The 57,671-nt window shown below is 44.4% G+C and carries 42 protein-coding genes and 2 tRNA genes (2 of these 44 cut by a window edge); 18 read left to right on the top strand and 26 right to left on the bottom strand.

Annotated features, from left to right (window positions below):
* The 16 genes from BCU75_RS22640 to rlmE form a co-directional block, all read right to left on the bottom strand.
* Positions 1-89: the 5' end (the start) of a MarR family winged helix-turn-helix transcriptional regulator gene (locus BCU75_RS22640; protein ID WP_004734490.1), read on the bottom strand. 319 nt of this gene lie to the left of the window's left edge; the window shows 89 of its 408 coding nt (coding positions 1-89); it begins with the start codon at positions 87-89; its stop codon lies off the left edge, out of view.
* A gap of 168 nt (positions 90-257) precedes the next feature.
* A complete protein-coding gene (nlpI, locus tag BCU75_RS22635; protein ID WP_016767301.1) occupies positions 258-1,196 on the bottom strand; it encodes a lipoprotein NlpI in 939 nt (312 codons plus the stop codon).
* 124 nt (positions 1,197-1,320) lie between these two features.
* On the bottom strand, positions 1,321-3,441 hold the full coding sequence (gene pnp, locus BCU75_RS22630) for a polyribonucleotide nucleotidyltransferase (RefSeq protein WP_076678206.1): 2,121 nt from the start codon (positions 3,439-3,441) through the stop codon (positions 1,321-1,323).
* Positions 3,442-3,820: 379 nt separating this feature from the next.
* Complete coding sequence (rpsO, locus tag BCU75_RS22625; protein ID WP_004734493.1) at positions 3,821-4,090, bottom strand: 30S ribosomal protein S15; 270 nt, start codon at positions 4,088-4,090, stop codon at positions 3,821-3,823.
* Positions 4,091-4,309: 219 nt separating this feature from the next.
* The gene (truB, locus tag BCU75_RS22620; protein ID WP_076678207.1) at positions 4,310-5,263 is read right to left on the bottom strand and encodes a tRNA pseudouridine(55) synthase TruB; all 954 of its coding nucleotides are present in this window, start codon (positions 5,261-5,263) and stop codon (positions 4,310-4,312) included.
* Positions 5,263-5,676 carry a 30S ribosome-binding factor RbfA gene (gene rbfA / locus BCU75_RS22615; RefSeq protein ID WP_004734495.1) on the bottom strand — a complete coding sequence of 138 codons (414 nt, stop codon included), beginning with the start codon at positions 5,674-5,676 and terminating at the stop codon, positions 5,263-5,265. Before rbfA ends, truB begins: the two co-directional genes overlap by 1 nt.
* A 134-nt stretch (positions 5,677-5,810) precedes the next feature.
* Positions 5,811-8,501, bottom strand: a complete 2,691-nt coding sequence (gene infB, locus BCU75_RS22610) for a translation initiation factor IF-2 (RefSeq protein ID WP_076678208.1) — start codon at positions 8,499-8,501, stop codon at positions 5,811-5,813.
* A gap of 22 nt (positions 8,502-8,523) precedes the next feature.
* Positions 8,524-10,011: a transcription termination factor NusA gene (gene nusA, locus BCU75_RS22605; RefSeq protein WP_102475159.1), complete on the bottom strand. Its 1,488-nt coding sequence runs from the start codon at positions 10,009-10,011 to the stop codon at positions 8,524-8,526.
* A 35-nt stretch (positions 10,012-10,046) separates the two neighbouring features.
* Positions 10,047-10,502 carry a ribosome maturation factor RimP gene (gene rimP, locus BCU75_RS22600; protein WP_004734501.1) on the bottom strand — a complete coding sequence of 152 codons (456 nt, stop codon included), beginning with the start codon at positions 10,500-10,502 and terminating at the stop codon, positions 10,047-10,049.
* Between the two features lie 237 nt (positions 10,503-10,739).
* Positions 10,740-10,816: transfer RNA gene (locus tag BCU75_RS22595), tRNA-Met, on the bottom strand.
* Between the two features lie 53 nt (positions 10,817-10,869).
* Positions 10,870-10,954 (bottom strand) — tRNA-Leu (locus tag BCU75_RS22590).
* Between the two features lie 16 nt (positions 10,955-10,970).
* The gene (gene secG / locus BCU75_RS22585; RefSeq protein ID WP_004734504.1) at positions 10,971-11,303 is read right to left on the bottom strand and encodes a preprotein translocase subunit SecG; all 333 of its coding nucleotides are present in this window, start codon (positions 11,301-11,303) and stop codon (positions 10,971-10,973) included.
* 293 nt (positions 11,304-11,596) lie between these two features.
* Positions 11,597-12,937 (bottom strand): phosphoglucosamine mutase, encoded by a 1,341-nt coding sequence (gene glmM / locus BCU75_RS22575; RefSeq protein WP_102464777.1) that lies wholly within the window; start codon positions 12,935-12,937, stop codon positions 11,597-11,599.
* Between the two features lie 21 nt (positions 12,938-12,958).
* Entirely contained in the window at positions 12,959-13,789 is an 831-nt protein-coding gene (gene folP, locus BCU75_RS22570) for a dihydropteroate synthase (RefSeq protein ID WP_076678211.1), read from the bottom strand.
* A gap of 90 nt (positions 13,790-13,879) precedes the next feature.
* Complete coding sequence (gene ftsH / locus BCU75_RS22565) at positions 13,880-15,856, bottom strand: ATP-dependent zinc metalloprotease FtsH (protein WP_102475158.1); 1,977 nt, start codon at positions 15,854-15,856, stop codon at positions 13,880-13,882.
* 107 nt (positions 15,857-15,963) lie between these two features.
* Entirely contained in the window at positions 15,964-16,593 is a 630-nt protein-coding gene (gene rlmE, locus BCU75_RS22560) for a 23S rRNA (uridine(2552)-2'-O)-methyltransferase RlmE (protein WP_009847548.1), read from the bottom strand.
* Positions 16,594-16,707: 114 nt separating this feature from the next.
* Between rlmE and yhbY the strand changes: the two genes are divergently transcribed.
* The gene (yhbY, locus tag BCU75_RS22555) at positions 16,708-17,004 is read left to right on the top strand and encodes a ribosome assembly RNA-binding protein YhbY (RefSeq protein WP_004734509.1); all 297 of its coding nucleotides are present in this window, start codon (positions 16,708-16,710) and stop codon (positions 17,002-17,004) included.
* Positions 17,005-17,129: 125 nt separating this feature from the next.
* On the opposite strand, the gene greA is transcribed toward yhbY, so the two are convergent.
* Positions 17,130-17,603: a transcription elongation factor GreA gene (gene greA / locus BCU75_RS22550; protein WP_065205118.1), complete on the bottom strand. Its 474-nt coding sequence runs from the start codon at positions 17,601-17,603 to the stop codon at positions 17,130-17,132.
* A gap of 515 nt (positions 17,604-18,118) precedes the next feature.
* Between greA and BCU75_RS22545 the strand changes: the two genes are divergently transcribed.
* Positions 18,119-19,165, top strand: coding sequence for a porin (locus BCU75_RS22545; protein WP_076678213.1), 1,047 nt, complete (start codon positions 18,119-18,121; stop codon positions 19,163-19,165).
* A gap of 112 nt (positions 19,166-19,277) precedes the next feature.
* Positions 19,278-20,711 (top strand): serine-type D-Ala-D-Ala carboxypeptidase, encoded by a 1,434-nt coding sequence (gene dacB, locus BCU75_RS22540; RefSeq protein WP_102475157.1) that lies wholly within the window; start codon positions 19,278-19,280, stop codon positions 20,709-20,711.
* Positions 20,712-20,821: 110 nt separating this feature from the next.
* Here dacB and BCU75_RS22535 read toward each other — a convergent pair whose 3' ends face one another.
* Together BCU75_RS22535 and tyrS are read right to left on the bottom strand one after the other, a co-directional pair.
* Positions 20,822-21,667 (bottom strand): magnesium transporter, encoded by an 846-nt coding sequence (locus tag BCU75_RS22535; protein WP_102475156.1) that lies wholly within the window; start codon positions 21,665-21,667, stop codon positions 20,822-20,824.
* A gap of 427 nt (positions 21,668-22,094) precedes the next feature.
* On the bottom strand, positions 22,095-23,282 hold the full coding sequence (gene tyrS, locus BCU75_RS22530) for a tyrosine--tRNA ligase (RefSeq protein ID WP_102475155.1): 1,188 nt from the start codon (positions 23,280-23,282) through the stop codon (positions 22,095-22,097).
* Positions 23,283-23,411: 129 nt separating this feature from the next.
* On the opposite strand from tyrS, the gene BCU75_RS22525 reads away from it, so the two are divergent.
* Positions 23,412-24,701: a peptidoglycan DD-metalloendopeptidase family protein gene (locus BCU75_RS22525; protein WP_102475154.1), complete on the top strand. Its 1,290-nt coding sequence runs from the start codon at positions 23,412-23,414 to the stop codon at positions 24,699-24,701.
* A 90-nt stretch (positions 24,702-24,791) separates the two neighbouring features.
* Here the strand turns inward: BCU75_RS22525 and BCU75_RS22520 are convergent, their stop codons facing one another.
* From BCU75_RS22520 to erpA, 3 genes are all read right to left on the bottom strand, one after another.
* Entirely contained in the window at positions 24,792-27,905 is a 3,114-nt protein-coding gene (locus BCU75_RS22520; RefSeq protein ID WP_102475153.1) for an efflux RND transporter permease subunit, read from the bottom strand.
* A gap of 10 nt (positions 27,906-27,915) precedes the next feature.
* A complete protein-coding gene (locus BCU75_RS22515) occupies positions 27,916-29,040 on the bottom strand; it encodes an efflux RND transporter periplasmic adaptor subunit (RefSeq protein ID WP_102475152.1) in 1,125 nt (374 codons plus the stop codon).
* Positions 29,041-29,376: 336 nt separating this feature from the next.
* Positions 29,377-29,718 carry an iron-sulfur cluster insertion protein ErpA gene (gene erpA / locus BCU75_RS22510; RefSeq protein ID WP_004734539.1) on the bottom strand — a complete coding sequence of 114 codons (342 nt, stop codon included), beginning with the start codon at positions 29,716-29,718 and terminating at the stop codon, positions 29,377-29,379.
* A gap of 296 nt (positions 29,719-30,014) precedes the next feature.
* Between erpA and hemL the strand changes: the two genes are divergently transcribed.
* From hemL to BCU75_RS22440, 14 genes are all read left to right on the top strand, one after another.
* Positions 30,015-31,310, top strand: coding sequence for a glutamate-1-semialdehyde 2,1-aminomutase (gene hemL / locus BCU75_RS22505; protein ID WP_102475151.1), 1,296 nt, complete (start codon positions 30,015-30,017; stop codon positions 31,308-31,310).
* A 343-nt stretch (positions 31,311-31,653) separates the two neighbouring features.
* Complete coding sequence (locus tag BCU75_RS22500; protein WP_102467102.1) at positions 31,654-32,739, top strand: AI-2E family transporter; 1,086 nt, start codon at positions 31,654-31,656, stop codon at positions 32,737-32,739.
* 110 nt (positions 32,740-32,849) lie between these two features.
* Positions 32,850-33,872 (top strand): 16S rRNA (guanine(1207)-N(2))-methyltransferase RsmC, encoded by a 1,023-nt coding sequence (gene rsmC, locus BCU75_RS22495; RefSeq protein WP_102467103.1) that lies wholly within the window; start codon positions 32,850-32,852, stop codon positions 33,870-33,872.
* Positions 33,873-34,088: 216 nt separating this feature from the next.
* Positions 34,089-37,478: a response regulator gene (locus BCU75_RS22490; RefSeq protein WP_102475150.1), complete on the top strand. Its 3,390-nt coding sequence runs from the start codon at positions 34,089-34,091 to the stop codon at positions 37,476-37,478.
* 713 nt (positions 37,479-38,191) lie between these two features.
* Positions 38,192-39,874 carry an ABC transporter substrate-binding protein gene (locus tag BCU75_RS22485; RefSeq protein WP_102467105.1) on the top strand — a complete coding sequence of 561 codons (1,683 nt, stop codon included), beginning with the start codon at positions 38,192-38,194 and terminating at the stop codon, positions 39,872-39,874.
* Positions 39,875-40,043: 169 nt separating this feature from the next.
* Positions 40,044-41,030 (top strand): ABC transporter permease, encoded by a 987-nt coding sequence (locus BCU75_RS22480; RefSeq protein ID WP_004734532.1) that lies wholly within the window; start codon positions 40,044-40,046, stop codon positions 41,028-41,030.
* A 2-nt stretch (positions 41,031-41,032) separates the two neighbouring features.
* The gene (locus BCU75_RS22475; protein ID WP_076678222.1) at positions 41,033-42,058 is read left to right on the top strand and encodes an ABC transporter permease; all 1,026 of its coding nucleotides are present in this window, start codon (positions 41,033-41,035) and stop codon (positions 42,056-42,058) included.
* 2 nt (positions 42,059-42,060) lie between these two features.
* Complete coding sequence (locus BCU75_RS22470) at positions 42,061-43,044, top strand: ABC transporter ATP-binding protein (protein WP_048658172.1); 984 nt, start codon at positions 42,061-42,063, stop codon at positions 43,042-43,044.
* Positions 43,045-43,124: 80 nt separating this feature from the next.
* A complete protein-coding gene (locus tag BCU75_RS22465; protein WP_017080764.1) occupies positions 43,125-44,120 on the top strand; it encodes an ABC transporter ATP-binding protein in 996 nt (331 codons plus the stop codon).
* A gap of 97 nt (positions 44,121-44,217) precedes the next feature.
* On the top strand, positions 44,218-45,939 hold the full coding sequence (locus tag BCU75_RS22460) for a glycoside hydrolase family 9 protein (RefSeq protein WP_102475149.1): 1,722 nt from the start codon (positions 44,218-44,220) through the stop codon (positions 45,937-45,939).
* 2 nt (positions 45,940-45,941) lie between these two features.
* Positions 45,942-46,826, top strand: coding sequence for an N-acetylglucosamine kinase (locus BCU75_RS22455; RefSeq protein ID WP_102475148.1), 885 nt, complete (start codon positions 45,942-45,944; stop codon positions 46,824-46,826).
* Positions 46,827-46,838: 12 nt separating this feature from the next.
* Positions 46,839-48,785, top strand: a complete 1,947-nt coding sequence (locus BCU75_RS22450) for a beta-N-acetylhexosaminidase (RefSeq protein ID WP_102475147.1) — start codon at positions 46,839-46,841, stop codon at positions 48,783-48,785.
* 127 nt (positions 48,786-48,912) lie between these two features.
* The gene (locus BCU75_RS22445) at positions 48,913-51,318 is read left to right on the top strand and encodes a GH36-type glycosyl hydrolase domain-containing protein (protein ID WP_102475146.1); all 2,406 of its coding nucleotides are present in this window, start codon (positions 48,913-48,915) and stop codon (positions 51,316-51,318) included.
* Positions 51,319-51,392: 74 nt separating this feature from the next.
* Positions 51,393-52,805: a phosphoglucomutase/phosphomannomutase family protein gene (locus BCU75_RS22440; RefSeq protein ID WP_076678228.1), complete on the top strand. Its 1,413-nt coding sequence runs from the start codon at positions 51,393-51,395 to the stop codon at positions 52,803-52,805.
* Between the two features lie 136 nt (positions 52,806-52,941).
* Here the strand turns inward: BCU75_RS22440 and BCU75_RS22435 are convergent, their stop codons facing one another.
* From BCU75_RS22435 to BCU75_RS22420, 4 genes are all read right to left on the bottom strand, one after another.
* Positions 52,942-53,970: an ABC transporter ATP-binding protein gene (locus BCU75_RS22435; protein ID WP_017108735.1), complete on the bottom strand. Its 1,029-nt coding sequence runs from the start codon at positions 53,968-53,970 to the stop codon at positions 52,942-52,944.
* A complete protein-coding gene (locus tag BCU75_RS22430) occupies positions 53,970-55,595 on the bottom strand; it encodes an ABC transporter permease (protein ID WP_102475145.1) in 1,626 nt (541 codons plus the stop codon). The genes BCU75_RS22435 and BCU75_RS22430 overlap by 1 nt, the downstream gene beginning before the upstream one ends.
* A 246-nt stretch (positions 55,596-55,841) precedes the next feature.
* Positions 55,842-56,855: a Fe(3+) ABC transporter substrate-binding protein gene (locus BCU75_RS22425; protein WP_102475144.1), complete on the bottom strand. Its 1,014-nt coding sequence runs from the start codon at positions 56,853-56,855 to the stop codon at positions 55,842-55,844.
* A gap of 299 nt (positions 56,856-57,154) precedes the next feature.
* Positions 57,155-57,671 carry the final stretch of an ammonium transporter gene (locus BCU75_RS22420; protein ID WP_102475143.1) on the bottom strand. It continues 713 nt past the right edge of the window, so only the last 517 of its 1,230 coding nucleotides appear in the window; its start codon lies beyond the right edge, outside the window; its stop codon occupies positions 57,155-57,157.

Raw genomic sequence — 57,671 nt, 5'->3', positions numbered from 1 at the left:
CTCAGCTGGCAGATAGGATCTTCATTAACTTGAGTTCGCCATATCTTAGAAGCAAAGCGTTCAATTTTTTCTAGATTTTGGTCCAGCATAGATTTCCAACCACAGAATTGACATTTAGTTAGCAAGGCTAACTATTTTAGTGTTGTTTAAATAAAAAGCAATCAGAAACGAGACCTCCGTTTATAAAAAAGAAGCATAAAAAAGGCCATAAAAAAACCGCTGACAGGCAGCGGTTTCTTAAGTTTATAATATGTCGTTTACTTAGCTTTGGCTTCTTCTTCAGCTTCTGCCAGTTTAGCGGCTGCTAATTTAGACTGTGCCAGATGTTCGGCTTTAAGCGTGCTAAAGATGCGACTTAACTCTAAGAAAGAGTAACGGTGTTCTACGTATTCATACACGTTAAAAGAAACCGCTAACTTGTACAAAGAGATCGCATTCGCGTAATCACCATTCATGTGGTGGCGCTTAGCAAGGTAGAAATACGTTTCCGTCAGACGTTGAGCTAGGAGCGTATTGTCACGAGTCCCCGTTAGAATAGCTTTGAATGCCTGCTCTTCGGTAATATCGTCAAGCATGATCGCAACTAATACCCAGCCCCACTGTTCGTCACGGCTCTCGTAACGCTTTTGAAGATCAAGCTTTGCTTGTTCTGGCGTGAGTTCATGCTGAATGATGTAAAGCCACAGAGCGCGAAACGGATCGCTAGGATCATCGGCGTAGTGCTTCATCATCTCTTCGTTAGCTAAGTCATAGCGCTCACCATAGTAGAGAGCGATAGAGCGATTCCTTTCTGCATATGAGTTTGCAGGATCAAGCTCTAACGTAGAATCAAAAGATTCATAAGCGGCATCAAACTCCCCTACTTGCGTAAAGTAAACACCCAAAAGGTTGAAGATATCAGGTTGAGCGGGGTTCAATGAAAGAGACTGATTGAAATCAAGACGTGCTAAATCACGCAGGCCAACGCTGTCGTAGTAGTTACCACGCTCGAACAACATTTTAGCTCGAACTTCATCGTTCAAGTCTGGGCGCTGTAATAACTGACTAAGACGCGCTATTTGCACTTCTTGCTGGACACTTGGTTGAAGCGGCACAGCCATTGGTGGATAAACCCAACGTGAGGTGTTATCTGATGTTGTCGCACAACCAGTTAGTACAAGCAGTAAACACATACTCGCGGTTTGAAACCATTTCACAAATAATTACTCCTGTTATGACCGCAATAAAAAAGGGGAGCGATATGCTCCCCTTTATAACATGCTTTTTTACCAATGGGTTAGAAATCACTAAAAAGCGATAGTCCCATTAATAGGCTAAGAATTACTCAGCAGCAGGTGCTTCGCCTTCAGCTGGCGTTTCAACAGCTTCTTTCATGCTTAGACGTACACGGCCTTGACGGTCAATTTCAAGAACCTTAACAGGAACTTCTTGACCTTCAGTTAGGTAGTCAGACACTTTCTCAACACGCTTGTCAGCGATTTGAGAGATGTGTACTAGACCATCTTTACCAGGAAGGATAGTAACGAATGCACCGAAGTCAGCTAGACGAGCAACTTTACCTTGGTAAATGCGGCCAACTTCAACTTCAGCAGTGATCTCTTCGATACGACGGATAGCTTCTTGAGCAGCTGCGCCTTCAGTAGCAGCAATCTTGATTGTGCCATCGTCTTCGATTTCGATTGTAGTACCTGTTTCTTCACAAAGAGCACGGATAACTGCGCCGCCTTTACCGATAACATCTTTGATCTTATCAGAGCTGATTTTCATTGTGTGGATACGTGGAGCGAATTCAGAGATGTCTTCACGAGCACCAGAGATAGCTTCATCCATTACAGAAAGAATGTGCTTACGTGCACCTTGCGCTTGGTTAAGAGCAATTTGCATGATCTCTTTAGTGATGCCTTCGATCTTGATGTCCATTTGAAGTGCAGTGATACCAGCGTTAGTACCTGCTACTTTAAAGTCCATGTCACCTAGGTGATCTTCGTCGCCAAGGATGTCAGAAAGAACAACGAAATCGTCGCCTTCTTTAACAAGACCCATTGCGATACCCGCAACAGAAGCTTTGATTGGAACACCAGCATCCATAAGTGCTAGAGATGTACCACATACAGAAGCCATTGAAGAAGAACCGTTAGATTCAGTGATTTCCGATACAACACGAACTGTATATGGGAATTCATCAACAGAAGGCATTACTGCTTGGATACCACGTTTAGCAAGCTTACCGTGACCAATTTCACGACGCTTAGGAGAACCAACGAAACCAGTCTCACCTACACAGTATGGAGGGAAGTTGTAGTGTAGAAGGAAGTTGTCTTTCTTCTCACCCATTAGGCTGTCGATGATTTGTGCATCACGTTGTGTACCAAGTGTTGCAGTAACAAGAGCTTGAGTTTCACCACGAGTGAATAGAGAAGAACCGTGTGTACGTGGAAGAACACCAGTACGTACGTCTAGCGCACGAACCATGTCTTTTTCACGGCCATCGATACGTGGGTTGCCAGCAATGATGCGGCTACGTACTACGTTTTTCTCTAGAGAACCAAGCATGCCGCGGATTTCGCGCTCATCTAAGTTTTCGTCTTGAGCTAGAAGAGCAGCAACCGCTTCAGTTTTGATTGCGCCAACTTGCTCGTAACGAGCCATTTTCTCAGTGATCTGGTACGCGTCAGATAGACGAGTTTCAGCCAATTCAGCAACACGAGCTTTAAGCTCAGTGTTAACTACTGGTGCTTCCCAGTTCCAAGATGGAGTTGCAACTTCAGCTGCAAATTCGTTGATCGCTTTGATTACAACTTGTTGCTGGTCGTGACCGTAAACAACAGCTGAAAGCATTTCTTCTTCAGATAGGTTATCTGCTTCAGATTCAACCATAAGTACTGCGCCTTCTGTACCAGACACAACTAGGTCTAGTTTAGAATTTTCAAGCTCAGTATTTGATGGGTTAAGAACAAGTTCGCCGTCGATGTGACCAACACGTGCAGCACCGATAGGACCATTGAATGGTGCACCAGAGATAGCAAGTGCAGCAGACGTTGCGATCATAGTGATCATGTCTGGGTTTACGTCAGGGTTGATAGAAACAACCGTAGCGATAACTTGAACTTCGTTTTTAAACGCACTTGGGAAAAGTGGGCGAATTGGACGGTCAATCAGACGAGCTGTTAGCGTTTCGCCTTCAGAAGGACGACCTTCACGCTTGAAGAAACCACCAGGGATTTTACCCGCAGCGTATGTACGCTCTTGGTAGTTAACTGTTAGAGGGAAGAAATCTTGACCCGCAACAGCTTCTTTTTTAGCAACAACAGAAACGAATACTGATGTATCGTCCATAGTCGCCATTACAGCAGCAGTAGCTTGACGTGCCATTACGCCCGTTTCTAGAGTTACGGTGTGGTTACCGTACTGGAACGATTTTACAACTGGTTTTTCAAACATTGTATATCCTTAGCTCTAAAGTCATGACTTTAGATTAAGTGAAGATTGACTCAAGATATTACCAATCGCGACTAGTGAAAAGAGACTCGGGAATGATGCTTCTTTGTATGAGTTCATACGCCGAATTAAGACCAAATCCGCCTTTGAATAGTCGCGACCTATTGGCCGACATCTGTGACTGTAACGTCTTGAGAGGTTGATTGCCCAGCGTTGAAAACGCATAGGCGGGCGTAGTATAAACTATTTTTATTAGGAGAGATATTTCCTATCAGAAAAAGCCAAATGATATTCTGTGCAACCGGCCAAACATTTTCTTATAGACACAAAAAAAGGAGCATAAATGCTCCTTTTCTTCAAACTGTCTTTGCAGACATCGCTATTAGCGACGTAGGCCTAGACGCTTGATTAGGTCTTGGTAACGAGTAAGGTTTTTGCCTTTCAAGTAATCAAGAAGCTTACGACGGCTAGAAACCATACGTAATAGACCACGACGGCTGTGGTGATCGTGTTTGTGCGCTTTGAAGTGACCTTGTAGGTGGTTGATAGAAGCAGTAAGTAGTGCTACTTGTACTTCTGGTGAACCTGTGTCGCCTTCAGATTGTGCGTATTCTGCAACGATTGCTGCTTTAGTTTCTGCATTCAGAGACATAAATCTCTCCTGATAAGAGTAAGTTTATATTTGTAGCAGCCAATCTCTGATTCAGCCGCTACGCGAGCCGAGGATTATAGGGAAGTTTATGAGCTGGTGCAATAACAATCGAACCGATGAAAAACGAAAAAAGCGAACCATTAAAATTAAGGGCTCGCTTTCTATATCAATTATTCGTACTTAAGGAAGAACGACTAATATTCTGACTCGATTTAAACGCTACGCTTGTGGCTCTTCATCTCTGAAAACCACCAAGCGCTTAGGTGCAACTCGACCATCTTCAGCAATCTGAGCAACGCCAACAAACAGCTTATCTTCGCCACTTGTCATACGAACCGTGCCTTCAGTTGGTGCACCAGAAACCTGAACTGGCATACCGTGCTGAACAAGATCAGTCAGTTCCGCGTTCAAATTAACTTCTGGTAAGTCTTCTACGGCAGTGTCCATTGGCATCAGCAATGGATCAAGCAACTCTTTAGGTGCAATTTCTTGCGCTTGTGCTTGCTCTAGAATTTCGTTCAACTGTTCTAAGGTAACCATGCGTTCATACGGGTACTTTGCAACACCAGTACGACGAAGCATTGTCACGTGAGCACCACAACCTAGCATTTCACCAAGATCGTCGGTAATTGTGCGGATGTAAGTACCTTTAGAACAATGCACTTCCATCTCAACTTCATCACCTTCAAAGCGAAGTAGCTCAATAGAATACACAGTGATCTTACGAGACTCACGAGGCACCTCGATACCTGCTCGTGCGTATTCATACAAAGGTTTACCTTGATACTTCAATGCTGAGAACATTGATGGAATCTGGTCAGTTTCGCCTTTGAAGCTTGCAATGCAGCGTTCAAGTTGCTCTTGAGTCACGTTGATTTCACGTGTTTCAACCACTTCACCATCAGAGTCTGAGGTGTTGGTACGCTCACCAAGCTTAGCGATAACTACGTAGCGCTTATCAGAATCTAGAAGAAACTGAGAGAACTTCGTTGCTTCACCAAGACAAATTGGCAGCATGCCAGTCGCAAGAGGATCCAGAGCACCGGTGTGCCCTGCCTTCTCTGCAAAGTAAATACGCTTTACTTTTTGCAGTGCATCATTAGATGAAATGCCTGTTGGCTTATCTAACAGAATTACCCCGTTTATAGGGCGACCTTTACGACGGCGAGCCATTACTCTTCATCCTTAGACTGAGTTTCGTCAGTGCGGCCAGATTCTTCTTGCTTACGCTTGTCATCGTTCAGTACTTCACTTACTAGGTTAGACATACGCATGCCTTCTACCAATGTGTTGTCGTAAGTAAAACGAACTTCAGGTGTTAGACGGTGGCGAATACGCTTACCAAGAGCCATACGAACTGGCACTTCATGCTCTTTAAGAGCAGCAAGGCATGATTCAGGAGTTTGCTCACCGATACATAGGAAAGTCACGAAAACTTTTGCGTAAGCAAGGTCACGAGACACTTCTACATCTGAAATAGTTACCATACCAATACGTGAGTCACGAACTTCACGCTGGAGGATAAGTGCGAGCTCTTTTTGAAGCTGCTGAGACACACGTTGTGTGCGGCTAAATTCTTTTGACATTTTCTTTTCTCACTTAGAAAGATGGGGGGCTTGGTAATTACCAGCCCCCCATGGTGTATTCAACAACCGATTACTTATTACCTTTACAGGTAATGTTAGTAACCTTAGTCAATATGTCGAGTCGTACTGACTGGTTAGTCTAGAGTACGTTTAACTTCAACAATTTCGAATACTTCGATCTGGTCACCAACGCGAACGTCGTTGTAGTTCTTAACGCCGATACCACACTCGTAACCATTTTTAACTTCTTGAACGTCATCTTTAAAGCGACGAAGTGACTCTAGTTCACCTTCGTAGATAACAACGTTTTCGCGAAGTACGCGGATTGGGCTGCTACGCTTAATCGTACCTTCAGTAACGATACAACCAGCGATTGCACCAAGTTTAGGCGACTTAAATACGTCACGAACTTGAGCAAGACCAATGATCTCTTGACGGAATTCAGGAGCAAGCATACCGCCCATCGCCTGTTTCACTTCGTCGATCAGTTGGTAAATGATTGAGTAGTAACGTAGATCTAGGTTTTCATTCTGAACAGTACCACGCGCAGTTGCGTCAGCACGAACGTTGAAACCAAGGATGATAGCGTTAGAAGCCGCTGCAAGAGTTGCATCAGTTTCCGTAATACCACCAACACCAGAACCTACGATGTTCACTTTAACTTCGTCAGTCGACAGTTTCAGTAGAGAGTCTGCAATCGCTTCTACAGAACCTTGAACGTCAGCTTTAAGTACAACGTTAAGTTCAGCAACTTCACCAGCCGTCATGTTCGCGAACATGTTCTCTAGTTTCGCTTTTTGTTGGCGAGCTAGTTTAACATCACGGAATTTACCTTGACGGTAGTTCGCAACTTCACGCGCTTTACGCTCATCACGTACAACCGTTGCTTCATCACCTGAAGCAGGAACGCCAGAAAGACCTAGAATTTCTACAGGGATAGATGGACCTGCAGTTTCGATGTCTTTACCGTTTTCATCGCGCATTGCACGAACACGGCCGTACTCTTGACCACAAAGAACGATATCGCCTTTGTTTAGAGTACCAGACTGTACTAGTACTGTTGCAACTGGACCACGACCTTTATCAAGACGAGATTCAACAACAACACCAGATGCCATACCTTCTTTAACCGCTGTAAGTTCAAGAACTTCAGACTGAAGAAGGATAGCTTCTAGAAGACCATCGATGTTTGTACCCTGTTTTGCAGAGATGTGAACGAAGATGTTCTCACCGCCCCATTCTTCAGGGATAACGTCGTATTGAGCTAGCTCATTCTTAACGTTGTCTGGGTTTGCACCCTCTTTGTCGATCTTGTTCACAGCAACAATCAGAGGAACGCCTGCCGCTTTCGCGTGCTGGATTGCTTCGATTGTTTGTGGCATTACGCCATCATCAGCTGCAACAACAAGTACAACGATATCTGTCGCTTGAGCACCACGAGCACGCATAGCGGTAAACGCCGCGTGTCCAGGAGTATCAAGGAACGTGATCATGCCGTTGTCAGTATCTACGTGGTAAGCACCAATGTGCTGTGTGATACCGCCAGCTTCGCCAGAAGCAACGTGTGCTTTACGAATGTAATCAAGTGTAGAAGTTTTACCGTGGTCAACGTGACCCATGATAGTAACAACAGGAGCACGACCTTCTGCGATAGCATCGTTATCACGGTCAGCTAGCACTGCTTCTTCTAATTCGTTTTCTTTACGTAGGATAACCTTGTGGCCCATTTCTTCAGCAACAAGTTGTGCTGTTTCTTGGTCGATCACTTGGTTGATAGTCGCCATAGCGCCCATCTTCATCATTACTTTGATAACTTCAGTTGCTTTAACTGACATTTTGCTAGCCAGTTCAGAAACAACGATAGTTTCGCCGATAGCAACATCAGATTTAGCAACAGTTGCTGACTTATCGAAGCCTTGCTGCATTGAAGTTGGTTTAGCAAGCTTACCTTTACCGCCACGACCACGTTGGTTACGACCACCACGGTTGTTGCCAGGCTGAGCTGCAGGAGCAGGTTTCTTCTTGCGACGACGAGGTGCTTTTTCGTCTTTTTTATCAGCCGCATCTTCTGCTTCACGAGCATAAGTAGAAGTAGTCACATGGTAATCCGCAGATTTCTCTTGCTCTTTCTTCTTCTTCTCTTCTTCAGACCAACGTTCTTGGTTCTCTTCTGCTAACTTACGAGCTTCTTCAACAAGCTTAGCTGCTTCAGCTTCGGCTTTACGAGTTGCTTCTTGCTCTTGACGAGTTTTAAGTTCATCCGCTTCTTTTTTCGCTTGTGCGTTAGCGTCTGCATTTTTTGAATTCATGTCTTTTTTAGCCTTTTCAGCTTGTGCGCGTTGAGCCTTCTCTTCAGAATCACGTTTTGCATCCGCTTCACGTGTTACTTTTTCTTCGGCTTCGCGCTGTGCTTTCTCTGCAGCATCACGTTTCGCTTGCTCTTCAGCATCGCGTTGTGCTTTCTCTTCCGCTTCACGATTAGCTACTTCCTCAGCTTCACGTTTCGCTTCATCTTCAATAGTGCTGCGCTTCACGTAAGTACGTTTTTTACGTACCTCTACTTGAACATCCTTACTCTTACCGCCTCCAGCGGCAACACTTAGCGTGCTGCGGGTCTTGCGTTGAAGAGTTAAACGAGTCGGTTCTGTTTCGCCTGAAGTATCGCCATGCTCCTTTTTAAGGTGCGTTAGCAATGTTTGCTTCTCTGAATCAGTCACTTGATCCGACCCTGCTTTCTTCATGCCTGCATCAGCAAGTTGTTCAATTAAGCGGTCAACTGGCGTACCAATCTCTTCACTCAGTGCTTTAACTGTTAATTGTGTCATACCGCTTTCTCTCCTTGCTGAATTATTCTTCGTCGCCGAACCAACAGATGTTACGCGCAGCCATAATCAGCTCGCCTGCTCGCTCTGCAGTTAGGTCTTCGATGCCTTCTAGTTCATCAACGCCTTGGTCAGCTAGGTCTTCCAATGTCGCAACGCCTTTTGCTGCTAGCTTGTAAGCCATTTCACGCTCAAGACCTTCAAGTGCAAGTAAGTCTTCAGCAGGCTCAACACCGTCGAAAGTCTCTTCTTTCGCTAGCGCTAGAGTAGTCAGTGCGTCTTTTGCGCGGTTACGCAGTTCTTCAACGATACCTTCGTCTAAACCGTCTACTTCAAGAAGTTCGTTCACAGGAACGTATGCAACTTCTTCAAGTGTAGAGAAGCCTTCTTCAACAAGCATTTGAGCAAAGTCTTCTTCAATGTCTAGATGCTTCATGAAGTTTTCAATAGAAGCAACAGCTTCTTCTTGGTGCTTCTTCTCTAGATCAGCAACAGTCATTACATTCAGTTCCCAACCAGTTAGTTGAGAAGCTAGACGTACGTTTTGACCGCTACGGCCAATCGCTTGTGCCAGGTTATCGGCTTCAACAGCGATATCCATAGAGTGTGCATCTTCATCAACGATGATTGAAGCAACATCAGCAGGCGCCATTGCGTTAATAACGAACTGAGCTGGGTTATCGTCCCAAAGAACGATATCGATACGCTCACCGCCAAGATCATTAGAAACAGCTTGTACACGTGCACCACGCATACCAACACACGCACCAACAGGGTCAATACGTTTGTCGTTTGTTTTCACAGCGATTTTAGCACGAGAACCAGCGTCACGTGCAGCACCTTTAAGTTCAATTAGCTCTTCACCAATCTCAGGCACTTCAACGCGGAATAGTTCAGCTAGCATTTCTGGCTTAGAACGAGTAACAAAAAGCTGGAAACCGCGAGCTTCTGGTTTAACTGCGTAAAGAAGACCACGAACACGGTCACCTGGACGGAAGTTTTCACGAGGAAGTTGGTCATCACGAAGGATTACCGCTTCAGCATTACTACCTAGGTCTAGAATAACTGTATCACGGTTAACTTTCTTAACTGCGCCAGTTACAAGCTCGCCTTCGTTGTCAATAAACTGTTCAACGATCTGAGCGCGCTCAGCTTCACGTACTTTCTGTACGATAACTTGCTTAGCCGTTTGAGTCGTAATACGGTCAAACGTTACTGATTCGATATCATCTTCAATGAAACCGCCAAGTTCGATCTCTGGGTCATCGTACTTTGCAGCTTCAATAGAGATTTCTTTTGTTGGGAATTCAACTTCCTCAACAGCTTCCCAACGGCGGAAAGTTTCGAAATTACCCGTTTTACGGTCAATTTCTACACGAACTTCAATTTCTAATTCGCTTTTCTTTTTTGTTGCCGTTGCAAGCGCGATTTCAAGCGCTTCAAAAATACGCTCACGAGGAACTGCTTTCTCATTTGAAACAGCTTCTACTACCGCCAAAATTTCTTTGTTCATTAATCTAGCCTCTTAAGCTCTTCTCTCTAGGAGAACTAAAATTTAGGGATCAGGTTAGCTTTCGCAATATTGCTCAGGACGAATTCTTCTTCTTGTCCTTCAACCAATACTTTCACTGTCTCGCCTTCGATAGATTGGATATCACCTTTCCATTTACGACGGTTGCCGACAGCCATTTTCAAAACGATGCTTACCTCGTGACCAATAAATTGTTGGTAATGCTCTGCTTTGAACAGTGGTCTCTCTAAACCTGGTGAAGACACTTCAAGGTTATAAGCCACTGAAATTGGATCTTCAACGTCCATTACGGCACTTACTTGGTGACTAACCTCAGAGCAATCATCTACATTGATACCATTTGGTGAATCGATGTAAATACGTAGCGTTGAGTGCTCACCAGCACGAATAAATTCTAATCCAACTAACTCATAACCTGATGCTGCTACTGGAGCGTCAAGCATTTCAGTAAGTTGTCTTTCTAAACCAGTCATTTAACCACTCCAGAAACAAAAAAAGGGCTCAAAGCCCAATTTAAATTCCAAGCAAACATTATCATCTAAAGGCATTTACAAATGCTTAGATAACAAAAAACCCCGTATAAGCCGGGGTTTTTGTTGCTGGACCCTTATATGTTAAGTGTCATCATATTCGATATCACACTTAACTCACAGTGAGGTTCACACTGTGCAAACTTGCTACCAATACAAGCTATATAATAGCATTGAAATTGGTTGCGGGAGCCGGATTTGAACCGACGACCTTCGGGTTATGAGCCCGACGAGCTACCAAACTGCTCCATCCCGCGTCCGACTTGTGAGCATTATACGCCCAACAAGATGTTTTACAAGTTTGTAAACATGGTGCCGAGAGAGGGACTCGAACCCTCACACCCTAAGGCACTAGCACCTCATGCTAGCGTGTCTACCAATTTCACCATCTCGGCATCAAATCTTTGCAGCTTATTGTGGAATCTCGTCGCCTTGCGTCGGAACTTCACTCACTGCATCTTCAGCTTGCTGAATTACCTGACCTTGAGTCGGGTCAATCCATTGTGACTCAGTTTTATGTGTAGACATATTACCAAGCACTAAGCTAAGGATAAAAAATGTAGTTGCAAAAACTGCAGTCATTCGGGTAAGGAAATTTCCTGAGCCACCAGCACCAAACACAGTGTTTGAAGCGCCAGCACCGAATGAGGCTCCCATATCTGCGCCTTTACCTTGTTGAATCAACACTAGGCCAATTACACCAAGCGCTGCCAACAGGTAAATCACAAGTAGAACTGTAAACATTTTTCCACCTATGTTCCTAATTGTTGAGCCAGCGCCGTTCAAAAAACTATTTTTAAGAACAAGGCTAGCGACCTCCTAACTGAAGGCCGAGCAATACTAGCGAATGCGACGATGGCTGACAAGGGGAATTTGCTAAAAAATAAGCCTTTACCAAGCGAATGGTTAAAAAAAGGTCAAAAGCGACACAAAACTCATTTACGTCTCTTTTGACCGTTATATCTCTTGATCGTTATCTAACTCAATCACTTCTAATCACAGGCCCTATTCGTACGCCTGTTAAGTAATAGGTTAAATTAGCAGTTTGCTTTTACTGCATCTGCGATCTTAAGCGCTGACGCTTGAACAAGCTCAGCATCTTCGCCTTCGACCATGACACGCAGCAATGGCTCAGTGCCAGACTTACGTAATAGCACACGACCTTTCTCGCCAAGTTCAGCTTCTACTTCTACAACCGCCGCTTTCACCGCTTCTGCTTCTAATGGGTTTGAATCACCACTGAAACGAACGTTTTCTAGAACTTGAGGATATAACGTCATACCTTGAGAAAGTTCATTAAGAGTCATTTCGCTATCGACTACTGAAGCTAGAACCTGAAGTGCGGCAACAATTGCATCACCAGTCGTAACTTTATCTAATAGGATAACGTGACCCGAATTTTCAGCACCGATTTTCCAGCCTTTAGCAAGAAGTTGCTCCATAACGTAACGGTCACCAACAGCAGCACGTACAAATGGAATACCTAATTGCTTAAGGCCATTTTCCATACCAAGGTTCGTCATTAGCGTACCAACAACACCGCCTTTCAACTCACCACGACGCAATGCATCACGAGCTATGATGTAAGCGATTTGGTCACCATCAACCTTATTACCTAGCTCATCAACCATGATGATACGGTCACCGTCACCATCAAAACCTAGGCCTAACGCCGCTTTTTCTTCAAGTACTTTAGCTTGCAGAGCTCGCACATCCGTCGCACCCACTTCGTGGTTGATGTTAGTACCATTTGGCTCAACACCCATTGCAATCACTTCAGCACCCAACTCTTTAAACACAGCTGGCGCAATGTGGTAAGTCGCACCATGTGCGCAATCCACCACAATTTTCATTCCTGCTAACGTCATTTTGTGTGGAAATGTGCTTTTACAAAATTCAATATAACGGCCTGCTGCATCATTTAAGCGTACAGCTTTACCCAATACAGAAGATTCCACGCACTCGATATCTTTATCTAGTTCAGCTTCGATAGCCAACTCAATATCATCCGACAATTTAGTACCTTCAGAAGAGAAGAACTTAATGCCATTGTCATAATATGGATTATGCGATGCAGAGATAACAATCCCCGCTTCAGCACGGAAAGTTTGAGTTAGGTAAGCAACTGCAGGTGTTGGCATTGGGCCTGTAAACGTAGCCTGAAGACCAGCAGCAGCAAGGCCAGCTTCTAACGCAGACTCAAGCATGTAGCCAGAGATACGAGTATCTTTACCTATAATCACTTTCTTTGTGCCCTGCTTTGCAAGAACACGACCTGCAGCCCAGCCAAGCTTCAGAACAAAATCAGGTGTAATCGGGTACTGGCCAACTTTGCCACGTACACCATCTGTGCCGAAGTAACGTCTTTTATCAGACATATTGATTTTCCTTAATTATTATTAGTGATTGTTATTCATCACTTCGATTATCTTCATCGCTTCCAATGTATCTTCAACATCGTGAACGCGAATAATTTGTGCACCTTTCATTGCTGCGATAGTAGCGCAAGTTACACTGGCTACCATGCAATCTGCCGGAGCCTTATTCAGTAGCTTAAAGATCATCGATTTTCTCGACATCCCCGCCAAGATAGGCAACCCAAGCGTATGAAATTTTTCAAGGTGCGCTAATAGGTGGTAATTGTGTTCAATGGTTTTACCAAAACCAAAACCAGGGTCCAGAATCAGCTGATCTTTTGAGATACCTACAGCCTCACAAGCTTCCACTCTTTCTTGCAGGAATGCTTCAACATCCGTTAGAACATCATCGTAAGTTGGGCTAGCTTGCATGGTTCTTGGTTGACCTTTCATGTGCATCAAACAAACAGGAACATTAGCCTCAGCGGCTGCTTGTAGGGCACCTGGCTCTTGTAAAGCGCGTACATCATTGATCAAATCAGCACCTGCTTCAACAGCTTGGCGCATCACTTCTGCTTTACTGGTATCAATAGAGATCCAAACATCAAACTTGGCACGAATCGCTTTAATTGCAGGAATAACTCGAGCTAACTCTTCTTCTAAAGAAACCTCAGGAGCGCCAGGACGAGTCGATTCACCACCAATATCAATAATGCTAACGCCGACTTGAATCATTCGTTCAGCTTGCAGCAATGCATTGCCTAATGAGTTGAATTTTCCGCCATCAGAGAAAGAATCAGGCGTGACATTGAGGATACCCATTACATGTGGGCGGTCTAAAACGAGCGTTTTATTATTTGCTTTTAATATCATGAAAGGCAGGTCTTAAAGAGTAAAAAACACCTTGGGCTATAAACAGAAAAACCCTGAGCGTACTCAGGGTTTTAATTTATAGCTTAGCGATTAAGAATCTTTGTTTTGAGCATCATCTGATTCAGATTTAACTTCTTCAACTTTCGACTCTTCAGCTTCTGGTTCGGCTTTAGCTTGTTCTTCAGATTTAACTTCAGCTTCAGGCTTGGCTTCTTCCTTTGCAGGTTCTGCTTTTGCTTGATCACCCCAACCAGCAGGCTCGCGAATCTCGTCTTTACGTTCCATCAAGTCATCAATCTGACCAGCATCAATCGTTTCAAACTTCATCAGCGCATCTTTCATCGAGTGCATGAGATCCATGTTCTCTTCAAGAATCTGCTTCGCACGAGCATAGTTACGGTCGATAAGAATACGAATTTCTTCATCGATAAGTCGAGTTGTATCATCAGAAACATGTTTCGCTTGGCTCATGCCACGACCTAGGAAAACTTCGCCTTCTTCTTCAGCATATAGAAGAGGACCTAGTTTTTCAGAGAAGCCCCACTGCGTTACCATCTTGCGAGCAATATCAGTTGCACGTTCGATATCGTTAGACGCACCAGTCGAAACTTTGTCTTTGCCGTAGATAAGCTCTTCAGCAAGACGACCACCATACAAGCTAGAAATCATTGACTCTAGATGTTGGCGAGACATGCTTACGCGATCTTGCTCTGGTAGATACATAGTAACACCAAGTGCACGACCACGTGGGATGATTGATACTTTGTACACTGGATCGTGTTCAGGTACCAAACGACCAACAATTGCGTGGCCTGCTTCGTGATAAGCCGTTGACTCTTTCACTTCTTCAGACATCACCATTGAACGGCGCTCTGCACCCATCATGATCTTATCTTTCGCAAGTTCAAACTCAACCATCGATACATTGCGCTTGTTACCACGAGCTGCAAATAGTGCTGCTTCGTTCACAAGGTTCGCAAGATCTGCACCAGAGAAACCTGGAGTACCACGAGCAATCAGAGATGGTTCAACATCACCTGATAGTGGCACTTTACGCATGTGTACTTTAAGAATCTGTTCACGACCACGTACATCAGGTAGACCTACCACAACTTGACGGTCAAAACGACCAGGACGAAGTAATGCAGGGTCTAGTACGTCTGGACGGTTAGTAGCAGCGATAACAATAATACCTTCGTTACCTTCGAAACCATCCATCTCAACCAGCATTTGGTTAAGTGTTTGTTCACGTTCATCGTGACCACCACCAACACCAGCGCCACGTTGACGACCTACAGCATCGATTTCATCGATAAAGATGATACAAGGTGCTGCTTTCTTCGCTTGCTCGAACATGTCACGCACACGAGATGCACCAACACCAACAAACATTTCAACGAAATCAGAACCTGAGATAGTAAAGAACGGTACTTTCGCTTCACCAGCAATTGCTTTTGCAAGCAATGTCTTACCAGTACCAGGAGGACCGACCAACAGGATACCTGTCGGGATCTTACCACCCAGCTTTTGGAAACGGCTTGGGTCACGAAGGTAATCTACAAGCTCTTTCACGTCTTCTTTTGCTTCGTCACAACCAGCAACATCAGCAAACATCGTTTTGATTTGTTCTTCACTCATCATTCGAGCTTTGCTCTTACCAAAAGACATCGCGCCTTTACCGCCGCCGCCGCCTTGCATTTGACGCATGAAGAAAATCCACACACCAATCAGTAAGATCATTGGGAACCATGAGATGAAGATAGTGCCAAGCAGGCTCTGCTCTTCAGGTGGTGTACCCTGAACTTTTACGTTTTGATTAATTAAGTCATCAAGTAGCTTTTGATCATAAACAGGCATGTAAGTTACATACTTAGAACCACCACCACGACGTGTGAAAGTGATTTCGCTGTTATTGAACTGTGCGTCTTGAATCTGGCCTTGGCCAACTTCCTGTACAAACGTGGTGTAATCTAGTGCTCTGCCGTTACTTTCCCCAGGGCCGAAGCTCTGGAATACCGACATCAACACTACCGCGATAACAAGCCACAGAATTAAATTTTTTGCCATGTCACTCAAGGTGTAAGCCTCTCGATAACTAATTGTAATTAAAGGTAGGGTACTACAGTTTGTAACCTGTAGCCATGTTGTTAACTCTCACTCTTGGAAGAGAATCGTTAACCTTTGTAACCAGTTGCTACGATAAACACTTCACGAGAGCGAGCTCGAGAAGAGTCGGGTTTTCTAACTTTGACTGTTTTAAACATCTCACGGACGTCCTTAACATATTGGTCAAACCCTTCGCCTTGGAATACTTTTACAACAAAACTACCATTGGTAGCTAGAACTTGTCGACACATATCCAAAGCTAATTCAACTAAATACATAGCTCTTGGCTGATCCACAGAATTGTTGCCTGCTATATTAGGTGCCATATCAGACATCACCACATCAACCATGTTTGGTTGTATACGTTCCAACAAGGCATCTAGCACAGCTTCTTCTCGGAAATCGCCTTGTAAAAAGCTCACTCCAGCAATCGGATCCATAGGTAACAAGTCACAAGCAATGATTTGACCGTTGTCTCCGATAATCTTAGCAGCATATTGAGACCAACCGCCAGGCGCTGCACCCAAATCCACAATGGTCATCCCTGGAGTCAGCAATTTGTCTTTCGTTTGAATCTCTTCCATTTTGAAATAAGCACGCGAACGATAGCCCTTTTTTCTTGCTTCGTTTGCATACTTGTCGTCGAAGTGTTCCTTCAACCAACGGCCTGAACTGGCCGAGTGTTTCTGTTTACTCATTGGATACCTAAATTGGAGGAAAGTACTAATTGCTGAATAAATTATAGTCTTCAGCTTTAGATGGCGTTAAAATAGGTTTTTTCAACCCTAATACTAAATAAAATTGGCCGCGTAATGAACCTAAGTACCAAACAAAAGCAGCATCTAAAGGGCCTAGCTCACAGTTTAAAACCTGTAGTGCTAATGGGCGCAAATGGACTTACTGAAGCTGTTCTAGCGGAAATCGAATTAGCTCTAGACCACCACGAACTGATCAAGATTAAAGTTGCATCAGAAGACCGTGAGACTAAGCAACTGATTATCGATGCAATTGTACGCGAATCTAAAGCTGAAAAAGTACAGACTATCGGTAAAGTTCTAGTACTGTTCCGTCAGTCGGAAGCACGTAAAATCGAGATTCCACGTAAATAAGCTAGTTTGACATCAAGCTAGCTCCACAATAAGAAAGCAACTGTGCTTATCTTTTAGTGTAGCGTGAGAAACGAAAAAGGTCGCATTAGCGACCTTTTTACTTATCAGAAACAAAGAAAATTCAATTAGATATATTCTACTTTGTCGATTTCGAAGTCCTTGTCACCACCAGGGGTAGAGATCAGTACTTCGTCGCCTTCCATCTTACCGATAAGACCACGTGCAATTGGTGATTTCACCGAAATGCGGCCTGTTTTGATTTCAGCTTCATCTTCAGAAACGATTTGGTAGCGGAACTCTTCATCCGTATCTACGTCGATCAGAGTTACTGTCGTACCAAAGATAATCTTACCCGTATTGTCCATCTGCGTCACATCGATGATCTGAGCTAACGATAGCTTGTATTCGATATCTCGAATTTGAGCTTCACAGATACCCTGCTCTTCACGAGCGGCGTGGTACTCTGCATTCTCTTTCAAGTCACCTAGTTCACGTGCTTCACCAATAGCTGCTGAAATAATAGGACGTAGCTTAAGTAGGCGATCTAATTCGTCACGTAGCTGCTGAGCGCCACGTACTGTCATTGGAACCTTTTCCATTTTTTACCTCTATGCCAAAGCTTTCTTTGGCCAACATAAATCCACCCAACATACTTATTGGGTGATAGAAACAAAACGATTTGGCTTAGTGTAAACAAACTTTATGGCTAAATCACCTTTATTCCACTTTGCGTTATAAAAGCTTTATCTAGGTCTAAATTACAGACATCACAAAAATGAATAATAACCTCACCATCAATAAGTTGGCGATGAAATATCTAAAAAAAACAAAAATAAACCAAATAAACACAGATCACACTTTTATAAAAACCACATAAAATCAACAATTTAGATATCGACAAACTCAATAAAACAGTGTGCATAATTTTTATTGATATCATTTTACTACCTGATGGTGGAACTTTAGGGTTAAAAAGTACCCCACGGATTGCTCTGGCAAGTTTCACGCTTTTGTTCTAAGCATGATTATGAAGCTTGATTAATACGAGCAATACACAAAAAGGATTCAAATCCTTGATAAATACCTTTATGGACAGTAATTAGGAATTAATAACATGAACAAGACTATGATCGCGCTTGCTGTATCTGCTGCAGCTCTTGCTACTGGCGCTAACGCTTCAGAGCTATACAACCAAGACGGCACTTCTCTAGACATGGGCGGCCGTGCTGAAGCTCGCCTATCTATGAAAGATGGCAACGTACAAGATAACTCTCGTATCCGTCTTAACTTCCTAGGTCAAGTTGAAATCCAAGACGGCCTTTACGGCGTTGGTTTCTACGAAGGTGAATTCACTACAGCTGAAAACGGCGAAGGTACAGACAAAAACAGCGATAGCCTAACTAACCGTTACGCTTACGCTGGACTTGGCGGTACATTCGGTGAAGTAACTTACGGTAAAAACGACGGCGCTCTTGGCGTAATCACTGACTTTACCGATATCATGGCTTACCACGGTAACTCTGCGGCAATGAAAATCAATGCTGCTGACCGTGCTGACAACATGCTTTCTTACAAAGGTCAATTCCAAGACCTAAGCGTTAAAGCAAGCTACCGTTTTGCTGACCGTACAGAACTAAAAGCTGACGGTACTCCAGCTGGCGAAGGCGATGCTGTTGCTTCTTACAGCGACAACAGCGCTGATGGTTACTCTCTATCAGGTATCTACGCAATCGGTGAAACTGGCGTTAAGCTAGGTGCTGGTTACGCTAGCCAATACTCTGGTGACGAAGCTCAAGACGAATACATGCTTTCTGGTTCTTACACTATGGGCGACCTATACTTCGCTGGTGTATTCACAGATGGTCAAGTTGCTAAAAACGATGGCGACTACACAGGTTACGAACTAGCAGGTGCTTACACTCTAGGTCAAACTGTATTCACAACTACGTACAACAACGCGGAAACTAACAACGAAACGTCTGCAGACAACATCGCAATCGACGCAACGTACTACTTCAAGCCTAACTTCCGCGGCTACGTATCGTACAACTTCAACCTAATCTCTAAAGGTGACCAATTCGGTACAGCTGGCGGAAACCTTCCAGCAACTTCAGCTCAAGCTGAGGATGAGCTAGCTCTAGGTATGCGTTACGACTTCTAATTCTGATTATCTAATTGTTTAATTAGTTAATTGAGAATCAAAACGCCCGCTATCTAGCGGGCGTTTTTTATATCTGTATACTGAAAACATCAGCCATCCAAGAAAATCTTCTATGCGCCTTCTATCCACTCTACTTCTATGTGGCTTATCACTTGGTAGTTACTCACTTACCGCTTTCGCCTACGCCCCTTTAAATAAACTGCCCGATGGCAGTAGCACAAGTTTAATCTTGCAGTCACTGAGTGGCGATTCAAATAAAATGAACACCGACACTGATGGCTTTTATCCACCAGCTAGCACTTTAAAACTGGTTACGGCTTTGGCAGCTAAATTGGAGCTAGGGGATGACTTTCACTACACAACCAGCATAGCTCGTTCTAATAAAGATGTTGTGATCTCATTCAGCGGTGACCCTACGCTACAACGAGAACACCTAAAAAGCCTTTTAGCTCAATATGCTAAGTCGCAATCTAGAACCATCAAAGGCAACTTATACCTTGATAACTCGGCTTATACCGGCTATCAACGAGCGGTTGGTTGGCCTTGGGACATTCTAGGCGTTTGTTACAGCGCGCCTTCTAGCGCCATGACGTTAGACAATAACTGCGCACAAGCTTCTATTTATACAAAAGATAATGGTTCGACACGGGTATATATCCCAGCTCATTATCCAATAGACGTGACAACCACCGCTGCCACTGTAACTCGCACAGGTCAGAAGGCGACACAATGCGACCTAGAGCTAATTACTACCCCAGATAACACTTACAAGCTCTCTGGCTGCTTAATTGAGCGTAAGAAACCACTGCCGCTCAAGTTCGCGATTCAAAATCCAGAGCTTTATACCTACCAAGTCGTAACATCGCTTCTTAAAGAGCTTAAAATCGAAGTTAAAGGCGATGTAATTGTTGGTAAAAAAGCTAAAGCAGACAAAACTACGTTAGTTGCGAGCCACCATTCTGAAAAGCTTCCTGAACTGCTCGATACCATGCTGAAGAAATCAGACAATCTAATAGCAGACAACCTAACCAAAACACTGGGTGCAACGTTTTATGTTCAACCGGGTAGTTTCAATAATGGCACCGAAGCGATAAAGCAAATATTATTGACCAAGGCCAACATTGACCTAAACAAAGCACAGTTGGTAGATGGCTCTGGATTATCGAGAAATAATCGCATGACCTCGCAAACCATGGCTCAAGTTCTGCGTTACATCTGGAATAACGATCAACAACTCAATTTAATTGATGCTATGCCGACCTCTGGAATGAGTGGAACCCTTAAATACCGACAAAGCATGAGAAAAACACCTATCCAAGGCAATATAATTGCGAAGAGTGGTTCTTTGTACGGTAGCTACAACATGGCGGGGTTTGGTTTAGATAAGTCAGGTAGTCCAAATTCGATCTTCGTGCAGTTTGTTCGCGATTATTTTCCTGAAAAACCAAACCCAGATAAACCAGTAGAAGCACCAATCACCCAATTTGAACGTGCTTTCTACACAGATGTCGTCAACTTCAGTCAAACACAGAGCAAATCCAAATAGCGATTAACTTGTTAGAAACTGTCAATTAAACAATAAAAATGGCGCTGAAGATCTTAAATCTTCAGCGCCATTTTTATTTCTAAGATGTATTTTAGATATTTTTATAAGCGTTAAGCGATACCTAAGAACGAGTTCACAACCGTGAAGTAGATCCACATCCCTGAAATATCGACTATCGAAGCTAATACGGGGCTCACCAATACCGCTGGATCAAGCTTGAATAGCCTTGCAACAATCGGTAACCCAGCGCCTAACACGGTGGATATCGTCACTTGAATAAACAGCGCAACAGCAATCGCGTAAGCAATCATATTAATGTCGTAGCCACCCGTTGATTGGTTGTCACTAAACAGTAAGATGCGACCAATCATCACCACAGCAATCGCAAGAGCTAAGCAGATAGCGACTCTAAATTCTTTCCATAGAACCTTGGCCCATTGACGCTTCTTCAATTCACCGGTGGCTAAAGCTCTAATCACCAGAGTCGCAGCTTGTGTTCCCGTGTTACCACCCGCAGCAGCGATTACCGGCATGTAGATCGCCAAAAGTACCAACTGACTGAGAATGTCTTCATATTGAGCAATGATAAGCCCAGAGACAATCCCCAATAGTGCTAGCGCAATAATCCAACCGATACGCTGCCTAACGTGACTAAGCACTCCAGTAGAAAGGTAGCCCTGCTGCGGTTCTACCTCTGAGTAGATCAGCCCTAGTTGGTGAGCTAGATGTCGAGAGCGCTTCTCAAAGCCCTGCTCTTCTAGCTCACTAAGTAAAGTCTGAATCGTACTAAGAGAGCATTGCCCCAGTACTAGCACCGCATCTTCAAGTGGCATTCGGTTCAAAAGGCTAATTTGTTGCTCACGTCCGTACTGCTGAAATGCGTTAGATACAGCTTGGATGTCTTGCTCTGTGTACAAAGCTTCGATAGATAAAAAAGTGTTGTTCATTACCGTCATGGCGAATCTCCCGATTGGCAAAGGTAACGACCATCAAAACAAATAGCATAGGTTTATAGATCTATAGATTTACAGATCTACAGATATATAGGTATATGCGCACCAAGAGCTGAAAGTGGCTGGTGTGTTTACTTGTTAGAATCTAGTGTGTGGAAAAGAATGAGGGGGAAAAACAAAGATACCCTACCTGAACGGCAGGACAATAGATCAATACCGAGACAGGTTATTCTTCTCCATTCAAACTAGGAGGATGGTCGGTATTGTTCATAAAAATCTCCAGAATTACTGTCAATTTGACAGCGCGCATAGTGTAGCAATACGTGTTTAAAAACTTCGTCAAATTCCTGTCAATAAATAAGGGGCAATAAAAAAGGCATCCGTAGATGCCTTTCGGTGTAACTATCACAATTTAATATACAGATTGATATTATTTGATAGTGATTCGAGCAAACTTACGTTTACCAACTTGGTAAACCGCAGTACCTGCTTCAGGTACGAATTTGCTGTCTTCAATTTTTTCGCCTTCAAGCTTAGCCGCGCCTTGCTTAATCATACGCATCGCATCAGAAGTAGAGTTTACTAGACCCGCTTCTTTTAGAACGTTCGCAATTGGCAGGCCAGCTTCGAATTCAAATTCAGGCATTTCATCAGGAACTTGGTTCTTAGCAAAACGGTTAACGAACTCTTGCTCAGCGGCTTCGGCATCTGCTTCACTGTGGAAACGCGCAATGATCTCTTTCGCTAGCAGTACTTTAACGTCACGAGGGTTTTTGCCCGCGTCAACGCCAGCTTTCAGTTCCGCGACTTCTTCAAGAGGACGGAAAGACAGTAGCTCGTAGTAGCTCCACATTAGATCGTCAGAGATAGACATGATCTTACCAAACATTTCACTTGGTGCTTCACTAATACCGATGTAGTTGTTCGCAGACTTAGACATCTTCTTAACGCCGTCTAGACCAACAAGTAGTGGCATCATCAGTACCGCTTGTGGTTTTTGACCTGCTGCTTTTTGCAGTTCACGCCCCATTAGGAGATTAAACTTCTGGTCCGTACCGCCAAGCTCAACATCACTCTCTAGTGCAACAGAGTCGTGACCTTGAAGAAGTGGGTACATGAATTCGTGGATGGCGATCGGTTGACCACCAGCGTAACGCTTTTTGAAGTCATCACGCTCAAGCATACGAGCAACAGTTTGGTTAGAAGCAAGACGAATCATGCCTTCAGCACCAAGCTCAGATAGCCACTCAGAGTTGAAACGAATTTGCGTTTTCGCAGGGTCTAAAATCTTGAATACTTGCTCTTTGTAAGTTTCAGCATTCTTCAATACGTCTTCACGGCTTAGCGGTGGACGCGTTGAGTTCTTACCTGATGGATCACCAACCATTGCAGTGAAATCACCAATAAGGAATGTCACTTCATGACCAAGCTCTTGGAAAGCACGAAGCTTGTTAAAGATAACAGTATGGCCTAAGTGGATATCTGGAGCAGTTGGATCGGCACCCAGTTTAATGCGTAAAGGACGACCTTCTTTTAATTTAGCAATCAGTTCGTCTTCTGGAATCAGTTCTTCTACGCCACGTTTGATCTCGGCTAGTGCAGCTTCAATACTCGCCATTCTTGTTCACTCCCACAGATTTGGCAAAAATATAATAATTAGACATCTTACTTGAATAGCGATGTATTTTGAAACCAGTTACACTATTCCGTCGTCGATTTTCATAATATTTACTGAACGAACCGGAACATGTTGTCTATTTTTGCACGCCTTCCTATTTTGCACCGGGCTTTTATCGCATTTTTTAGTGCCGTAATTTTCGTCGCGATTTTCTTACTCCCCGATGTCAGCAGTTTGCGTGACGATACGGGCGCTTTAGTGGTGGGGAAACATTATCCACTGACTATCAATGCATCAGCACTTGTTAGCTCAAGTGACGCGCCACCGACGGCTGTACTCCATTGGGAGAAATACACTGTTCGTTCTGGTGAAAGTACCTCTGTTTTATTCGAGCGTATTGGCCTCTCATACCGCTTACTGATCACGCTACTTAATACCAATAATGACATTAAGAAGCAGCTGTCTAACCTTAGACCTGGCGACGTACTGCAATTTGGTTTTGATGAAAACAACGACCTTATTCAGTTAAAACGACAACTTAGTGCGTTTGAAAGCTTCAAGATCACGAAGTCTGGCGAGTCGTTTTCCTCAAGCTTCGACAAGAAAGATGTTGCTTACCAGTACAACTATGCCGAAGCCAACATCACGTCTAACTTCTGGAATGCCGGCGTGAACGCAGGACTGACCGCAAACCAAATTATGGAACTGGCGGGCATCTTTGGTTGGGATATCGACTTTGCATTGGATATCCGTAACAACGATAGCTTCAAAATCTTATATCAAGAGAAAGTGGTTGAAGGCGAAGTTGTTGGACGCGGTAAGATCATGGCGGCCGTGTTCAAAAACCAAGGTGATTCGTTTACCGCGGTATTGGATGATAAGAGTGGCAACTATTTCGATGAAAACGGTCGCGCAATGAAGAAAGCCTTCCTACGCTCACCGATTGATTTCCGCCGTGTGACATCGAACTTTAACCCTAACAGAAAACACCCAGTAACAGGCAAGGTTCGAGCTCACCGTGGTACTGACTACGCAGCGCCTGTTGGCACACCTATTTGGGCGGCGGGTGACGGTATCGTCCAAAAGTCGGGATACAACCAATTCAACGGTAACTACGTGTTCATTCGACACAGCAACACCTACATCACCAAGTACCTGCACATGAAGCGACGTATGGTGAAAACAGGTCAGCGTGTAAAACAAGGTCAAACCATCGGTACTTTAGGTGGCACTGGCCGTGTTACTGGCCCGCACTTACACTATGAATTCTTGGTTAATGGCGTACATAAAAATGCGCGTACCGTTAAATTGCCTCAATCTAAGTCGTTAACGGGTAAAGCAAAAGCAACCTTCATAGCCAACTCGGAAATTCGACTCAATAACCTTGAGCGATATGGCCAGTTACTAGCAACTAATTAGGCTGCTAGCGACCAATTAGGTTAAGAAACATATAAATCAACGAAAAGAGCGCCTATCAAGGCGCTCTTTTTATTTCCATCGAACAATGACTTATCTTTCACCGTCGTTGCTTGGGAGCACATCGGGCTTCTTATCTCGCCCTAGCATTAACAGACAAGGCGTCAGAACCAAGGTCAGCACTGTCGCAAAAGCTAAGCCTCCCGCAATTGCCGTAGCGAGTTGCGACCACCATTGGGTGCTGGGCGCACCGAATTCTATCTTTTGATTAATCAGATCGATGTTCATCTCTAACACCATAGGCATCAAGCCTAAAATGGTGGTGACCGTAGTGAGCATTACCGGTCTTAAACGCTGAACACCAGTTCTTAAAATCGCATCTCGCTTGTCCAAGCCGCGTTTTATCAACTGGTTATAGGTATCAATCAGCACGATATTGTTGTTTACCACAATCCCTGCCAACGCAATCACCCCAATACCGGACATCACTATGCCAAACGGACGCTGGAAGATAAGCAAACCAACAAACACCCCAACCGTTGAGAACAGCACCGCACTAAGAATCAAAAACGCTTGATAGAAGCTATTGAATTGAGTAATCAAAATCAAAGCCATTACCGCCAGAGCAACTAAGAAAGCACTTTGCAAGAAGGCCGAAGAGTTTTCTTGCTCTTCATTTTGACCTCGGATACGAAACTCCACGCTACTCGGTAGGCTCAACTCGCTTAACGCTTGCTCGATCTTCGGCAGTTCGAGCGCAAGGTTATAGCCCTCTTCCATATCCGCCATGATGTTCACTACACGCTTTCCATCAAGGCGCTTAATCGTGTCTTGCTTATGGTCTGGTACTATCTGAGCAAAGTTAGTGATCGGCACCAAGCCTGCCGGTGTTTTGACTCTTAACTGGTCAAAGCGACCAATGTCTCTCTTGTCATTCGGGTAACGCACCAAGATATCGACCTCTTCTGATGAATCATCAGGGAGGTAATCACCAATCTTTAACCCGTTAGTCACGAATTGGACGGTATTACCTACCAAGGTCGCGTCTGCTGCAAAACGGGCGGCATCGTCTCGGCGAATATCCACCTTCCAATCAATACCATCTTTGCTCGCAGTATCGCTGATGTTAGTCAGTGCCTGATTACCATCAGCCCAATTTCTGACAATCTTGGCCGCCAGATCTAACTGCTCAGGAGTTTTGGCTGAGAGTTCAATCACTAAGTCATTTTCAACCGGAGGCCCCGCGTCTGGAAACTTATATTCAATTTCGACCCCTGCATATTGATCGGTTTGCGCCTTTAACTCTTCAATGATCGCCTTAACACTGCGGCGGTATTGCCAATCAACGGGAGTAATCGATATCAAACCAATCTGATCATCACCGCCAGTACGCGTGTAAACCGTGTCAAACTCATCATGATTGAGCATCTTTCGTTCAATATCACGCATGATCAAATCTTTTTCTTGAATAGAAAGATCACCATGAGATCGAACTTTGACATTGAAGAACGGAGGATCAACCTCTGGGAAAAACTCTGCACCGAGCCCTGCCTTTGAGTAGGTAAAACCAACGGCGATAGACAATACAATCGCACTGATCAGAATTTTAAATGGATGCTTAATCGCAATCGATAGTGTCTGGTAATACGCTTTCGTTAAACCTGTTGCTTGTGAGAAGTCCCCATTGTGCAGTGCCACCATTCGAGCTTGGTTTTTAGGCGAAACGTATTGAGGTTTGCCGATCAAACCACCTAAAACAGGGACAAATAGCAACGCCATAATCAATGAGGCAGTTAACGTGGCAATCAATGTTAGTGGCAGGAATTTCATGAATTCGCCCGTCACATCAGGCCAAAACAGTAACGGAGCAAATGCCGCTAAGGTTGTCGCTGTGGATGCGGTTATCGGCCATGCCATACGCTTAGCGGCATCTCGGTAAGCAGATTTTCGATTTTCCCCTTCTTGCATTCGCCTGTCTGCAAACTCGGTCACCACAATCGCACCATCGACCAACATGCCCACAGCCATGATAAGAGAGAACAACACCACAATGTTGACGGTTAAACCAAACACCGACAGTACCAATAACCCTGTCAGGAATGAGCCGGGAATTGAAATACCCACTAGCAGAGCGGTGCGAACACCAAGAATCGCGATGATAACGATCACCACCAAAATAATGGCCGACAAAATATTATTTTGAAGATCGTTAAGCATGATCTTTACATCTTTAGATTCATCCCATGTGTACTTAACCAACAAGTTGTTTGGCCAGCCCTCTTGTTGCTGAGCACCTGTCATCACGGCTTTCACTAGTTCAACGGTTTCGATGATGTTTTCACCAGCACGCTTCTTAATATCTAAAACAACCGCTGATTTACCATCCAAACGAGCGAAACTCTCAGGATCTCGAAACGCTCTACGAACGGTGGCGACATCACCAAAGGTGACGACCTGTTTGCCATCCACTTTAATTGGCAGTTCAAGTACATCTTTCAAAGAGTTAAACACTGACGGAACTTTGACAGAAAAACGCCCGTAGCCTGTATCAACAAAGCCTGCGGCTACCACTCGGTTATTCAAAGCGATCAAGTTATAGATATCCGCTTGATCTAGGCTGTAGCTTTCCATCAATAACGGATCAACGATGATTTCAACGATGTCATCGCGATCGCCTGCAATATCGACCTCTAGAATCTGGCGATAACTTTCTAACTTATCTCCAACCTCTCGCGCAATTTGTACAATGGTACGTTCAGGAACAGTACCAAATAGCACAACAGACAAAACAGGTTGTTCAGATGCGAGCGTCACCTCATTAACCGTCGGCTCATCACTGTCTTCTGGCAACTTTGGTTTGGCCAAATCCACAGCATCACGCACATCCGCCATCGCTTTAGTGAGATCGACGCCAACATTAAATTCCAACACAACAGAGGCATGTCCTTCTGCTGCGGTTGCCGTCATCTCTTTTACACCTTCAATTGACCTCAGCTCTTGCTCTATTGGTCGTACCAATAACCGTTCAGCATCGGTAGGAGAAATCCCTTGATGCCCGACTGAAACGTAGATAATCGGGATGGTAATATCGGGGCTCGACTCCTTGGGTATCGTAATATAGGTAATCACACCTGCGACAAGAATTAACGCCAATAGCGAAAGCATTGTTCGAGCTCGAGACAAGGCTGCATCAATAATTGAATACATCGGTTATCTCCTACTCAGCTTTCGCTTTAGAAAGTTCAGTATTTTGCTCTACAGCAATCACTGAATCACCATCACGCACAAAGCCTTGCCCAACCGTGATGATATCAACTTGTTGACCTAATCCAGTGAGCCATACCCCGTCTTGCTCAGCTTTGACCAGTTGAATATTTACAAACCTGACGGTTGGAGAGTCATCAATAGAGACCAAGGTTTTCACCCCTAAGTTACCGGCTTCGTCTAGTGCCAACATAGCGGGCGTAATCTTGATTGCATCGCTTGTTTCAAGGTTAAGCTTTACCTCGGCACTGACACCTGCTGGCAATAGACCTTTGGAGTTATCAATTTCAATCTCTATTGGGAAGGTATTGGTAGAAGCAGAAGAGATTCGAGAAACATAGCGTAAACGACCTTCCGTTTCTTCTCGCCCTAACAAACGAACCAAAGCAGATTGATTAACTAACAGATGTTGGATATGACGCTCACTAACATCGGCCTCAATGACCAAAGGGTCGAGATCAATCACGCCAGCGACCGGGTCGCCAACCCCAACAAAATCGCCCAGTTCAACCATTAAGTCTTGAACCACACCAGAGAAAGGCGATGTGATAACTGTGTTTCTTAAAGCCAGTTCCGCATTGCGCTTCATAGCCTTGGCTTCAGTCAATGAAGCCTCAGCGGTGGTGTAGGCTATCTCGCCTTGTAACCCTCTTTTCTTCAAAGACTGCGCCGCTTTGTACTCTTTCTGCTTTAATCGATATAAAGCAGACGCACGTTCCAACTGAATCTCTAAGTCGCCTTTGTCGATCTGAGCAATGGCCTGCCCTACTTTGACCATATCACCTTTAACGACGTTTAATTTAACCACTTTACCTGCCACTTCAGCCCCCAGACGAGCATGTCTATCTGGCGCAGTTCGACCATAGAGATCAATCGTTTTAAAGGTCGGTGATGAAGTAAATGTTTGAAAGGAAACCTTAGCCAACGGAATTTCTGTCGCTTTTTTTTCAGACGACTCTTCCGCTTGTCCCACTCCTAAACCAAGCCAAATCGACAGCAACACAACCAAAATCAGAGAAACCAGCCAGGGCTGCTTAAGTTTCTGAAAAAGTGGTGAGTTCGAAAATAGAGTAGGCATAACAAATCCTTCTGTTCGGTGTTATTAAGACACGCTAATTAATTTAATACTGTCATATGCAACATCCTGGTGCACAGAGGTAACCTTAACAGACCCACATCCTACGAAGTTGGACGCTATCGACAGTTTAAAAAATATGGCGTTTACTATAAATCACACAGATGAAACAAAGATTACATATAAATACCTTGAATAATCTTTAGCGTATATGGCAAAAATAGATCGACTGACTGTTTTATCTGGTGTGTTTCTTAAAAACAAAAAACGCCGAGCATAGGCTCGGCGTTTAAAATATTTCTAATGTAGCCCTCAGTTCAAGCTACCTTTCAATTCACGTTAGACGCTAAATGATGCACCACAACCACATGTTGTTGTTGCATTCGGGTTATTTACAAAGAAACGTGCGCCTTCAAGGCCTTCTGTGTAATCAACCATACCGCCCATTAAATATTGCAGGCTCATTGGGTCAACAACCAGTGTTACACCGCTGTTTACAATGGTAGTGTCGCCATCATTTACTTTTTCGTCAAATGTAAAGCCGTATTGGAAACCACTACAACCACCACCGGTAATGTATACACGTAGTTTTAGTTCTGGGTTTTCTTCTTCAGCAATTAGCGTTTGTACGCGGGTAGCTGCTGCATCAGAAAAAGACAATGGGATATTTACTTCGCTCACGACAACCTCTCTTACCTGTGTCAAAAACAACATGATACAAATCTAATTCGAGACCATTGTTGTTGAGTATTTTCTTATATTCTGGTGATTATCTAATACCTGACTGAAACGTTCAAGTATTCACCACAGGATCACTCCTTTTACTGCTGTAAACTCGCCAATATCTAACAATTAAAACGTGTAACCACACAAAACAACCAGATTCGGGTGATTATCTGGGCGAAAGCATTCCTACTTGGATTCTGGATAGGTACAATGCGAGCCAATTGGTCCGACAGTCAAAAGAGGATATATCAATGACCAAATCAGCAGAACTGTATCAAAAGGCACAGCAAACTATTCCAGGTGGCGTTAACTCTCCAGTGCGCGCATTCAATGGTGTAGGTGGTTCTCCAATCTTCGTTGATAGAGCTGACGGCCCACTTCTTTTTGATGCTGATGGGAAAGCATATATCGATTACGTTGGCTCTTGGGGTCCAATGATCCTTGGTCACAACCACGCAGTTATCCGTGAAGCTGTCATTGATGCAGCTCAACGTGGCCTTAGCTTCGGTGCTCCAACCGAAACTGAAATCAAAATGGCTGAACTTGTCTCTGAGATGGTTCCATCAATGGAACAGCTACGCATGGTGAGCTCAGGTACAGAAGCAACAATGAGTGCGATTCGTCTTGCTCGTGGCTTTACTGGTCGTGACAAAATTCTTAAGTTTGAAGGCTGTTACCACGGTCACGCAGACAGCCTACTGGTAAAAGCAGGTTCTGGTGCACTGACTTTAGGTCAACCAAGCTCTCCTGGCGTTCCTGCTGACTTTGCTAAGCTGACACTAACAGCAACCTTCAACAATCTAGATTCAGTACGCGAGATCTTCGCAGCAAACAAAGGCGAGATCGCTTGTATCATCGTTGAGCCTGTTGCGGGCAACATGAACTGTATCCCTCCTATAGAAGGCTTCCACGAAGGTCTACGTGAAATCTGTGACCAAGAAGGCGCGTTGCTGATCTTTGATGAAGTAATGACAGGTTTCCGCGTTGCTGAAGGTTGTGCTCAGGCTTACTACAACATCAAACCAGACTTAACGTGTCTTGGTAAAGTTATTGGCGGCGGTATGCCAGTGGGTGCTTTCGGTGGTCGTAAAGACGTGATGCAATACATCGCACCAACAGGCCCTGTTTACCAAGCGGGTACGCTTTCAGGTAACCCTGTAGCAATGGCAGCTGGCTACGCATGTTTGAACCTTCTAAGAGAAGAAGGCAACGAAAAGCGTCTAGCTTCAAAAACTAAGCAGTTAGCAAATGGCTTCAAGCACCTTGCTGACAAGCACTGTATCCCAATGCTAGTTCACCAAGTTGGTGGTATGTTTGGTTTCTTCTTCACTGACCAAGAAACTGTGACGTGCTACGAAGATGTAACTAAGTGTGATGTAGAACGCTTCAAGCGCTTCTTCCACCTAATGTTAGATCACGGTGTTTACCTTGCACCTTCAGCATTCGAAGCAAGCTTTACTTCTCTTGCTCATGGTTCAAAAGAACTGGATGCAACGCTAGAAGCCGCTGACCGCTCTCTTGCAATCATTGCTGCTGAAAGCAAATAATCGAAAGCACTTTATAAGTCGCTAACCGATTGAATTTAGGGCTGCATTAGATGCAGCCCTTTTTAATACATCGCGTTCATCAGTCGTGAATGTGGAAGCTTACCTACCGATCAATCAAGACTAAAACTGAACTAAAAACGCTTAACGTTCCCAAAAAAGAAAAACTAACAACATCAGCGTGCCCAGGAACATTCTGAACCAAGGGATCTCTTTTTTTGTTTGCTGCTCTTCGTCTTGGCATTTCTTATCTTTATTACAGCATCCCATTATCAAAACTCCTCATTGCTAACTCTCTGTTTTGCAGCCATTATAAACTCAGAACGCAAATATAGAGACTATTAACGTGTCAGAAAAACTCAAAATCAATACTAGCCACTGGGTGATCATCATTGCCCTACTGGCGGCGGCTTATGCTTGTTACTTGCTTATCGAACCGTACGTCAACTCAATCGTAATGGCCTTTATCATTTCGCTATTGATGTTCCCAATCCATGAGTGGCTTGAAAAAAGGCTCCCGAATAAAGAAAACATCGTCTCTCTGCTGTCTTGTGTCATCCTGACTTTCATTATTGTTATCCCTTTATTGGCAGTATTCGCAGCAATTGTTCAGCAAGGTTCTTTGTTTTCTCAAAACACCTACCAATGGGTGACCCACGGCGGTATTCAGACTCTGTTTGCACACCCATTAGTGGTCAAAGCGCTATCATTTGTAAATAACTACCTGCCGTTCGACAATATTGAGCCTCAAGCCATCGCACAGAAAGTCGGTGAGTTCGCGACCAGCTTTGGTTCAAAACTGGTTGGTATCAGTGCAAAAATCCTTGGTGACGCGACCAATTTCTTAATGGATTTTTTCTTGATGCTATTTGTTCTGTTCTTCTTATTAAGAGATCACGACAAAATCATCAGTGTGGTTCGCCATATTCTTCCACTATCTCGTAGTCAAGAAGACAAACTTCTAACAGAGATTGAGCAAGTATCGAAATCAGCGGTAATGGGTTCATTCTTAACCGCAATAGCACAAGGTTTTGCGGGCGGTTTAGGTATGTGGATTGCCGGTTTCCCTGGCCTATTCTGGGGCACCATGATGGGCTTTGCCTCTTTCATCCCAGTTGTGGGGACCGCTCTAATCTGGATCCCTGCGGCGACCTACTTGTTCCTAACAGGCGATACAACGTGGGCTGTTTTCCTAACAGTTTACTGTGTGGCGATTGTTGGTTCGATTGATAACCTGCTTCGTCCGCTGCTGATGCAAGGCAGCGCAGGCATGAATACCTTGATGATCTTCTTCTCACTATTGGGTGGTATTCAACTGTTTGGCCTCATTGGTCTTATCTACGGTCCACTAATTTTTGCGATTACCATTGTCCTATTCAATATTTACGATGAAGAGTTTAAGGACTTTTTGAACCAGCAAGACAAGAGTTAAACAACTCAACGTCAACTTGATTGGCGAACCCGTATTAAACACTTCAAGCTTTGGGCGGATTATGCGAAAATCCGCCCTCATTTTTTGCTAACGATTCAATAGAGTGTCCTATGTCAGCTTATATTGCCCCAAGCCAGATTGCTCAACGTCAACTCGCCTACTTTGAAGGCAAACATGTTTTAGTTGCAGGTGAGGCAGAAGACTTATTCCCTGTTGAATTAGCAAAACATTGTGAATCAGTCACCGTGTTTACTTCTAATTACAGCTACTACCGCCAATTAGAAGGCTGTAACACCATCCAACGTTTTTATGGTGCGGAGTTTACCGAAGAAACCAAAGCCGACTTAGTGATGTTGTACTGGCCAAAGGCCAAAGCGGAAGCGGAGTTCTTATTGGCGATGTTGTTTGCCAAGCTAGGTAAAGATACCGAGATTGTCGTGGTTGGCGAGAATCGTTCTGGTGTTAAAAGTATCGAGAAGATGTTCGCTCCTTACGGTAAAGTCGTGAAATACGATTCGGCACGTCGTTGCTCTTTCTACTGGGGTCAATGCTTCGAGCAACCACAAGCTTTTAACCTTCAAGACTGGTTTAAAACCTACACGGTTAACATTGATGAGCAATCACTGACGGTAAAAAGCCTTCCTGGTGTATTCAGCCACGGCCAGTTCGATGTAGGCAGCCAACTTCTGTTGGATACTCTGCCAAAACTCAAAGGCAAAGTACTGGACTTTGGTTGTGGTGCCGGCGTATTAGGCGCGGTAATGGCATCTCGTCATCCTGATATCGAGCTGGAAATGTGTGATATTAGTGCCTTCGCAGTAGCGTCAAGCCAAGCTACGTTAGAAGCGAATGGTTTAACGGGAAATGTCTTCGCCTCAGATGTCTATTCTGACACATCAAAAGACTACAAATTCATCATCAGTAACCCACCATTCCATTCTGGTTTGGATACAAGCTACAGCGCGACTGAGACCTTACTTGCTCAGGCTCCTAAGCATTTGAAGCGTTCTGGCGAGATGATTATTGTTGCGAACAGTTTCTTAAAATACGTTCCAATTATTGAACAAGCGTTTGGAAAATGCGCGACTCTAAATAAGACTACTAAATTCGCGATCTACCACGCAAACAAATAGCCTATCTAGCACAGCGCAGGGTCATTATCTGCGCTGTCTGTTCATATTTTTGTCAAAACTCTATAAAAATGAGCTTTTGCACACGCTTTAAATACCACTTACTTGTCAAAGTAAAAAAACTCGTTAATTTCGTTAAATTGGAACCCGTTAATTCTATTCTCTGTACTTGTTTTCATCCCTTTTAGCAGTACATCAAAGGAAAGTAGTACCCAATTTATGTTTAGATTCTATCGTAAGCAGAAGTTTAAGCGCCTTCAAAATACCCTAATGCTGGCATTTCTTGTCCTCAGTATTACCCCTGTAACACTTATCGCGATATTTTTCCTCCAATCGCACAGTCAGGATCTTCAAGAACAAAGCACCTCACATCTTGTTTCGGTCCGTGATACTAAACAACAACAAATTGTCGATTACCTACAAGCTCAAGAGTCCCAAGTGATGGGCTTTGTTCGCTCAGAACTTGCCAATGCCAGTGGCGGGCGATTCTATGGTTTAATCAATGCATTCCAACGTCTAGGGTTAGATATTGACGAAGCACGCAGTAATGCACAACAGCGTTACATTCAAGGGTCTGGCGATCAAATCAAAACATCGATTCTTCCAGAATCCAGCAGCTTTATTGGCAGCGAGCGTTATCGCCTGCTTCACAAGCGCTACCATAACTCGTATCTAGAATTACTTAAGCGTTCAGACTTTGATGACATTCTATTAGTCGACATTAACGGTAACGTCGCTTACTCAATCTTTAAGCGTGATGATTACGGGACTAACTTACTAACAGGTAAGTACAAAGATTCAAACCTAGGCGTTACCTTTCAACGTTTAGCAAAAGACGTAAAAGACAAGCGAAAATCCAACGAAGACTATACGCCGGTTATTGTTTCTGACTTTAAAGATGAGAACGGCAAGCAGACGGCATGGTTAGGTGCGCCTATTGTTCAACAGGGCTACCTACACAGTTACGCCATGTTTAGGCTGCCAATTAATGGTATTACTAAGCTGATCGCGGATCTCAACAAGAGTTCAAATATTCAAACACTGCTTGTGGGTGATGATCACCTGCCACGCAGCCTCGCTCATTCGCAAGAGTCGATTAATTTAAGCTTGGATGTTGTCGATAAGGCACTTGCCGGCGAAACAGCTGTTGGTACGTTCAACAATACTCAAGATCAAGCGATCATCGCAGCATATACTCCAATTGAGCTCAAATATGCGACTTGGGCGCTCGTCGTTGAACTCCCTGAGAAAGAAGCATTTGCACGCATTCATCAGCTAGAAAAGATCTTCGTGATCGTTATGCTAACAGCGATCATCCTTGTGTTTGTCGCATCGCATTATTTGTCCAATTTCATCACATCTCCACTCCTCAAACTAACGTGGGCTGCCGAGAAAGTCTCTGCGGGTGACCTTGATGAAACGATGATCAATACCGAACGCAAGGATGAAATAGGTCGACTCGCGGTTAGCTTCGAAAGAATGCAGCGATCGATTCGTGAAAAAATGCAGCTCATCAAGAGCCAAAATGGTGAGCTTGAAGACAACCTTAAGACCATTCAAAAGCAAAACGAAGAGTTGCAACTGGCGAACAAACTTAAAGATGAGTTCTTAGCCACCACCTCACACGAATTGAGAACGCCATTGCATGGCATGGTTGGTATCGCTGAAGCACTAATATCTGGTGCTAACGGCCCTATTCCTGCTAACCAGAAGTACCAACTGGATATCATCATCAACAGTGGCCAGAGATTGGCAACACTGGTTGATGACCTGCTTGATTATCACAAGATGCGTTATGGCAGCTTAGATATTAAGAAGTCTGCTGTTGATTTATCTGCTGCCACCAGCTTGGTGCTTGAGCTATCTCATCACCTGTTAGGTAACAAGCCAATACGCATTATTAACCAAGTGCCTAGTGATTTAGGGCTCGTTTCATCGGATCCTCAACGACTTGAGCAAGTGATGTATAACTTGGTTGGTAATGCCATCAAGTACACATCCGAAGGTAAAATTGTTATCTCAGCAAGCGTCATCGACGACAACATTCGTGTGCAGGTTGTCGATACTGGTCAAGGTATACCCGCTGAATATCTTGAACATATCTTTGAGCCATTGATTCAAGCTGGCCAAGACGCAAGTAACTATCACCAAGGTGCCGGCCTTGGGTTATCCATCAGTCGGCAGTTAATCGAGTTAATGGGTGGTTCACTGTATGTAAGTAGCCAGCCGATGCTTGGCACTACGTTCAGCTTCACATTACCTTTAGCTACCCAAGAAGAGCTGGATAGCTACAATGAGTCAGGGAGCTATTCACACTTCCAAGCACCGGATTCAATAGATAGCACTCAGCAAGAAAATAGTGTTATCAGTGAAGACCCAGATGGCCCGTTATTAGTAATTGCTGATGACGAGCCAGTAAACTTACGCGTGTTAGATAGCTTCTTGAAATTGGAAGGTTATCGAGTTCGCACCGCATGTGACGGCCCTGAAACCATTGAGCTGATTGAGAAAGAGAAACCAGAGTTGCTTCTGCTCGATATCATGATGCCAGGGATGAGTGGCTATCAAGTTTGTGAAGCACTGCGTAAACAGTATGACCACGCACAATTGCCAATCATTATGCTTACTGCACTTAACCAAGCAGAAGACCGTGTCCGCGGTTTCGAAGCGGGTGCCAATGACTATTTATCCAAGCCTTTCAACAAACAAGAACTGGCGGCTCGAATTACAGCGCATCTATCAGCAAGCAAAGCTGAGCAAAGACGTCTTGAGAATGACCAACTGCAACTAGAGCTTAAACACAGAGCCATGGTTGAAGCTAATCTACTAGAAACTCAAGGGCGTTTGCTAGAGCAATTAGAATCAGCCCCTGAGGCCATCATCTGTATTCGTGATGACCAACGTATTCGCTTCGCCAACGAAGCGGCAGCTAAGTTGTTTAGACGCGGACAAGAACAACTTAAACGCTCAATGGCCGACGAGATAATTGCGCCTAAATACCTAAAGGTGGAACAAGCTCACTACTGTGGTGATATTGATATCTATATAGACGACACACGTCAGCGCATTCCAAGTGACATCCTTAAGTTACCTGAAGGCTCAGGGCTCGACACCATGTATATCTTCAATGTGGGTGGTGGCGTTAACTCAAACCGAGTCAATAACCTTGAAACGGCGGTTGAGGCTCTTTCAAGCTACGCTTTCGAAGGTGATAAAGATAAGCTTCAACAGCTGAAAGAGCTTGGCGGTGAATTTACTCGTCTTGCTGATAAGGCAACCGGTGAAGGTAAAAACAAACAAGAGCTGATGCGTGAAGTACTAGTCGATGTCATGACCAATGCCATTATCTACTGGGAGTCTGTTACTGGAGAAACCAAGTTTGCTTTCGCAGAAAAGAGTGGCTTGTGGCGAGTCTACTTAGACCGCAGTACCCTGCAAACTAGAACGCTAGACAAATACCTACGCGTAGAAACTTTACCGAAAACACCTCGCTGGCGAACGGTACTGAGCTCTATCGAATTCATACTTGAGCACTGTAAAGAGCAGACACCAGAGAGAACGCATATCGAGATGCTAAGGGATAAACTACAGAAACTACTGACCAGCTAATAACCCTGAAGTAAAATCACGAGACTGTAAATAATGGAGCCCACCTAGCGTGGGCTTTTTTGTGAGTATCATTCACGATCAAAGCACAATAGCGTCTATTCAAATACACTTATTTCACTGTGTTAAACAAGCAAAATGACACGTTACTCAAGCTTAAACAATCATCAGTTCAATCGCTATTTGAAAGCTTATTCTTGGCTGAATTTCACATTCCTTTGACTCTTTGTTGCAGTTTGAGAAGCGAGTCACAACAGAACGGCAGATTTAATTTTCTAGGGAAATTTAACGTAAAATCGGCAAGTGACCGAGATCTACAATTAAAAAAAACCAGACTGAAACCTTATAATAAAAACCCTTAAAGGTTAGTGAACACTTACAACCAGCCGATACCGCAAAACCAAATGCGAGTCACATCACCTTAACAATTGCGCGCAAAAAACCATCAAAGCAACCCATTTTGACGTTAATGACGTGGGATTATGTGTTTTTAACGTTTTTGACGGGAAACGAGTTTGATTAATTCATCGATAAGGTGTTTTCTTACTCCTGCCAAAGGCCTACAGGCCACTCTTACCACTTCTCAGAATCAACGATGAATCTGGAGCAATGAAGAAGAGGTAGACCTTTAACTAGAGTGTGTATCTACTAAATAATTTAGCGACAGATAACATTCAATCCATTAGTGAAATGAAAGCAAATAGTAAGGAACAGCTATGCTTGCCAATATAAAAAAAACAGCAATAGCAACAGCAATTATTGCAACTGCTACAACAGGTTTTGCATCAGTAGCAACAGCTGCAGAACGCAGCGAACTGACCGTTCACCCGAAAGAGTACACTACATTCGTACGTAACTTTAACCCGTACCTTGGTGCTACTAACCTACATACTACAACTGACTTCATGTACGAGCCTTTAGTAGTATTTAACGAAATGCACGGTAACACTCCAGTGTTCCGTCTAGCTGAAAACTTCAAAATGTCAGATGATCTGATGAGCGTTGTTTTCGACATTCGTAAGGGTGTTAAATGGTCTGACGGAGAAACTTTCTCTGCTGATGATGTTGTTTTTTCTTTCAACCTTGTAAAAGAGAAGCCAGAGCTTGACCAATCTGGTATCAACTCTTGGGTAACTTCTGTAGAAAAACTGAACGACAACCAAGTTAAGTTTACCCTAACAGAAGCAAACTCAAACGTACCTTATGAGATTGCAAAAGTACCTGTAGTGCCTAAGCACATCTGGAAAGACGTGAAAGACCCATCAACGTTTACCAATGAGAACCCGGTAGGTTCAGGTCCATTTACAGAAATCGATACGTTTACAGCGCAACTATACATCCAGTGTGCAAACCCGAACTACTGGGATGCAGACAATCTAGATGTTGACTGTCTACGTGTTCCACAGATTGCGAACAACGACCAATTCCTAGGTAAAGTTGTAAACAGTGAAATGGACTGGACGTCTTCTTTCGTTCCAGATATCGACCGTACATATGCAGCCGCTAGCCCGAAACACCACTACTGGTATCCGCCAGCAGGTACACAAGCATTCATCGTTAATTTCAAGCACCCAGATGCTGCGAAGCATGAAGCATTGAGTAATGTTGAATTCCGTCGTGCTTTCTCTATGGCTCTTGACCGTCAAACTATCATCGACATCGCATTCTACGGTGGCGGTACTGTGAATGATTTCGCATCGGGTCTTGGTTACGCGTTCGAAGCTTGGTCTGATGAAAAAACTCACGACAAGTACAAAAGCTTCAACACTTACAACGCTGAAGGTGCGAAGAAGCTTCTTGCTGACGCTGGCTTCAAAGATGTAAACAAAGATGGTTTTGTTGACACTCCATCAGGCAAGTCTTTCGAACTAATGATTCAATCGCCAAACGGTTGGACTGACTTCAACAATACAGTTCAACTAGCGGTAGAACAGCTAAACGAAATCGGTATTAAAGCGAAAGCTCGTACACCTGACTTCTCTGTTTACAACCAAGCAATGCTTGAAGGTACATACGACGTAGCATACACAAACTACTTCCACGGTGCGGATCCATACACGTACTGGAACAGTGCTTACAATTCATCACTACAATCTGGTGATGGTATGCCTCGTTTCGCAATGCACTTCTACAAAAATGACAAGCTAGATGGTCTTCTAAATAGCTTCTACAAAACAGCTGATAAGAACGAGCAACTAGATATTGCACATGGTATCCAGCAAATCATCGCTGCAGACCAAGTGACAATCCCTGTGATGTCTGGCGCTTACATGTACCAATACAACACAACTCGCTTCACTGGTTGGTGGAACGAAGAAAATCCCAAAGGCCGTCCAAACATTTGGGCTGGTATTCCAGAGCGTCTACTTCATGTACTGGACCTAAAACCAGTTAAATAAGTAATCGTTCAATCTTTGCGGCGTAACTTCTTACGCCGCTTATAAAAATCCCCACACTATCAATTGAAAGTATGGCGCTAGTCGTCAGGGGATTTTTCGTTCCAAATTTCGCTAGGAGCGACCTGAATCCAGAAACAGGGAAACAATCTGGGTGAGTAAGGTGTGAGTTATGGGTTATTTTTTAAGACGTTTGTCATTTTATTTTGTCGCGCTATTAGTTGCAGCGACGTTAAACTTTATTATTCCAAGAGCAATGCCTGGTGACCCAGTTACCATGATGTTTGCAAATGCTTCTGTTCAAGTTACTCCAGAACGTATTGCGGCAATGAAAGAACTATTAGGCTTCGTTGATGGTGGCTTACTGGTTCAATACGGCGCATACATGAAGAATATTCTAAGCTGGGAGCTTGGTACATCAATTCAATTCTACCCACTTTCTGTAAATACATTATTGGGTGGAGCATTCGGTTGGTCGCTATTTTTAGCTGGCACTGCCGTTATTCTTTCTTTCTCAATTGGCTCAATCCTAGGTATTTTTGCAGCGTGGAAACGTGGCAGTAAATATGATGCCTTTGTTACTCCAGGGATGCTTATTCTACAAGCCGTTCCTCAAGTCGTTATTGCCATGCTTGCACTATTCACCTTCGCTATTGGCTTAAAATGGTTCCCAACGGGCTACGCCTATACCGCTGGTACGATACCGGATTGGACAAGTTGGGCATTCATCAAAGACGTTGCTTACCACGCTTTCTTACCTCTGGTATGTGCTTCAGTTGTTCAAATTGGTGGCTTCCTAGTAAACATGCGTAACAACATGATCAACCTACTCGCAGAAGACTACATCACCATGGCGAAAGGCAAAGGCCTTAGCGAAAACCGAGTGGTATTCAACTACGCAGCTCGTAACGCGATGCTACCAAGTGTGACAGCCCTTTCTATGTCTCTGGGGATGGCAATCGGCGGTCAGTTAATTATCGAAATCATCTTTAACTATCCAGGTCTTGGTAGCGTACTTTTCAACGCAATTAACGCTCGTGACTACCAAGTATTGCAAGGCCAACTGCTTATCATGACGCTATTCATGCTGTTCTTTAACCTAGTTGCAGACATGCTTTACGTTGTTCTTGACCCTCGTCTTCGTAAGGGTGGTAAATAATCATGAAAGATATTCTAAAACTCATTTGGCGTAATCCGATGGCCCTAACCGGTGTCATCATCCTAAGTATTTTTATTCTTGGTGCTATTGCGGCGCCATTGATCACCAAGCATGTACCAGACAAGCGTACAGGTAACCCACACGAGTACCCAGGCTTCGTCGTTAAGTCTGCACAAACAAGCCCTGATGGCTGGGTTGCTCAAAACTTGGCAGACGACCGTCGCACACTGATCATGTCTAAAAAGGCTGACCACGTACTAGGCACAACTCGTATGGGTCGTGACGTTTGGTCACAAGTGGTATACGGCGCACGTGTATCTCTGGCTGTAGGTTTTGGTGCGGGCCTTACCGTATGTTTACTAGCAACGGTTATCGGCGTTTCTGCTGGCTATTTTGGCGGCCGTGTCGATGACATTTTGACAGCCGCAATGAACATCATGCTGGTTATTCCTCAATACCCATTACTGTTCGTCGTTGCAGCCTTTATCGGTGAGGCAGGGCCACTCACCATAACCTTGGTTATCGGCTTTATGTCCTGGGCTTGGGGTGCGCGTGTTGTTCGTTCCCAAACCTTAGCACTACGCGAAAAAGAGTTTGTAAAAGCCGCTGAAGTTCTGGGTGAATCTTCATTCCGTATCATCTTCGTAGAGATTCTTCCAAACCTTATCTCTATTGTTGGCGCGAGCTTCATCGGTTCGGTGATGTACGCAATCATGATGGAAGCAACGATTTCGTTCCTAGGTCTTGGTGACCCGAACACAATCAGCTGGGGCATCATGCTGTACAACGTTCAAACTTCTTCATCAATGCTAATTGGCGCTTGGTGGGAACTGTTAGCTCCTTGTATCGCATTGACACTACTTGTAACTGGCCTTGCTCTGCTTAACTTCGCTGTCGATGAAATTGCCAACCCGCAACTGCGTTCTCACAAAGGCATGAAGCGTTGGAAAAAACTAGCAACACAAGATAAAGAAGAACGTGAACCAGAACTACCACCACAAAATGCACTTTGGAGCGGAGATAAATAATCATGTCTGAACCACTAATTTCAATCCGTAACTTATGCGTGGATTACATCACAGAGTCTGGCGATGTTCGTGCGTGTAACAACGTAAGTTTCGACATCGCTCCAGGTGAAGTATTCGGCCTAGCTGGTGAATCTGGCTGTGGTAAATCAACGGTTGCTTTCTCTCTTATGCGTCTACATAAGCCGCCCGCTTACATCAGTGGTGGTGAGGTTATCTTCAATGGTGAAAACATTCTTGAATACAGTGATGACCGTATGCAAGCGTTCCGTTGGAGTGAGATGTCGATGGTATTCCAGAGTGCAATGAACGCACTCAACCCAGTACTACCAATGGAAGAGCAGTTCTGTGACGTCATTATGCGTCACACCAACATGACTCGCGAGCAAGCTAAGCAACGCGCTGAAGGTCTACTTGAAATCGTAGATATTCACCCGAGCCGATTGAGTGACTACCCTCACCAATTCTCTGGAGGCATGCGTCAACGCTTGGTTATTGCTATCGCCTTAGCATTGAATCCTAAGCTGATCATTATGGATGAGCCAACGACCGCACTTGATGTGGTTGTTCAACGCGAAATCCTACAAAAGATCTATGCACTGAAAGAAGAGTTTGGTTTCTCAATTTTGTTCATCACCCATGATTTGTCATTGATGGTCGAGTTCTCTGACCGTATCGGCATTATGTACTCAGGTGAGCTTATCGAGGTCGCAAACTCTCAAGATATTCTAGAAAACCCTTACCACCCTTACACCAAAGGGCTGGGTAGTTCTTTCCCTCCACTTACAGGGCCAAAGACAAAATTAGCGGGTATTCCGGGCAACCCTTTGAACCTGTTAGAGATTCCTGAAGGGTGTCGTTTCCAAGCTCGTTGTGACCGTGTACATGAAACGTGTACCAAGGTGCCAACCAAGCTGCGTTCTATCGACCCTGGACATTTGTCTAACTGCCACCTGTACGGTGACCCAATAGTACAAAGGAAGCTATAGCTTGCACGCTGATTCAGCGTGAATAAGGCGGCTCGACCGCCGAATAGCAAGCAAAGCGAATAAGGATTCTGGAGACAATTATGAGCAAAGATTTCGGTCAATTATTGGTAGAAGGCAAGAATGTCGTAAAAGACTTCCCAATAAGCAGTACCACTATTCAAACCCCAATGATGCGTGCGATTAACGACGTGTCATTCAAGATGTACAAAAGCCGTGGTCTAGCGGTGGTTGGTGAGTCTGGTTCAGGCAAATCAACAACGGCAAAAATGATCGCAAAAATGTACGCGCCTTCGGGCGGCACGATCGAGTACAAAGGCCGTGATATCCAAGAGATCTCAAGCAGAAAAGATCTTATGCATTACCGTGAAGGCGTGCAGATGGTATGGCAAGACCCGTTTGGTTCCCTGAACCCAACACATAACATCTTCCACCACATTGCTCGACCATTGTTGATCCACAAAAAAGTATCTCCGGGCAACAAGAAAGAATTACAGGAACGTGTGTACGATCTTCTAGAGCAAGTGGGCTTAGTACCACCGCAAGCAACAGCAGAAAAGTACCCTCACCAACTCTCTGGTGGCCAACGTCAACGTGTCAATCTAGCTCGTAACATCGCGGTAGGTGCAGAAGTTGTTCTAGCGGATGAGCCAACCTCAATGCTTGATGTATCGATTCGTGCAGGTGTCTTAAACCTAATGGAAGAGATGAAATTTGAGAAGCAAATGTCTCTACTTTACATCACCCACGACATCGCAACGGCTCGCTACATCGCTGAAGATCTTTCCGTAATGTACGTGGGACACATGGTGGAATGGGGCGATACCGATGACGTTATTGCTAACCCTCAACACCCTTACACCCAACTGCTTGTTTCTGCGGTTCCAGATCCTAAGAAATCTATCCACGACCAACTAGCAGGTAACAAAGGGGAGATTCCACTTTGGACACCAGTATCAGCAGGTTGCCCATTTGCAGGCCGTTGTACTCACGCAATGGACAAGTGTAAAGAACAACTACCAGGGGTTACACAGCTAGCTGATAACCACTTTGTGCGCTGTTACCTACACGAAAGCTAAGCAATAAATGCCCGTTAGGGTCTGCGGACCCTAACTATTTATCCTAAAAAATTTCAGGTACCTAGCCATAAGAAACTAGGACTTTTGGAGAACATTGATGCTGTTATTGACCAACCATATTGGCTACGAATCCACGGCTCCAAAGCAGGCTATTCTGCAAACGAAGAAAGCTCGCTTATCAAGTACGACTGCACTTTTGGTGTGTGCCGACAACCATATTACCGTGGGTAACTTCGATGTTGTAAAGCAAGGCCGCGTAGCAAATTGGCATCAAGGGCAATTCTTCACTATCGATTTCAGTTCATTCACCGAATCCGGTCGCTACTATCTACGTTTTGACAACCTACGCTCTGAAGTATTTGAGATTGGTAGCAACCTATTAATGAACCACACGTTTTCTGATGTGCTTCATTACTTTAAGTCTCAACGTTGTGGCGGTACTTTCGACAAAAAAGATCGACAAGCACAGATTCTAGGTACCGACAGATACGTCGATGTTCATGGCGGTTGGTACGATGCCTCTGGCGATGTAAGTAAGTACTTTAGCCACCTATCTTATGGTAACTACCTCAACCCTCAACAGATTCCGATGGTTGTTTGGAACATGCTAAAAAGCGTGCGCTTGACTAGCCATAATCCAGACTTCCCGAAATTCTCCATGACTCGTCTAACGGAAGAGGCTCTGTTCGGTGCCGACTTCTTAATGCGTATGCAAGACGTCGACGGATACTTCTACATGACGGTATTCGACAAGTGGAGCAAAGATATCAACCAGCGTGATATCTGTGCGTATGCCACTCAAGAAGGTCATAAATCAACGGACTTACAGGCGGGCTACCGACAAGGTGCAGGTGTTGCTATTGCAGCATTGGCCGCAGCTTCTGAACTTGAAACTTCTGGCAGTTACTCTAGCCAAACCTATCTTGATACAGCTGCGAAAGGTTACTGGCATCTAAAAGAATACAACCTGCAGTACCTAAACGATGGTGAAGAAAACATCATCGATGAGTATTGCGCCCTGCTCGCTGCCAATGAGTTATATCGAGTTACGCAAGATTCTCAATATCTATCAGAAGCAAGATCTTGGGCTAATCGCTTGATCTCTCGTCAGCGATCCGATGACTCGTTTACACATTTTTGGTCGGCAAACTCTGATGGATCTCGCCCTTATTTCCATGCAGCAGAAGCTGGTCTTCCGGTGATTGCGCTGTGTGAATACATCGACAATGAAATTGACCTCAAGTTAAAAGAACAAGCACGAGTTGTGGTTGAACAAGCTTGTCAGTTCGAAATCAACATTACCGACAAAGTCACCAACCCATTCGGCTACCCAAGACAGTACGTTAAATCTGTTGATGGTGATAAGCGCGACGCATTTTTCGTCGCTCAACAAAACGAAACCGGTTACTGGTGGCAAGGTGAAAACGCACGTCTTAGCTCAATTGCGACGATGGCGTACATGGTGCAACCACACATTAAGGACGCAGATCTTCAGAAGCGCCTAATTCAGCTTTCACAAAACAGCCTTGATTGGATCTTGGGGCTCAACCCATATCACATGTGTATGCTCGATGGTCACGGCCATAACAACCCAGACTACCTACCACAGCTTGGTTTCTTCAATGCAAAAGGGGGGGTCTGCAACGGCATCACAGCCGGGTTCGAAGACGAACAAGACATCGCATTCAACCCACCAGCACAGAAAGACGATATGCTTCAAAACTGGCGCTGGGGTGAGCAATGGATCCCTCACGGCGCTTGGTTCCTATTGGCAACGGCTGCGCAATTCAACTTCCTCGCGCAAAGTAAGGAGCAATAATCATGACTCTTTACTACGTAGGTATTGATGGAGGCGGTACATCTTGTCGAGCTCGAATTCGAGATGCCCAAGGCAAATTCATTGGTGAAGCAAAGAGTGGCAGTGCCAACATTTTATTGGGTGTTGATGTTGCGATGAACTCTATCGTTGATGCAATTACCCAAGCTGCTCAGCAAGGACAACTCGACTCAAACCATTTCTCAAACATGCATGTAGGGTTAGCATTGGCTGGTGCAGAGCAAAAGTCGGCATGGCTCGACTTCATGGCACAGACACACCCTTTCGCAAGCATGACACTAAATACCGACGCTTACGGCGCTTGCATTGGTGCTCACAATGGCCAAGACGGTGCAATCATGATCGGTGGCACCGGTTCGTGCGGCATCTACTTAAACAACGGCGAGCAACATGTGGTTGGCGGTCGTGAATTCCCAATTTCAGACCAAGGCGGCGGCGCAGTGATGGGCCTTCGTTTAATTCAGCAAGTTCTACTCGCTGAAGATGGTATTCGTAACAAGACTCCTTTGACCAAACTCGTTATGAATCACTTTAAAAATGATGTGGATGCCATTGTCGAATGGTCGAAAGGCGCAATTCCAAAGGATTACGGGCAATTCTCACCCGTCATTTTTCAACTAGCAAATGAAGGCGATGAACTGGCGATTGAGATGCTCAAGCAAACCGCAGCAGACATCGAAATGTTTGTCTTGGCACTTCATCGAAAAGGCGCTGACAAGGTGTGCTTAATGGGAAGCATTGCTGAACGCATTCTCAATTGGTTATCACCTCCGGTACAGCAATGGATCGTTAAACCTCAATTCGACGCTATCGAAGGCGCATTGATGTTTGCCGGTAAATCACAACACAACTTGTATCAACAGGCTTAGCAGGGAAGTTATATGAATTATCGCATCGACTTAGCTGTTCTTTCTGAACAAAAAAATAACTGCCGATTTGGCCTTACGGTACATAACTTAAGTGACTTCAACGTACAAGATTGGTCACTGCATTTTGCATTTGACCGATTCATCCTGCCTGAGAGTTTATCGCAAGGTGAACTAACTCAAGTTGGAAGCTATTGCTCGTTCAAACCAAGTTCGTCAGTGTTAATGGCCAATAACCATTACTACCTTGAATTTAGTATTCAAAGCGCCCCATTCCGCTTCTATTCGGATGGTCTGAATGATGCATTTATCCAATCACACAATGAAGGCGAAACATCGGTATTGCCTGTCGCTATTTCACCAATTGTTCTGGCATCGCCATATCGTGAACGTAATCAAATACCACAAGTAAGTGCGGCTGAAGTGGCTTTGATCCCTCAACCGAATAAGCTCGAACTGACACAAGGTAGCTTCGAACTAAACAGTAAGTGCAACATTGAGGTTCAATCTCACTTTGCTGATAAGGCGGTATCTTGGCTGCAACAAGAATTACTAACTACTTTTGAAATATCTCTTTCGCATGAGCTTTCAACTGAGCGCTCATCAGAAGAGAGCGGCAATATCGTATTTCGCAGTAACCCAACGTTAGATGAAGCCGAGTACAAGCTCATCGTCACAGCACAGCAGATAATGGTTGAATCAGGTAGCCAGTCTGGTTTCACACACGCAGTCGCAAGCTTGATTCAATTGGTTCAACAACTGGATATCGAGAGTTTTTCTATACCATGTTGCAAAATCGTTGATCAGCCTCGCTTCAAATACCGCGGCATGATGTTGGATTGCGCTCGTCACTTCCACTCAGTGGATCAAGTGAAGCGTTTAATCAATCAACTGGCGCACTACAAGTTCAACGTTTTTCATTGGCACCTAACCGATGATGAAGGTTGGAGAATCGAGATTAAGAGCCTACCGCAGCTAACCGAAATCGGAGCTTGGCGTGGTACTGATCAAGCATTAGAACCGCAATATACCCACCTTACTGAAAACTATGGTGGCTTCTACACACAACAACAAATTCGTGAAGTTATTGAATACGCAGAGCAGCGAAGCATCACGGTTATTCCTGAAATCGATATCCCGGGACACTGTCGCGCCGCAGTTAAATCACTGCCTGAAATGCTAGTAGAGCAAGCAGACACTACACAATACAAAAGTATTCAGCACTACAACGACAACGTACTAAACCCAGGTTTACCAGGCACTTACCAATTTCTAGATACCGTCATTGAAGAAGTGGCTGAACTCTTCCCTAGCGAACTAATTCACATGGGCGCAGATGAAGTACCACCGGGTGTGTGGACCAACAGCCCTGCTGCTCAAGCATTGATGAAAGAGCACCAGTACCAAGACAGCAAAGACCTACAAGGTCACCTATTTCGCTATGCCGAAAACAAACTTAAGCAGTTAGGCAAGCGCATGGTGGGCTGGGAAGAAGCACAACACGGCGACAAAGTCAGTAAAGAGACCATCATCTACTCGTGGCTCAGCGAAGAAGCCGCTGTGAACTGCGCTCGCCAAGGCTTTGATGTGGTGCTGCAACCGGCACAGTTTACCTATCTCGACATGACCCAAGATTATGCACCGGAAGAGCCGGGCGTAGATTGGGCTGCCGTTATCCCATTAGAACAAGCTTATACCTACGAAGCGCTTGCTGAGATATCCGACACCGACCCAATTCGTAAGCGGATCCGCGGAATTCAGTGCGCTCTATGGTGTGAGATCGTCACCAACCAAAAGCGTATGGATTACATGGTATTTCCAAGAATTAGCGCTTTAGCTGAAGGATGTTGGACACATAAAAACAACAAAAACTGGCTAGATTACCTATCTCGCCTAAAGGGTCACTTGCCGTTACTCGACAGACTCAATGTCGAATATCGCAACCCTTGGAAAGCTGAATAAAACGAAACCAAAGCACACTCAAGTCGAGTGCTTGCCTACCCAGATTAAGGTGCTCAGTCAGATAAGATTCAGCACCACTATTTAAAAATTAGCTGCATAGATGCAGTTTGTTAAGAAGGAAATAACAATGAAATACGGCTATTTCGATAACGACAATCGCGAATACGTCATCACTCGCCCTGATGTACCAGCACCATGGACTAACTACCTAGGTACTGAAAAGTTTTGTACCGTGATTTCGCACAATGCGGGCGGCTATTCGTTCTACAACTCTCCGGAATACAACCGTGTTACTAAGTTCCGTCCAAACGGCACTTTTGACCGTCCAGGACACTATGTTTACCTGCGTGATGATGAAACGGGCGATTACTGGTCGATCTCTTGGCAGCCAGTGGCAAAGAGCCTAGATGAAGCGAACTACGAAGTGCGTCATGGCCTTTCATACTCTAAGTTCAAATGTGAGTACAGCGGCATTACAGCGACTAAAACACTATTCGTACCAAAAAGTGAAGATGCTGAAGTTTGGGATGTGGTACTGAAGAACAACACTGACAAACCAAGAACCATTAGTACTTTTTCGTTTGTTGAGTTCTCATTCAGCCACATCCAATCGGATAATCAGAACCATCAGATGTCTTTGTATTCTGCGGGCACGTCTTACCAAGAAGGTGTTCTTGAATACGACCTGTACTACAACACTAACGACTTTGAAGGTTTCTACTACTTAGCTTCAACTTTCTCACCAGACAGCTACGACGGCCAACGTGACAACTTCCTTGGCATGTACCGTGACGAAGCAAACCCAATTGCAGTTGAGAACGGTAAATGTTCTAACAGCGCTCAAACCTGTTACAACCACTGTGGTTCTCTGCATAAGCAATTTACGATTCAACCGGGTGAAGAAGTTCGCTTTGCGTACGTGCTCGGTATCGGCAAAGGAAACGGCGAACGTTTACGCGAGAAGTACCAAGACACAGCCAACGTAGATACGGCTTTCCAAGGCATCAAAGATCACTGGGACGAGCGTTGCAACAAATTCCAAGTTAAATCTCCGAACGAAGGCTTAGACACCATGATCAACACATGGACGCTATACCAAGCGGAAACTTGTGTGGTTTGGTCGCGCTTTGCATCGTTTATTGAAGTCGGTGGCCGTACTGGCCTTGGTTACCGTGATACTGCGCAAGATGCCATCTCAGTGCCTCATGCCAACCCACAAATGACCAAGAAACGAATTATCGATCTGCTTCGTGGCCAAGTGAAAGCGGGCTACGGACTACACTTGTTCGATCCTGACTGGTTCGATCCAGAGAAAGCCGACGTTGAGCCTTCAAAATCGCCAACGGTTGTTCCTACACCGTCAGACGACGACAAGATCCACGGCATTGATGATACCTGTTCTGATGATCACTTATGGATCGTACCAACCATCATCAAGTACGTGATGGAAACCGGTGAGCACGACTTCTTTGATGAAGTGATTCCATACGCAGACGGTGGCGAAGCGACAGTTTACGAACACATGAAAGCGGCACTGAACTTCTCTGCAGAATACGTTGGTCAAACGGGTATCTGTAAAGGTCTTCGCGCAGACTGGAATGACTGTTTGAACCTAGGTGGTGGTGAATCTTCAATGGTCTCATTCCTACATTTCTGGGCACTACAAGAATTCCTAGACCTTGCTAAATTCCGCAATAACGATGCTGACGTTGCTAAATACACAGAAATGGCAGCTAACGTTCGTGAAGCGTGTGAAACGCACCTTTGGGATGACGAGGGTGGCTGGTACATCCGTGGTCTGACTAAAAATGGCGACAAGATCGGAACTGCTCAACAAACTGAAGGTCGAGTTCACCTTGAGTCAAACACGCTAGCGGTTCTATCTGGCGCGGTATCTCAAGAGCGTGGCGAGAAAGCGATGGACGCTGTTGATGAAAACCTTTTCTCTGAATACGGCTTACACCTAAACTCTCCTTCATTCGCAACACCAAACGATGATATCGGCTTTGTGACTCGCGTTTACCAAGGCGTTAAAGAGAACGGCGCTATCTTCTCTCACCCGAACCCATGGGCTTGGGTAGCAGAAGCGAAGCTAGGCCGTGGTGACCGTGCGATGAAATTCTACGACGCACTAAACCCATACAACCAAAATGACATGATTGAAACACGCTACGCAGAACCATACTCGTACGTGCAGTTCATCATGGGTAAAGACCACCAAGACCACGGCCGTGCAAACCACCCTTGGTTAACAGGTACGTCGGGTTGGGCTTACTTTGCGATAACCAACTTCATTCTTGGTGTTCGCACAGGCTTTGAAGGTTTAACCGTAGATCCTTGTATCCCAACTGATTGGCCAGAATTCGAGGTAACTCGTCAATGGCGCGGTGCGACTTACAACATCAAAGTTCAAAACCCGAATTCAGTAAGTAAGGGCGTTGCCTCTATCACGATTAACAGTGAGCAGATTGAAGGCGCAATCCCAGTACAAGCAGAAGGCAGCGTAAACGAAGTCATCGTTGTACTCGGCTAATTACTTAATTTGATGAACAGCTCCTATCTCAAGCATTTACTGGCTTGAGATAGTGAGACTAAAAGGATTTTCTAATGATTAAATTTGGTACTGGCGGCTGGCGCGCGTTTATTGGTGAAGAGTTCACCAGAGAAAACGTCCGCTTAGTGGCACAAGCACTCTCTAACATCATCAATAATGAAGATGCAGCGAAAAATGGCTTCGTTATCGGATATGACCGCCGCTTCCTTTCAGATAAAGCCGCGTGCTGGTTTGCTGAAGTATTGGCCGCTAATAACATCAAAGTGAGCTTTATCGACAAGTTCGTTCCGACTCCTATCGTGATGTTCCAAGCGAAGGAAATGGGATGTGTTTACTCTGCGTGTATTACCGCTTCTCACAACCCAGCGGACTATAACGGCATAAAGATCTTTATTGAAGGTGGCCGTGATGCTGACGAGATCATCACAGAAAAGATCGAACAACAGATTTCGACTTTAACCAGTGAAGATGTCATCAGAGTCGATTTTGAACAAGCATTGAACGACAAAGAAATTGAAATCATCAATCCGATGAACGCCTTTGTTGACTCGATCATTAACGCTATTGATATCGAATCGATTAAACAAGCCAACCTAAGAGTCCTGATCGACCCAATGTTTGGTGTAGCGAAAAACGCACTGCAAACCGTGTTAATCAGCGCTCGTTGTGATGTTGATGTAATCAATGATGGTAAAAACCCAGACTTTGGCGGCTTGATGCCTTCTCCAAGTGCAGCAACGCTGTATCGCTTGAAGCACTTAGTTGCGGCTGAAGGTTACGACATTGGTATTGGTACTGATGGCGATGCCGACCGCTTGGGCATCATCGATGAAAAAGGTCACTTCATTCATCCTAACGAAGTGCTGCTACTTCTTTACTACTACTTGCTTGAATACAAGGGCTGGAAAGGCTCTGTAGTACGTAACATCGCAACCACACATCTACTTGATAAAGTCGCTGCGGATCATGGTGAAAAGAGCTTTGAGGTTCCTGTAGGCTTTAAGCATATCAGTTCTCAAATGGAAGCCGACGACTCACTGATTGGTGGCGAAAGTTCGGGCGGTTTAACCATTCGTGGTCACATCAAAGGTAAGGATGGCGTATTCGCATCAAGCTTATTGGTTGAGATGATCAGTGTCACAGGTAAGAAGCTCTCTGAGTTGCTTGATGAAATCTACTCTAAGTATGGTTATGCGTATACGGCGGAAGGGGATTGCAAATTCAAACCTTCAGAGAAAGAAGCGCTCTACACCAAGATCTACGTAGAGAAACAACTGCCTGAATTTGAATACGAAATTGAAAAAGTCAGCTATGAAGATGGCGCTAAGGTGTACTTCAAGAATGGCGGCTGGGTGATTGCTCGCTTCTCAGGGACTGAGCCATTACTACGAATCTTCGCAGAAATGGAAGATAAAGACACTGCAGAACATGTTCTTCAAAAAGTGAAAGACTTCCTCTCTCTATAGGCTTATAGAGTGCAGCAGTTTTGTATAGGATTTAACAAATCACTGCCTTGTTAACGCCTATAAGTGAAGAACTCTTGCCCAGTACTTGATTAAAGTGCTGGGCTTTTTTGTCGCTGTAACTTCTCGCTAGGCTTTGTTAGAACGCCAATACGCCTTTGGTGTCGACTTTAACCGTTACCGGCATGCCGAATTCAAGCGCTTCAGAGGACGTTGCTAGCAATTTCTGGCCATTCGCTTCAATCACGTAACGACAGTGGTCACCCATAAACTGCTGTTCCAATACAGACAGGTTACTATCGACATCGTGGCTCGCCACAATATGCTGAGGTCTTAACAACAACGCACATTCAGCACCAATTTCGATCTGAGTCTGCGCTTTCGCTTCAATCAAACCTAAGCTTGTCTCAAACTCATGTTCAGAAATACGTTGTGCACCTAAATAACTACCGCCGCCCAAGAAATCTGCAACAAACTTGCTTGATGGGTGGAAGTACAATTCTGACGCCGAGCCGTACTGTTCGATGACACCATGATTCATTACTGCCATCTTGTCAGCAAAAGCAAACGCTTCTTCACGACTGTGAGTCACAAAAATAGCCGTCACACCCTGCTTCTTAAAGATTTTACGAATCTGAGAAATCAGCTCATGACGTACTTGGGTATCAATGTTAGAAAACGGTTCATCCAATAGCAGCAGGTCTGGCTTATATGCCAAAGAGCGCGCAATCGCGACACGTTGCTGTTGTCCACCAGATAGTTGATGAGGATAACGATCGCCAAATTGGTCAAGATGAACAAGCTCAAGCATCTCTTTAACTTTCGCAGCCTTATCTTGCTCAGACATATCACGCAGACCAAATGCCACGTTCTGATTCACAGTAAGGTGTGGAAACAGAGCATAGTCTTGGAAAATCATACCAATGTTACGCTGCTCTGGTGGTAACCAATTCGCAGCGTCATCAATAACTTGGCAATTCAAGCTCATGACACCACTGCTCAATGGAAGCAGGCCGGCAATCGCTTTAAGCAGCGTCGTCTTACCACAACCACTGGCACCAAGCAGACAAACAATTTCACCATGCTCAACTTCTAAAGAAAGAGATTCCAAAATAGTTTGGGACTCGTACTTACAAGTCAGATCTTTAATTGATAATGCACAACTCATTAGTGTTTCTGCTCCAAGGAACGGTTTACGATGATCAGCGGAATTAAACCCACCAAGACTAACAACACAGCAGGCATGGCTGCTAATTCAAGGTGCTCATCTGACGCATAGTTATAAACATAAGTCGCGAGCGTTTCGAAATTGAAAGGGCGCAGCAACAATGCCGCATTCAACTCTTTCATTGATTCGATAAACACCAATAAGCCCGCAATCAGTGCACCACGCTTAATCAGAGGGAGATGCACACGACGTAACATCTGATTGGTATTACAACCCATGGTTTTAGATGCCATATCCAATGACGGTGACACCTTACTTAAGCTACTTTCGATACTACCAATAGCAACAGCAGAAAAACGCACCACCATGGCAAATATCAGTGCAAACATAGAACCAGAGAAGATCAAACCAGGTCGGCCCCACTCCATCGCTTTCGCTATGTCATTAACTAAGTGGTCCATGAACAGTACAGGCACCATGACACCTATCGCCAACACGGTTCCAGGAACCGCATAGCCCATAGATGCGAATCTCATGTAAGCTAGGTTTTTCTTACCTGGGCTAACACGTTGATTAAAGTTAACAATCAACGCAACGAGCACACCAATAATCGCTGCAACAACAGAGACATAAAGGCTATTAAGCGCATACTCTCTGAACTCTGGGGTCCAGCTTTGGGCAAAATACTTGTAGGCATATATGATCAACTGCGCGAGAGGGAATAAGAACGCAATACACACCAACCCCCAACACCAAAATAATGCCAACCACTTCTTCCAACCAATTAGCTCGTAACGAAAGTCTTCACGGCTACTGAACTGATTCTGAAATAATTTCTGCTTACGACGGCTGTATCGCTCGGTACTCAACAATAGAATGACGATAACCAGCATTATTGCCGATATTTTTGCTGCGGCCGTTAAGCTCGAGTAGCCCAACCAAGTATCGTAAACCGCGGTCGTTAATGTGTTTACAGCAAAGTAACTCACGGTACCGAAGTCACCGATGGTTTCCATCGCAACAAGAGACAAACCTACCGCCATCGAAGGGCGCACGAGCGGTAATGAAATACGACGAAAGCTTTCCCAAGGAGAACATTTTAATAAGCGAGCAGATTGTAATAGGGATACGTTTTGCTCCATGAATGCCGCACGGCAGAGCAAATAAATATAAGGGTAAAGAACAAGAGACAGAACAATAATGGCACCGGACAAGGTTCTAATATCGGGGAACCAATACTCACCAGGCCCCCAGCCCGTTAGATCTCGCAAGAGAATTTGAACAGGGCCCGCAAAGTCAAACCAGTCGGTAAAGATATAACCCACGATATAGCCAGGCATTGCTAATGGCAGCACGAGCGCCCATTGCAAAACACGCTCACCCGGCACACGGCACATTGCCATAATCCAAGCAGACGGAATACCAAAAACTAAAGACAGGAACATGGTTCCTATGACTAAAACCACCGTATTGTAGGCATAGGTGGGCATTACTGTGGACATCAGATGAGAAAATAGCTCATCTGTTTCTCCAACAGCAGTCGTGAATATCGCTAAGATTGGTAAAACGAGTAGTACAGCGATTATGCCGCTACTGGTGTTCCATAAATAATTCTTTTCTTTCATCGCCTAACTACAACGAGGCTTAATGAAATACATATGCATTTGCAAATACATCTCATGTCCTTTTAATGGTGGGGTTATTTATACCCATATACTCTAATGACTTCAAGGTGAGATGCACATAACTCAAGGGATCAACAGAGAGCTTTGTATCAAAAAGTGATTTCCCAAAAACAAACAACCCCAAGTAGCCAAAAAGTAGCAACTTGAGGTTGTAATTTTATGCGGGCCGAAGCCTACAATAATAAATTATAGATCGAACTTAACTTCATCTAATAGTTTGATTGCAGCCGCGTGGTGGTTTGCAATTTCATCTAGAGAAATAGTATCTGCTTTGAACTCACCCCATGAAGCAACAAGCTCAGAAGGTTTAACGTCTGCTTTCACTGGGTATTCGTAGTTCACTTCTGCGTACATGCTTTGTGCAGTGTTACCAGATAGGAATTCCATTAGCTTAACGGCATTCTCTTCATTTGGAGAGTATTTAGCCATTGCCATACCAGAGATATTCACGTGAGTACCTGTTGTCTCTTGGTTAGGGAAGTTAATGTAAACAGCATCAGCCCAAGCTTTTTGCTCTTTATCGTTAACCATCTTACCTAGGTAGTAGCTGTTGCCAAGAGCAACATCACATAGACCTTCTTTAATCGCTTTAACTTGTGCGCGATCGTTGCCTTGAGGCTTACGTGCTAGGTTCGCTTTTACGCCTTCTAGCCACTCTTTCGTTTCAGCTTCGCCTTTGTGAGCGATCATCGAAGATACTAGAGAAACATTGTATGGGTGCTTACCGCTACGAGTACAGATTTTGCCTTTAAATTCAGGCTTAGTTAGATCTTCGTAAGTGAACTCTTCACCTAGGCGACCAACACGGTCACGTGAAGAATAAACGCTACGTGTACGAGTTGTTAGAGCAAACCACTCGTTAGCAGTATCTTGGTACTGAGCAGGGATATTCTTTTCAAGCACATCACTTTCAACAGATTGAACTAGACCTTGTTTAGTTAGTTCAGATAGACGACTGATATCGACAGTTAATACAACGTCAGCTGGGCTGTATTCACCCTCTTGAGCTAACTTCTCTGCTAAACCTTTTTTAGCAAACTTAACGTTCACTTTAATGCCAGTCTCTTTCGTGAATTCCTTGAACATAGGCTCAACTAGGAAAGGTTGACGGTAAGAGTATACGTTCACTTCTTCCGCAGCCATTGCTGTCGGGGCAATCACACTACACGCTAGAGCTGAAAGTGTTAGCAGTTTTTTCATTGTAAAATCCTTCATATCGAAATGATAATCTATATCAGTTGCGTTATTATATTCATCAGTAACATAATTACAATGATGTCCGACAAAAAATTCGTCTACTCAGCACCATCAAGCTCGCACTTTTGTAACAATGTATTTCAGAGGATATTCATATCATCTCCCATTCAAAACACTCGCTCACTCTCTATTGAAGAATCATTGTTGCTTAGACATAAATAAAAAAAACACCCCATAACCGATAGTTATGGGGTGTTTAGATCTAGCTTACTCTTTGTTTAATTAAGCTTTTTGTTCTTTGATTACTTTACTGATACAAACTCAGGATATGCGCCTACACCACAATCGTGCATATCCATACCTTCTAGTTCTTCATCTTCGGTTACACGGATACCAATTGTTGCTTTAAGCACAGCCCATACCGCTAGGCTAGCTCCAAATACCCATGCAAAGATTACTGCTGCACCCAATAGTTGAGCACCAAATGTTGCGTCCGCGTTGCTCAGAGGCACAGCCATAAGACCGAAGAAACCACATACACCGTGTACTGAGATAGCACCGACTGGATCATCAATCTTCACTTTATCTAGAGCAATGATACTGAATACAACCAAGGCACCAGATACCGAACCAATCGCTACAGCAAATAGAGGTGATGGTGATAGAGGGTCTGCAGTGATTGCAACTAGGCCAGCTAACGCACCGTTAAGAATCATTGTTAGGTCCGCTTTACCCCAAGTTGTTTTACATACTAGTAGTGCTGCGATTGCGCCTGCTGCTGCTGCTGCATTAGTGTTAAGGAAAATTTGGCCAACCGCT

Source organism: Vibrio splendidus (assembly GCF_002873455.1).
GTDB classification, from domain to species: domain Bacteria; phylum Pseudomonadota; class Gammaproteobacteria; order Enterobacterales; family Vibrionaceae; genus Vibrio; species Vibrio splendidus_J.
The sequence above is the reverse complement of the archived record's forward strand: the minus strand, read 5'-3'. Positions and strand labels throughout refer to the sequence as shown.

What these genes read in the sequence shown, in the direction of transcription:
- pnp (WP_076678206.1), bottom strand. Translation starts at nt 3,441, where the DNA reads ATGTTTGAAAAACCAGTTGTAAAATCGTTCCAGTACGGTAACCACACC.
- rpsO (WP_004734493.1), bottom strand. Translation starts at nt 4,090, where the DNA reads ATGTCTCTGAATGCAGAAACTAAAGCAGCAATCGTTGCAGAATACGCA.
- truB (WP_076678207.1), bottom strand. Translation starts at nt 5,263, where the DNA reads ATGGCTCGCCGTCGTAAAGGTCGCCCTATAAACGGGGTAATTCTGTTA.
- rbfA (WP_004734495.1), bottom strand. Translation starts at nt 5,676, where the DNA reads ATGTCAAAAGAATTTAGCCGCACACAACGTGTGTCTCAGCAGCTTCAA.
- infB (WP_076678208.1), bottom strand. Translation starts at nt 8,501, where the DNA reads ATGACACAATTAACAGTTAAAGCACTGAGTGAAGAGATTGGTACGCCA.
- nusA (WP_102475159.1), bottom strand. Translation starts at nt 10,011, where the DNA reads ATGAACAAAGAAATTTTGGCGGTAGTAGAAGCTGTTTCAAATGAGAAA.
- rimP (WP_004734501.1), bottom strand. Translation starts at nt 10,502, where the DNA reads ATGACTGGTTTAGAAAGACAACTTACTGAAATGCTTGACGCTCCAGTA.
- secG (WP_004734504.1), bottom strand. Translation starts at nt 11,303, where the DNA reads ATGTTTACAGTTCTACTTGTGATTTACCTGTTGGCAGCGCTTGGTGTA.
- glmM (WP_102464777.1), bottom strand. Translation starts at nt 12,937, where the DNA reads ATGTCTGATAAAAGACGTTACTTCGGCACAGATGGTGTACGTGGCAAA.
- folP (WP_076678211.1), bottom strand. Translation starts at nt 13,789, where the DNA reads ATGATATTAAAAGCAAATAATAAAACGCTCGTTTTAGACCGCCCACAT.
- ftsH (WP_102475158.1), bottom strand. Translation starts at nt 15,856, where the DNA reads ATGGCAAAAAATTTAATTCTGTGGCTTGTTATCGCGGTAGTGTTGATG.
- rlmE (WP_009847548.1), bottom strand. Translation starts at nt 16,593, where the DNA reads ATGAGTAAACAGAAACACTCGGCCAGTTCAGGCCGTTGGTTGAAGGAA.
- yhbY (WP_004734509.1), top strand. Translation starts at nt 16,708, where the DNA reads ATGAACCTAAGTACCAAACAAAAGCAGCATCTAAAGGGCCTAGCTCAC.
- greA (WP_065205118.1), bottom strand. Translation starts at nt 17,603, where the DNA reads ATGGAAAAGGTTCCAATGACAGTACGTGGCGCTCAGCAGCTACGTGAC.
- BCU75_RS22545 (WP_076678213.1), top strand. Translation starts at nt 18,119, where the DNA reads ATGAACAAGACTATGATCGCGCTTGCTGTATCTGCTGCAGCTCTTGCT.
- dacB (WP_102475157.1), top strand. Translation starts at nt 19,278, where the DNA reads ATGCGCCTTCTATCCACTCTACTTCTATGTGGCTTATCACTTGGTAGT.
- BCU75_RS22535 (WP_102475156.1), bottom strand. Translation starts at nt 21,667, where the DNA reads ATGACGGTAATGAACAACACTTTTTTATCTATCGAAGCTTTGTACACA.
- tyrS (WP_102475155.1), bottom strand. Translation starts at nt 23,282, where the DNA reads ATGGCGAGTATTGAAGCTGCACTAGCCGAGATCAAACGTGGCGTAGAA.
- BCU75_RS22525 (WP_102475154.1), top strand. Translation starts at nt 23,412, where the DNA reads ATGTTGTCTATTTTTGCACGCCTTCCTATTTTGCACCGGGCTTTTATC.
- BCU75_RS22520 (WP_102475153.1), bottom strand. Translation starts at nt 27,905, where the DNA reads ATGTATTCAATTATTGATGCAGCCTTGTCTCGAGCTCGAACAATGCTT.
- BCU75_RS22515 (WP_102475152.1), bottom strand. Translation starts at nt 29,040, where the DNA reads ATGCCTACTCTATTTTCGAACTCACCACTTTTTCAGAAACTTAAGCAG.
- hemL (WP_102475151.1), top strand. Translation starts at nt 30,015, where the DNA reads ATGACCAAATCAGCAGAACTGTATCAAAAGGCACAGCAAACTATTCCA.
- rsmC (WP_102467103.1), top strand. Translation starts at nt 32,850, where the DNA reads ATGTCAGCTTATATTGCCCCAAGCCAGATTGCTCAACGTCAACTCGCC.
- BCU75_RS22490 (WP_102475150.1), top strand. Translation starts at nt 34,089, where the DNA reads ATGTTTAGATTCTATCGTAAGCAGAAGTTTAAGCGCCTTCAAAATACC.
- BCU75_RS22485 (WP_102467105.1), top strand. Translation starts at nt 38,192, where the DNA reads ATGCTTGCCAATATAAAAAAAACAGCAATAGCAACAGCAATTATTGCA.
- BCU75_RS22480 (WP_004734532.1), top strand. Translation starts at nt 40,044, where the DNA reads ATGGGTTATTTTTTAAGACGTTTGTCATTTTATTTTGTCGCGCTATTA.
- BCU75_RS22475 (WP_076678222.1), top strand. Translation starts at nt 41,033, where the DNA reads ATGAAAGATATTCTAAAACTCATTTGGCGTAATCCGATGGCCCTAACC.
- BCU75_RS22470 (WP_048658172.1), top strand. Translation starts at nt 42,061, where the DNA reads ATGTCTGAACCACTAATTTCAATCCGTAACTTATGCGTGGATTACATC.
- BCU75_RS22465 (WP_017080764.1), top strand. Translation starts at nt 43,125, where the DNA reads ATGAGCAAAGATTTCGGTCAATTATTGGTAGAAGGCAAGAATGTCGTA.
- BCU75_RS22460 (WP_102475149.1), top strand. Translation starts at nt 44,218, where the DNA reads ATGCTGTTATTGACCAACCATATTGGCTACGAATCCACGGCTCCAAAG.
- BCU75_RS22455 (WP_102475148.1), top strand. Translation starts at nt 45,942, where the DNA reads ATGACTCTTTACTACGTAGGTATTGATGGAGGCGGTACATCTTGTCGA.
- BCU75_RS22450 (WP_102475147.1), top strand. Translation starts at nt 46,839, where the DNA reads ATGAATTATCGCATCGACTTAGCTGTTCTTTCTGAACAAAAAAATAAC.
- BCU75_RS22445 (WP_102475146.1), top strand. Translation starts at nt 48,913, where the DNA reads ATGAAATACGGCTATTTCGATAACGACAATCGCGAATACGTCATCACT.
- BCU75_RS22440 (WP_076678228.1), top strand. Translation starts at nt 51,393, where the DNA reads ATGATTAAATTTGGTACTGGCGGCTGGCGCGCGTTTATTGGTGAAGAG.
- BCU75_RS22435 (WP_017108735.1), bottom strand. Translation starts at nt 53,970, where the DNA reads ATGAGTTGTGCATTATCAATTAAAGATCTGACTTGTAAGTACGAGTCC.
- BCU75_RS22430 (WP_102475145.1), bottom strand. Translation starts at nt 55,595, where the DNA reads ATGAAAGAAAAGAATTATTTATGGAACACCAGTAGCGGCATAATCGCT.
- BCU75_RS22425 (WP_102475144.1), bottom strand. Translation starts at nt 56,855, where the DNA reads ATGAAAAAACTGCTAACACTTTCAGCTCTAGCGTGTAGTGTGATTGCC.